Annotated in this window: 54 protein-coding genes, 1 tRNA gene and 2 pseudogenes (1 of these 57 running past the window's edge); 19 read left to right on the forward strand and 38 right to left on the reverse strand. The window is 63.9% G+C overall.

The window, feature by feature from the left end:
- Window positions 1–2325: the 3' portion of a reductive dehalogenase gene (locus B2585_RS11240; protein WP_292023077.1), read on the forward strand. The gene continues 885 nt to the left of window position 1, outside the view; only the last 2325 of its 3210 coding nucleotides appear in the window; its start codon lies off the left edge, out of view; its stop codon occupies window positions 2323–2325.
- A 19-nt stretch (window positions 2326–2344) separates the two neighbouring features.
- On the opposite strand, the gene B2585_RS11245 is transcribed toward B2585_RS11240, so the two are convergent.
- The 10 genes from B2585_RS11245 to B2585_RS11290 form a co-directional block, all read right to left on the reverse strand.
- Window positions 2345–3358 (reverse strand): lysophospholipid acyltransferase family protein, encoded by a 1014-nt coding sequence (locus tag B2585_RS11245; RefSeq protein ID WP_292023080.1) that lies wholly within the window; start codon window positions 3356–3358, stop codon window positions 2345–2347.
- Window positions 3358–4749, reverse strand: a complete 1392-nt coding sequence (locus B2585_RS11250; protein WP_292023081.1) for a cytochrome P450 — start codon at window positions 4747–4749, stop codon at window positions 3358–3360. Before B2585_RS11250 ends, B2585_RS11245 begins: the two co-directional genes overlap by 1 nt.
- Window positions 4750–4980: 231 nt before the next feature.
- Window positions 4981–5808: an ion transporter gene (locus tag B2585_RS11255; protein WP_292023083.1), complete on the reverse strand. Its 828-nt coding sequence runs from the start codon at window positions 5806–5808 to the stop codon at window positions 4981–4983.
- A 572-nt stretch (window positions 5809–6380) separates the two neighbouring features.
- Window positions 6381–7247, reverse strand: a complete 867-nt coding sequence (locus B2585_RS11260) for a DMT family transporter (protein ID WP_292023085.1) — start codon at window positions 7245–7247, stop codon at window positions 6381–6383.
- Window positions 7247–8452 (reverse strand): mandelate racemase/muconate lactonizing enzyme family protein, encoded by a 1206-nt coding sequence (locus B2585_RS11265; RefSeq protein ID WP_292023087.1) that lies wholly within the window; start codon window positions 8450–8452, stop codon window positions 7247–7249. The genes B2585_RS11260 and B2585_RS11265 overlap by 1 nt, the downstream gene beginning before the upstream one ends.
- Window positions 8445–9287: an SDR family NAD(P)-dependent oxidoreductase gene (locus B2585_RS11270; RefSeq protein WP_292023089.1), complete on the reverse strand. Its 843-nt coding sequence runs from the start codon at window positions 9285–9287 to the stop codon at window positions 8445–8447. Before B2585_RS11270 ends, B2585_RS11265 begins: the two co-directional genes overlap by 8 nt.
- Window positions 9284–10129 (reverse strand): VOC family protein, encoded by an 846-nt coding sequence (locus tag B2585_RS11275; RefSeq protein ID WP_292023091.1) that lies wholly within the window; start codon window positions 10127–10129, stop codon window positions 9284–9286. Before B2585_RS11275 ends, B2585_RS11270 begins: the two co-directional genes overlap by 4 nt.
- A gap of 17 nt (window positions 10130–10146) precedes the next feature.
- The gene (locus B2585_RS11280) at window positions 10147–11007 is read right to left on the reverse strand and encodes an alpha/beta fold hydrolase (protein WP_292023093.1); all 861 of its coding nucleotides are present in this window, start codon (window positions 11005–11007) and stop codon (window positions 10147–10149) included.
- 13 nt (window positions 11008–11020) lie between these two features.
- The gene (locus B2585_RS11285) at window positions 11021–11554 is read right to left on the reverse strand and encodes an aromatic-ring-hydroxylating dioxygenase subunit beta (RefSeq protein ID WP_292023095.1); all 534 of its coding nucleotides are present in this window, start codon (window positions 11552–11554) and stop codon (window positions 11021–11023) included.
- Window positions 11547–12851 (reverse strand): aromatic ring-hydroxylating dioxygenase subunit alpha, encoded by a 1305-nt coding sequence (locus B2585_RS11290; protein ID WP_292023097.1) that lies wholly within the window; start codon window positions 12849–12851, stop codon window positions 11547–11549. The genes B2585_RS11285 and B2585_RS11290 overlap by 8 nt, the downstream gene beginning before the upstream one ends.
- 147 nt (window positions 12852–12998) lie before the next feature.
- On the opposite strand from B2585_RS11290, the gene B2585_RS11295 reads away from it, so the two are divergent.
- A complete protein-coding gene (locus B2585_RS11295) occupies window positions 12999–13667 on the forward strand; it encodes a GntR family transcriptional regulator (protein WP_292023098.1) in 669 nt (222 codons plus the stop codon).
- A gap of 71 nt (window positions 13668–13738) precedes the next feature.
- Here the strand turns inward: B2585_RS11295 and B2585_RS11300 are convergent, their stop codons facing one another.
- From B2585_RS11300 to B2585_RS11360, 13 genes and pseudogenes are all read right to left on the reverse strand, one after another.
- The gene (locus B2585_RS11300) at window positions 13739–14728 is read right to left on the reverse strand and encodes an MDR family oxidoreductase (protein WP_292024025.1); all 990 of its coding nucleotides are present in this window, start codon (window positions 14726–14728) and stop codon (window positions 13739–13741) included.
- A gap of 120 nt (window positions 14729–14848) precedes the next feature.
- Window positions 14849–15946: pseudogene (locus B2585_RS11305) on the reverse strand (CaiB/BaiF CoA transferase family protein); the annotation flags it as partial.
- Window positions 15943–16959 carry a 4-hydroxy-2-oxovalerate aldolase gene (dmpG, locus tag B2585_RS11310; RefSeq protein ID WP_292023099.1) on the reverse strand — a complete coding sequence of 339 codons (1017 nt, stop codon included), beginning with the start codon at window positions 16957–16959 and terminating at the stop codon, window positions 15943–15945. The pseudogene B2585_RS11305 and the gene dmpG, both read right to left, overlap by 4 nt.
- Window position 16960: 1 nt before the next feature.
- Window positions 16961–17905: an acetaldehyde dehydrogenase (acetylating) gene (locus B2585_RS11315; protein WP_292023101.1), complete on the reverse strand. Its 945-nt coding sequence runs from the start codon at window positions 17903–17905 to the stop codon at window positions 16961–16963.
- Between the two features lie 3 nt (window positions 17906–17908).
- A complete protein-coding gene (locus B2585_RS11320) occupies window positions 17909–18694 on the reverse strand; it encodes a 2-keto-4-pentenoate hydratase (RefSeq protein WP_292023103.1) in 786 nt (261 codons plus the stop codon).
- 26 nt (window positions 18695–18720) lie between these two features.
- Window positions 18721–19980, reverse strand: coding sequence for a TRAP transporter large permease (locus B2585_RS11325; RefSeq protein WP_292023105.1), 1260 nt, complete (start codon window positions 19978–19980; stop codon window positions 18721–18723).
- Window positions 19980–20471, reverse strand: a complete 492-nt coding sequence (locus B2585_RS11330) for a TRAP transporter small permease (RefSeq protein ID WP_292024027.1) — start codon at window positions 20469–20471, stop codon at window positions 19980–19982. Before B2585_RS11330 ends, B2585_RS11325 begins: the two co-directional genes overlap by 1 nt.
- Before the next feature lie 71 nt (window positions 20472–20542).
- Window positions 20543–21529, reverse strand: a complete 987-nt coding sequence (locus B2585_RS11335) for a TRAP transporter substrate-binding protein (protein ID WP_292023107.1) — start codon at window positions 21527–21529, stop codon at window positions 20543–20545.
- A gap of 37 nt (window positions 21530–21566) precedes the next feature.
- Window positions 21567–22790: an NAD(P)/FAD-dependent oxidoreductase gene (locus B2585_RS11340; protein ID WP_292023108.1), complete on the reverse strand. Its 1224-nt coding sequence runs from the start codon at window positions 22788–22790 to the stop codon at window positions 21567–21569.
- On the reverse strand, window positions 22783–23094 hold the full coding sequence (locus B2585_RS11345; RefSeq protein WP_292023110.1) for a non-heme iron oxygenase ferredoxin subunit: 312 nt from the start codon (window positions 23092–23094) through the stop codon (window positions 22783–22785). The genes B2585_RS11340 and B2585_RS11345 overlap by 8 nt, the downstream gene beginning before the upstream one ends.
- Before the next feature lie 743 nt (window positions 23095–23837).
- The gene (locus B2585_RS11350; protein ID WP_292023112.1) at window positions 23838–25226 is read right to left on the reverse strand and encodes an FAD-binding oxidoreductase; all 1389 of its coding nucleotides are present in this window, start codon (window positions 25224–25226) and stop codon (window positions 23838–23840) included.
- A gap of 12 nt (window positions 25227–25238) precedes the next feature.
- Entirely contained in the window at window positions 25239–26675 is a 1437-nt protein-coding gene (locus tag B2585_RS11355; RefSeq protein ID WP_292023114.1) for a sulfatase-like hydrolase/transferase, read from the reverse strand.
- Entirely contained in the window at window positions 26672–27169 is a 498-nt protein-coding gene (locus tag B2585_RS11360; RefSeq protein ID WP_292023116.1) for a MarR family winged helix-turn-helix transcriptional regulator, read from the reverse strand. The genes B2585_RS11355 and B2585_RS11360 overlap by 4 nt, the downstream gene beginning before the upstream one ends.
- A gap of 111 nt (window positions 27170–27280) precedes the next feature.
- Here B2585_RS11360 and B2585_RS11365 point away from each other — a divergent pair, with 111 nt between their 5' ends.
- The 7 genes and pseudogenes from B2585_RS11365 to B2585_RS11395 all read left to right on the forward strand — a co-directional run bounded on the left by B2585_RS11365 (window position 27281) and on the right by B2585_RS11395 (window position 32989).
- Complete coding sequence (locus tag B2585_RS11365) at window positions 27281–28234, forward strand: tripartite tricarboxylate transporter substrate-binding protein (RefSeq protein ID WP_292023118.1); 954 nt, start codon at window positions 27281–27283, stop codon at window positions 28232–28234.
- Window positions 28235–28258: 24 nt separating this feature from the next.
- Window positions 28259–28813 carry a hypothetical protein gene (locus B2585_RS11370; protein WP_292023120.1) on the forward strand — a complete coding sequence of 185 codons (555 nt, stop codon included), beginning with the start codon at window positions 28259–28261 and terminating at the stop codon, window positions 28811–28813.
- A gap of 104 nt (window positions 28814–28917) precedes the next feature.
- Complete coding sequence (locus B2585_RS11375; RefSeq protein ID WP_292023122.1) at window positions 28918–30402, forward strand: tripartite tricarboxylate transporter permease; 1485 nt, start codon at window positions 28918–28920, stop codon at window positions 30400–30402.
- A 29-nt stretch (window positions 30403–30431) separates the two neighbouring features.
- Window positions 30432–30672 (forward strand): annotated as a pseudogene (locus B2585_RS11380) (IS5/IS1182 family transposase); the annotation flags it as partial.
- A 330-nt stretch (window positions 30673–31002) separates the two neighbouring features.
- Complete coding sequence (locus B2585_RS11385) at window positions 31003–31422, forward strand: hypothetical protein (protein ID WP_292023125.1); 420 nt, start codon at window positions 31003–31005, stop codon at window positions 31420–31422.
- A 389-nt stretch (window positions 31423–31811) separates the two neighbouring features.
- Window positions 31812–32705, forward strand: coding sequence for an OmpA family protein (locus B2585_RS11390; RefSeq protein WP_292023127.1), 894 nt, complete (start codon window positions 31812–31814; stop codon window positions 32703–32705).
- A 210-nt stretch (window positions 32706–32915) separates the two neighbouring features.
- Window positions 32916–32989: transfer RNA gene (locus tag B2585_RS11395), tRNA-Gly, on the forward strand.
- 561 nt (window positions 32990–33550) lie between these two features.
- Here B2585_RS11395 and B2585_RS11400 read toward each other — a convergent pair.
- Window positions 33551–34537, reverse strand: coding sequence for an alpha/beta fold hydrolase (locus B2585_RS11400; RefSeq protein ID WP_292023129.1), 987 nt, complete (start codon window positions 34535–34537; stop codon window positions 33551–33553).
- 101 nt (window positions 34538–34638) lie between these two features.
- On the opposite strand from B2585_RS11400, the gene B2585_RS11405 reads away from it, so the two are divergent.
- From B2585_RS11405 to B2585_RS11425, 5 genes are all read left to right on the forward strand, one after another.
- Window positions 34639–35661 (forward strand): AraC family transcriptional regulator, encoded by a 1023-nt coding sequence (locus B2585_RS11405; protein ID WP_292023130.1) that lies wholly within the window; start codon window positions 34639–34641, stop codon window positions 35659–35661.
- A 105-nt stretch (window positions 35662–35766) separates the two neighbouring features.
- Entirely contained in the window at window positions 35767–36141 is a 375-nt protein-coding gene (locus B2585_RS11410) for a glycine zipper family protein (protein ID WP_292023132.1), read from the forward strand.
- Between the two features lie 190 nt (window positions 36142–36331).
- On the forward strand, window positions 36332–36703 hold the full coding sequence (locus B2585_RS11415) for a hypothetical protein (protein ID WP_292023133.1): 372 nt from the start codon (window positions 36332–36334) through the stop codon (window positions 36701–36703).
- A gap of 11 nt (window positions 36704–36714) precedes the next feature.
- Complete coding sequence (locus tag B2585_RS11420) at window positions 36715–37575, forward strand: SDR family oxidoreductase (protein WP_292023136.1); 861 nt, start codon at window positions 36715–36717, stop codon at window positions 37573–37575.
- A gap of 11 nt (window positions 37576–37586) precedes the next feature.
- Window positions 37587–38243, forward strand: coding sequence for a DUF4386 family protein (locus B2585_RS11425; RefSeq protein ID WP_292023138.1), 657 nt, complete (start codon window positions 37587–37589; stop codon window positions 38241–38243).
- A 186-nt stretch (window positions 38244–38429) separates the two neighbouring features.
- On the opposite strand, the gene B2585_RS11430 is transcribed toward B2585_RS11425, so the two are convergent.
- The 8 genes from B2585_RS11430 to B2585_RS11465 form a co-directional block, all read right to left on the reverse strand.
- Entirely contained in the window at window positions 38430–38894 is a 465-nt protein-coding gene (locus B2585_RS11430; RefSeq protein ID WP_292023140.1) for a GNAT family N-acetyltransferase, read from the reverse strand.
- Window positions 38895–38952: 58 nt separating this feature from the next.
- The gene (locus tag B2585_RS11435; RefSeq protein ID WP_292023142.1) at window positions 38953–39450 is read right to left on the reverse strand and encodes a DUF1772 domain-containing protein; all 498 of its coding nucleotides are present in this window, start codon (window positions 39448–39450) and stop codon (window positions 38953–38955) included.
- A gap of 76 nt (window positions 39451–39526) precedes the next feature.
- The gene (locus B2585_RS11440; protein ID WP_292023144.1) at window positions 39527–39955 is read right to left on the reverse strand and encodes a DUF4345 domain-containing protein; all 429 of its coding nucleotides are present in this window, start codon (window positions 39953–39955) and stop codon (window positions 39527–39529) included.
- A 24-nt stretch (window positions 39956–39979) separates the two neighbouring features.
- Window positions 39980–40807, reverse strand: a complete 828-nt coding sequence (locus B2585_RS11445) for an NAD(P)H-binding protein (RefSeq protein ID WP_292023146.1) — start codon at window positions 40805–40807, stop codon at window positions 39980–39982.
- 108 nt (window positions 40808–40915) lie between these two features.
- Window positions 40916–41920 (reverse strand): AraC family transcriptional regulator, encoded by a 1005-nt coding sequence (locus B2585_RS11450; RefSeq protein WP_292023148.1) that lies wholly within the window; start codon window positions 41918–41920, stop codon window positions 40916–40918.
- Between the two features lie 177 nt (window positions 41921–42097).
- Window positions 42098–42901: an SDR family NAD(P)-dependent oxidoreductase gene (locus B2585_RS11455; RefSeq protein ID WP_292023150.1), complete on the reverse strand. Its 804-nt coding sequence runs from the start codon at window positions 42899–42901 to the stop codon at window positions 42098–42100.
- On the reverse strand, window positions 42898–43824 hold the full coding sequence (locus B2585_RS11460) for an acyl-CoA dehydrogenase family protein (RefSeq protein ID WP_292023152.1): 927 nt from the start codon (window positions 43822–43824) through the stop codon (window positions 42898–42900). The genes B2585_RS11455 and B2585_RS11460 overlap by 4 nt, the downstream gene beginning before the upstream one ends.
- On the reverse strand, window positions 43821–44951 hold the full coding sequence (locus tag B2585_RS11465; RefSeq protein ID WP_292023155.1) for an acyl-CoA dehydrogenase family protein: 1131 nt from the start codon (window positions 44949–44951) through the stop codon (window positions 43821–43823). The genes B2585_RS11460 and B2585_RS11465 overlap by 4 nt, the downstream gene beginning before the upstream one ends.
- A gap of 202 nt (window positions 44952–45153) precedes the next feature.
- On the opposite strand from B2585_RS11465, the gene B2585_RS11470 reads away from it, so the two are divergent.
- From B2585_RS11470 to B2585_RS11490, 5 genes are read left to right on the forward strand one after another with little or no spacing between them, the layout of a single operon-like run.
- The gene (locus tag B2585_RS11470) at window positions 45154–46296 is read left to right on the forward strand and encodes an acyl-CoA dehydrogenase family protein (RefSeq protein WP_292023157.1); all 1143 of its coding nucleotides are present in this window, start codon (window positions 45154–45156) and stop codon (window positions 46294–46296) included.
- A gap of 2 nt (window positions 46297–46298) precedes the next feature.
- The gene (locus B2585_RS11475) at window positions 46299–47216 is read left to right on the forward strand and encodes an acyl-CoA dehydrogenase family protein (RefSeq protein WP_292023159.1); all 918 of its coding nucleotides are present in this window, start codon (window positions 46299–46301) and stop codon (window positions 47214–47216) included.
- A complete protein-coding gene (locus tag B2585_RS11480; RefSeq protein ID WP_292023161.1) occupies window positions 47213–47998 on the forward strand; it encodes an enoyl-CoA hydratase/isomerase family protein in 786 nt (261 codons plus the stop codon). Before B2585_RS11475 ends, B2585_RS11480 begins: the two co-directional genes overlap by 4 nt.
- Window positions 47995–49569, forward strand: coding sequence for an AMP-binding protein (locus tag B2585_RS11485; protein ID WP_292023162.1), 1575 nt, complete (start codon window positions 47995–47997; stop codon window positions 49567–49569). The genes B2585_RS11480 and B2585_RS11485 overlap by 4 nt, the downstream gene beginning before the upstream one ends.
- 28 nt (window positions 49570–49597) lie before the next feature.
- A complete protein-coding gene (locus B2585_RS11490; protein ID WP_292023164.1) occupies window positions 49598–50374 on the forward strand; it encodes an IclR family transcriptional regulator in 777 nt (258 codons plus the stop codon).
- A gap of 1 nt (window position 50375) precedes the next feature.
- On the opposite strand, the gene B2585_RS11495 is transcribed toward B2585_RS11490, so the two are convergent.
- From B2585_RS11495 to B2585_RS11520, 6 genes are all read right to left on the reverse strand, one after another.
- On the reverse strand, window positions 50376–50993 hold the full coding sequence (locus tag B2585_RS11495) for a TetR/AcrR family transcriptional regulator (protein WP_292023166.1): 618 nt from the start codon (window positions 50991–50993) through the stop codon (window positions 50376–50378).
- Window positions 50994–51027: 34 nt separating this feature from the next.
- Window positions 51028–52506, reverse strand: a complete 1479-nt coding sequence (locus B2585_RS11500; RefSeq protein ID WP_292023168.1) for a TRAP transporter large permease — start codon at window positions 52504–52506, stop codon at window positions 51028–51030.
- Window positions 52503–53069 (reverse strand): TRAP transporter small permease subunit, encoded by a 567-nt coding sequence (locus B2585_RS11505; RefSeq protein WP_292023170.1) that lies wholly within the window; start codon window positions 53067–53069, stop codon window positions 52503–52505. The genes B2585_RS11500 and B2585_RS11505 overlap by 4 nt, the downstream gene beginning before the upstream one ends.
- A 79-nt stretch (window positions 53070–53148) precedes the next feature.
- Window positions 53149–54369: a C4-dicarboxylate TRAP transporter substrate-binding protein gene (locus B2585_RS11510; RefSeq protein ID WP_292023172.1), complete on the reverse strand. Its 1221-nt coding sequence runs from the start codon at window positions 54367–54369 to the stop codon at window positions 53149–53151.
- Between the two features lie 241 nt (window positions 54370–54610).
- Window positions 54611–56233: a thiamine pyrophosphate-binding protein gene (locus B2585_RS11515; RefSeq protein WP_292023174.1), complete on the reverse strand. Its 1623-nt coding sequence runs from the start codon at window positions 56231–56233 to the stop codon at window positions 54611–54613.
- A gap of 165 nt (window positions 56234–56398) precedes the next feature.
- On the reverse strand, window positions 56399–56620 hold the full coding sequence (locus B2585_RS11520; protein ID WP_292023175.1) for a DUF1127 domain-containing protein: 222 nt from the start codon (window positions 56618–56620) through the stop codon (window positions 56399–56401).
- Window positions 56621–56716: the final 96 nt, after the last annotated feature.

Consider the following 56716-nt stretch of genomic DNA (forward strand, 5'->3'; position numbering starts at 1 on the left):
CTGAACGGCGATCCTTACGCGCGGCGCGACATCGTCGACGGCCCGCACCCGTTCGAAACGCTCAAACGGGTGGAGACGCCCACGACCTATATCGACGAACCCAACGTCGCCCGCGTGCCCAAACGCACCGACATGTTCGCCCGCGCGCAGTTCGGCGACATGGGCAAGGCGGCGCAGGATGGGGCAAAGGGCGGGCACTACGCGCGCAAGGCCGCGCCCTCGATGGCGCAACGGCGGATGCTCGGGGCCTTCGTCCTGTTGCAGGACGGCAAACCCGACGACGGACCCCGCCCGACGGACGCTGAACGCAACGCCGCCAACATCAAGGCTGCGAGCTATTTCCTCGGCATCGATGCGGTCGGGGTCAGCCGCTGCCCGGACTGGACATGGTATTCCCACGACGCGACGGGGGCCGAGATCGACCCGCCCCACGATCAGGCGATCAGCATGATCGTGGATCAGGGCTACGAGACGATGGAGGGCGCGAGCGGCGACGACTGGATCAGCGTCGCCCAGTCGATGCGCGCCTACCTGCGGTTCTCGCTTCTGGGCGGGGTCATCGCGAAGCAGATCCGCAACCTTGGCTATTCGGCCAAAGCCCATACGGTTCTGGATGGCGAGGTGCTTCAACCGCCGCTCCTGCTGCTTTCCGGTCTGGGCGAGGTCAGCCGGATCGGCGAGGTCATCCTCAACCCCTTCCTCGGCCCGCGCCTGAAGTCCGGCGTGGTGACGACCGACATGCCGATGGCGCATGACAAGCCCATCGACTTCGGGATGCAGGCGTTCTGTGAGTCCTGCAACAAATGCGCGCGGGAATGCCCTTCCGGCGCGATCACCGCCGGTCCGAAACTCATGTTCAACGGCTACGAGATCTGGAAATCCGACAGCCAGAAATGCGCGACCTACCGCATCACCACCGAGGGCGGCGCGATGTGCGGGCGCTGCATGAAGACCTGCCCGTGGAACCTTGAGGGGCTCTTCGCCGAGAAGCCTTTCCGCTGGGCCGCGATGAACCTGCCGAAGGCCGCGCCGCTTCTGGCGAGGCTTGATGATGCGGTCGACAACGGCGGGCTGAACCCGGTCAAGAAATGGTGGTGGGACATCGAGCTGTACGAGGATGGCGGCTACCGCCCCGCCCGGGCTCCCGTGAACGCCCGCGACCTGCAAGCCGACTTGAAGCTGACCTACGCGGACCAGACCCTCGCGGTCTATCCCGCGAACCTCGCCCCCCATCCGTGGCCTTATCCCTTCCCGATGGACCGCGAAGCAGGGATCGAAGCGTATCAGGCGATGGTCACGGCGGACGAGTACAAGCGCCGGCGCGAGGCGGGGGACGACAGTGTCCTCCACCGCTACACCGCCGATGGCGAAAGCCCGGTGCTGCGCGTCACCGTCTCCAAGGCCGAGGCCATGTCGCCGGACGTCACCAAGTACGAGTTTCGAACGCTCGACGGCAGCGACCTTCCCCCGTGGGAGGCCGGAGCGCATCTCGACATCGTCGTGGCCCCGGAATACCTGCGCCAGTACTCGATGTCGGGCGACCCTGCGGACCGCTCGGTCTACCAGATCGGCGTGCTGCGCGAAAACGAAGGGCGAGGCGGCTCCATGCTGCTCCACCGGATTTTCAGCGAAGGCCGCAAGATCTTCATCTCCAAGCCGATCAACCACTTCCCGCTGGATGAGAGCGCGACCCGGACGTTCCTCATGGGCGGCGGAATCGGCGTGACGCCGATGATCGCGATGGCCCACCGGCTTCACGCCATCGGCGCGGATTTCGTGCTGCACTACTCTGTCCCGTCGCGCGTGTCTGCGGCCTATCTCGACGATCTGGCCAACGCCCCCTGGGCCGACCGGGTAAGCCTGCATGTCTCCGACGAAGGCACCCGCGCGGACCTCGATACCCTGCTCTCGGACTACGCCCCGGGCTGGCACGTCTACACCTGCGGCCCTGACCGCTACATGAGCGGCGTGATCGACGCGGCGACGCGGCAGGGTTTCCCGGACGAGGCACGCCATCTCGAATACTTCTCAGTGCCCGAAGTGCCGGACTACGAGAACCATCCTTTCACGCTCACCCTCGCCCGTTCCGGCCAGACGCTCGACGTGCCGGAAGACCGAACGGCGGCGGACGTGCTGAATGACGCGGGCTACCGTGTGGACGTGAAATGCTCCGACGGGCTGTGCGGCGTGTGCAAATGCGGCCTCGTCTCGGGCGAAGTCGAACACCGCGATTTCGTCCTGTCCAAAAGCCAGCGTGAGCAGGCCATCATCCTGTGTCAGTCCCGGGCCGCCGAACCCGGTGGCAACGTGGTCATCGACCTTTAGCGGCGACGCACAACCCGGTTCACAGGTTCAGCGTCGTCAGCATGTACCACTGACGCAGCTCATCGCGCACAACCGGCTCGAACACATCGTTGAGCGCCCGCACGGTGGCCCGGATGCGTGCCTCCTCGGACGACCCGTCCGAGACCGGGACCGGGTCGAACAGCCGGACGTCGAAGTCGACGCCCCTGCGGCGTGGCATCACGACGGGGACGAGCGTGGCCCCGCTCCTGATCGCGATCTTCACCGCCCGGGCTGCGTTGGATTCCATCGACACGGGCCGACCGAGCTGCGGGAACCGGGACGAGCCTTTGTGAATCTCGTCGATCATGAAATACCCGTGCGCCGATCCGTTCGTCAGAAAGCGTGACAGGTAGATCGCGCTCCTGCGGCCCGGCGGAAACGCATAGATCCCGCGCCGCTTCCGGGACTCCTCGACGATGCGATTGCTGAACCGGCTTGGTTCCGGCTGATACGGGCCGATCACCGAACGGTTCATGAGCCGTTGGAGCACACCGAACAGCGACTCCCACGATCCGACATGGACCGAGACGAAGATGATCGTGCCGTGACGCTCGGCCAATGCCGTCAGCTGCTGACGCAGCGCATCGGTATCGCTGGCCTGGGCGATCTTCTCGACGGACGCGAACTCGGCGAAGATGCGACCGGTGTTGACCCACCAGTCCGCCAGCACCGCATCGGCACCCGCCGCGTCAGTGCCAAGGATCTTCTGGGTGTTCGCCCGCATATGGGCAAGGAAGGGCGCACTGCGGTTGACCCGGTGCGCCACGGGCCCGAGCATGGCACCCACCCCCGACGCGGCAGAGGCCGGCATCCGGCGCATCAGGTGGTGCATCGCCAGCTTGCCGGTGCCCATCAGCGGATCGGTGAGCCAATGCCAGCGCCAGGCTCGGCGGCGTTCGGCCATCTCCGACCAGGCCCAGGCGAGCGGCGGTCGCGGATCGCGCGGCGCACGGGTGACGTCGAACGACAGCTCGGAAATCGAGCGGGGGTTCTTCGGGTCCGGGGCCGGCATTATCGTTTGCGCAGGATCATTGGCAGGGAATCCCCGGGACGCAGGGTCAGCCGGCAGTGCGGCTTCACCTGCGTACCCGGCTTCAATTCAGGCCGGAACCGCTGTGCAAGGACCGCGAGTGCGAGAATGGCCTCGGCCTCGCCAAACACCATCCCGGCGCAGATGCGCGGGCCGGTGGCGAACGGGACATAGGCATATTTGTTGGGCTTCTTGATGCGCGACCTGTCGTCGGGTTCCAGAAACCTCTCGGGCCGGAAACCGTCGGCATCGGGCCAGAGCGTGGGGTTGCGGTGCAACAGCCAGGCGACGACCATGAAAAGCGAACCTTTGGGAAACACCCTCGGCCCGATCTTCACCTCCCCAATCGCTTCACGCGCGAGAATGGGAACAGGCGGATACAGCCGGAGCGTTTCCGAAACCACCGCGCGGGTGTACGGGAGGTTCGCCACGTCGTCATAGGTCGTCGCCCGGTCCCCCACGACCCGGTCGAGTTCATCCTCGAGCCGCCTGCGCGAAACGGGGTCTTGCGACAGGATGAACCACGCCCACGACAACAGGTTCGCGGTCGTTTCATAGCCAGCCATGAAGATCACGGCGGCCTCGTTGCGGATCACTTCACGCGACAGCGGCGCACCCGCCTCGTCGCGCGCATCCAGAAGGGCCGCGATGACCGTGGTGTCATCGGGCGTCCGCTCTGCCTCGAACCGGTCGATGATCCGGTCCAGAACGGTCCGGATGCGACGGGCCGACTTATGCACCCCGAAGCCGCGAAACCGTGGAAACCACTCCGGCAAACCCATCAATGAGGCGAGGTCGAGCTGGTCGATCCGCCGCTGGTATTCCGCAAATCCCAGCACGATTTCGCGTGCATAGGCCTCGCCCAGCGTCTGGCCGAAGATGGCGCGACAGATCACCTCTGACGTCAACCACGCGAATTCCGCAGAGGCGTCGATCTCGGCGCCCTCACCCATGGCCTCCCAACGGTCGCGGCACTCCTCGATCACCTGGATCATGACCGGTGCGAAGTCGGGCACTCTGGAGCCGTGGATGATCGGCGCGACGATCTTGCGCCGCGCCGCCCAAACCTCGCTGTCACTCACGAAAAGCCCGTCGCCGAGCAGGAGTTCCAGCGCATGACGCATCTGCGGGCTCTTGCGCTGAAGCAGGGGGTGATTGTCCTGAAACACCTGTTTCACGAGATCCGGCGCATTGACGAAAGCCACATCGCGCGTGAGGACTTTCACCCAGGCGATGCGCTGCGAGAAATCCGCCGTCGACCAGATATCCAGAAAGCTCCGGCGCGCCAGAGCAACGCGTTTCAGCGTTGAAGGCGGGGTCTCGAACCGATCGGGATAAGGGGGAACGTAGGGCGGTGAATCAGTGCCGTCCAAGTTCTGTGTCTCCAATTGCAGGGGCTGCCGCCGGCCTCGGCTCGGTGACAGATCAGTCATGCGCCCAAAGTGACCTTCCGGCAGTGAGCGGACCTCTTCATAGCGAAGTTGCGCGCCAATTCAAAAGATTTCGTTCGCGGCGCGATATGGTTGCCCGATAGGGAGCACGGAAAAAAGCAGCGGAAATGACAAACCACACAGCAGGATGCTATCGCCGTTCCTGATGGCGTCTTACCCACGCGAGCGGGTTGGTGAAAACCCCGCAGCCTCGGAAGCTTGACGGTCAGCCCCTTCGTCTGCGGCCTTCAGCTGCTCTTCGATGGCCACGAGACGACGGATGACCTCGTCACGATAAACGTCAGTGGCGGCGTTGGTCTCCTCCGCGTGTGCGTCCTGCATCGAATTGACGATCAGGCCGACCACCAGGTTCACCACGGCGAAGGTGGTGATCAGGATGAAGGGTACAAAGAACATCCAGGCCTCTGGATGCACATCCATCACAGGGCGGACGATGCCCATGGACCAGCTTTCCAGGGTCATCACCTGGAACAGCGTGTAGAGAGAGCTGCCAAGCGAACCGAACCACTCGGGAAAGGTTGCGGCAAAGAGCTTTGTCGCAATGACCGCGGCGATGTAGAAGATCACGCCCATCAGCAGGAAGACCGAGGCCATCCCTGGGAGAGCAGAAATGAACCCCTCCACCACGCGGCGAAGCGTCGGCGCGACGGATATCACCCGTAGCAGCCTCAGGATGCGCAGCGCCCGCAGGACGGACAAGGCGCCCGTGGCCGGCATGAGCGCGATGCCCACGACGAGAAAATCGAACACATTCCAGGCGCTGCGGAAAAAGCGCAGGCCGCGGGCGTAAAGCTTGGCCAGAAGTTCTGCGACGAAGATCGCGAGGCAGGCCGTGTCGAGGGCGACGATCAGACCGCCGGCGGTGTCCATGACGGTTTGGGACGTCTCAAGTCCGAGAATGACCGCGTTGAACAGGATCACCCCGATGATCGCGTAGCGCGTCGATGGTCTGTCGAGAAAATCGGAAAGGCGCTGGCGCAAGTTCTGTCGGCTCCTGTGTGTATTCAGGGGCATCTATGGTCACACATAGGTTATTGCCAGTCCGAACCGGGCAGGATTTCAAGAGTGTGATCGTATGGTGGCCCGCGTCGCGATTACGTCGGCCGCCTGGTGAAATACCGCCAGACGGACATCGAGGACTGGATCGGTGCAAACACCTGTGATGGTGCCCATTGATGTCCTCATACTCAAAAGCAAAAACCAAAGACTCCCGGTTTCTCTGGAAGGACCTTGTCCGCAGCAATCCAGCCTGAGCCGCGGAGCTCGACAGTTTGCCGCCTATGCGGTGGACGAGTACGTGTTCGCCGGCAAGAAAGATTTCTTCGCGAAGAACGAGACCTTGGCAGAAGGTCTCCTGACCGGTGGGGAACCACTTTTGTGCATCGACAGAATTGGAGGAAAAAGCCCCACAGCATCCCTCAGAGCTCACAATTGCGGAGGATGTACTCGGCACAGGCTTTTGTTTCGTTATTCTTGCAGTTTCTGGCATGTCCCCGCGCCGCCTACAGCCAGGTTTCGCTATCACCGGCCGCGCGCCCAATATCCGCGGGTCGTCAGTTCGCAACCAGCATTATGCACCCAGAAACGATCAAAAACGCGACCACGACGTGCTGAAGTCCAAGGGCTTCCCTACGAAAAATTGTCAACCCGAAGAGGAGCGACCAGAGAGGTACTGTTGCGGCCAAGGGTGAGACAATCACGAGCGGCCCGTGTTTCAACGCGAAGTTCAACGCTAGGATGCCAACCCCGTTGATGACCCCGGTCAGAAGGAACCACGCATTGCCACCATGCCACGTTCCCAGCGCGGCGGGTCTGGACAAGCAGACGATTGATCCGAGCAGGAGTGTGGCCGCGCTCGATGCCGCGAGCAATGCAAAATACGGGCTGGGCACGTCTTCCAGACCCACCTTCAGTCCCGGCTGTGCAATGCCCCTCGCAAGGGCTGCAGCGAGCGGAAGAGCAATAGCCCATAACGGGAATGCGCGCGGCTTCCCCCGCCGCGTCCAGGTCGCACAGATCAGCCCGAATATCGTGAGAGCTAGACCAAGCGCCGCGGGAAGCGTCATTCTCTCGCCCAGAATCGATATCCCTATCAGTACGGCGAAGGCCGGCGTCAACGCACCCAATGACGCGGTCAGCGTCGCGCCGACACGCGCGACCGAGTAGACTTGCAACGTTTGTCCGAGGCCGGGAAAAAGCAATCCGGTGACAGCGAACAACGCGGCGGCCGGCGTCATCCACCATGACCAGTCCAATAACCAGGGTGACGCGAGCCAGCACACTCCGGCGACAGCCGAGACCGACAGAAAGGCACCGAGGAGCGGATCCGTGGTGTCCAGAGCCTTTCGCTGGATGTGCATGTTCAGGGCCCAGACGACCGCCGCGGCGAGCGCGGCGACAATCGCCAGCTGCGTGGACATCAGGCCGCACGTTCCCGGCGATGGGAAAGGTAGGGCAACAGTGAGGCCGGCAATTCCGTGCAACCGAGTCCGGGCTCGGTCCCGATTACCCAGTGCCCGGCCCCATGAGGCGGCTCGCCGAATTGGAACGCCGATCTCAGCGGATTGGGATTCACGTCAACCTCGAGCACCCCGTCTCCCCCGGCCGCGGCCAGGACATGCGCAGAAGCGGCGAGCCCAATACCGCCGCCGAGAAAGTGCGGGCAATAGGTCTTGCCCGCCGCGCGGGTACGCTTTGCCACATCGAGGCATCCCGTGACACCGCCCCATTTCGAGACATCGGGCTGAACGACGCTAAAGCCGCTTTCGCGAATGGCGCGGTCAAATGCTGCGAAACCGGCAATGTTTTCGCCCCCGGCGAGCGGTGTGCCGAGTTCTGCTAGCGTCGCCCACTCCTGCGCCGGGGCAAAAACCGGCAGAGGTTCTTCCATCCAGCCGAGCGCGACACCTGCCTTTCGAATGCGGTTCAGGAAATCTGCGGCCATCGGCAATGACCAGACCTGGTTCGCATCGGCGCACAGCAATTCCCCGGGATTGAGGCGCCGGAAAGCGTCCTCCAGCTTGTCCACATCGCGCTCATGAAAGCCCACCTTCACCTTGTAGCGTGTGAACCCGGCCGCTCTCGCCCGGGGAACAAGCACGTCGGCCGCGTCAATCTTGATGCCGCTGGCGTAGGTCTCCACGCGCGTCGCCGGGGCTGACGAAAGAAGCTTCGCGAGCGGAAGTCCAGCGCGCCGCGACACGAGATCCCAGACAGCGATGTCGAGCCCGGCGATCACCTGCGCGAAGGGCCCCGGCTCCCCGCATTGGAGCGCGCGGATAAGTGTCGCCTCTTCGAGTTCGTGAAACATCTCGGCGGGGGTCGACCACCTTTTGCGAAGCACGAGATCGGCGACGTCGTCCATCAGCAGGTTCACGCGGTGTTCGGCACCGCTGGCCGGCCAGTTGGCGAACACTTCACCCCAACCGAAATTCCCGTTGCCATCTTCCACGCGCAGGAACACAGCAGGCCGATCGCGCATTTTTCCGAACGATGTCTCGACGGGAATCTCGACGGGAACGCGAAACGCGAACCCCTCGATCCGAACGAGCGTGAAGTCGAGGTCCGCCCTTTGCGAAGCATCTTTGGAACCGTGGGCTACGCGCCCGATCTCCGGCTCAGGCATTCCTGGCGCCCCCACCGGTCAGGGCCCGGATCCCGCGCACACCGAGGCCGAGCTCCGCAGGCAGAACCACTCCGGTCATTGTCCCAGACGCGGCCTGGTCGGCGAGGAACAGGTAAGGTCCCACGTAGTCCGAAGGGTCCGGCGTGAAGCCCAGCGGCACGCGGGACGCGAAAACCGCGGGGTCCCAATTGTCGCGCATTCGTTCGTCGGCGCGCCCCAGGGCCGGTGGTCCGGTCAACTCGGTAATCATGCCCGCTGGCGCGACCGCGTTGACCCGGATATCGGGCGCGAGCTCGTGCGCGAGCTGTTTCGTCAGCCCGACGCCTGCGTGTTTTGAGGTCACATACAGAACGCCTCCACCGTCCGGATACAGGGCCGCGTTCGACAGGGTGAAGATCATCGACGGCTGGCGCCCTTCGGCCAGAGCGGGCGCCGCAGCGCGCGCGCCAAGCAAGTAGCCTTTGACGTTCACCGCGAACACTTCGTCGAATGCCTCGCCCGCCTTTTCGACTGGCAGGTCGAGCAGGCGCGTGCCGAAATCCCAAAGACCGGCGTTTCCGATGAAACAATCGAGGCCATCGAAACGGTCCACGGCAGCCTCCACGGCCCGGCGGTTGTCCTCCCAGTTCGTGACATCGCCTTCGACGGCCACGAAAGGTGCGCCCCCTAGGCTGGCCGAAAGCGCGTCGAGGCGTTCCCGCGATCGGTCCAGACCCACGACCGAGGCGCCCCGTGTCAGGAATCCCTCGACAATGGCCCGCCCCAGGCCGGAGGCCGCACCCGTTACGAGGACCCTTTGGGCAGGCCCGCGATCTAGGTTCGGATCGCGGCTCACGGGGCCTGATGTCCCCAGCCGCTCGGCCGGTCGATCAGGCTTACGGTCCAAGTCGCATCATCGATCTGGATACCGCCGGTGCCGTACTCGACCTCTATCCCGCTCGGAGTCCGGAAATAGCAAGACAGCATCATGTCGTTGAAATGCCGGCCCATGCGTCGGGTCAGCGCGTCGTATCCACGATCCTGCGCCATACCGACCATATCGAGGGTCGCAACTTCGAGCATGAAATGAATCATGCGCGGATTGCCTGGGTCACCGCCTGGGCGCAGGGCGAGGCTGTGATGGCGCGCATTGCAGTGCAGGAACGTGGCGGTGCCGTTCTCACCCTGCCAGATGTCGGACACGCGGAAACCCAGTAGTCTGCGGTAAAAATCCAGCGTCTCGTCAAACCGATCCACCTGGAACACCACGTGACCCAGACCGAGGTCGCCTGTAACGAACTGCGTCCCGGTCGGCGAGATGAAGGGCGACTGTGGACACATCTGTCCATAGAAGAACTCGAGGCGGGTGCCCGCAGGGTCGACGCTGCGCACCATTTCGCGAACGCCGCGCGCCCGGCAATCTTCGGCCGAGGCGGGCTCCACTTCATGACCTGCCGCCTCGAGACGTCGAACGACCTCGGCCAGCGCTTCGTCATTCGCGACTTCCCAGCCTACGAAAGCCAAGCCGGGCTCGCCCTTCTCGACCTGAAGACGAAAAGCCCGGTCATCCGACCTGAGGCGAAGGACACCGCTCTCCACTGTTCCGCTCATCCCGAGCGTATCCTGTCCGAACGCCTGCCATTCCTCGATCGCACCGTCCGTCCGAAACCCGATGTATCCCAAAGCAAAGACACTCATCTCAGAACCTCCCACGCTCACGCCGCCTCGATGAATGACGTCAGGATTGCATTGAACTCGTCGCATTTCTCGTATTGCACCCAGTGACCGCACTGGGGAATAACGTGAAGCCGGGCATCCGGCATCCGCTTGAGCATGAACAGCCCGCCTTCGAACGGGTTCGTCCGATCGTCGCGGCCCCAGACCAGCAGCGTTCTGTGCTTGATCTTTTCCAGTTCGCGCCAGAGTTCGGGCTCCCGCTTGTCGGGGGTCGACAGGAAATGCTCGTAAAACTTGCGGGTTTCCGGTTCGACTGCCACAGCGTAGCGGCTGTCCACGAGCGCATCGGTCGCAAGCTCCTTGTTGTACAGGAACGTATCGACGATCTGACGCATCTTCTCGCGGCTCGGCCCCGGCTCCTTGAAGAAGCCGTGAAGCAGCTTCATGCCCTCGGTCGGCTCCGGCATGAAAATGTTCAGGCTGCCACCCGCCGGACCCATCATGACCAAGCGCCCGACCCGGTCGGGATACCGCAAAGCCATGACGAGTGACGTCCGGCCACCGAACGAGTTGCCGACCATGTGCGCTTTGTCGATGCCAAGTTGGTCCAGCAGCCCGACAAGCAGGCGGGCCGAAAACTCCGACCGCGCCTCGTTCTCCGGGATGACCTTGTCGGTCTTGCCGTAGCCGGGCTGGTCCAGCAGGATGACCCGGTATGACTTGGAGAGCTCTTCGACGTTCTGCCAGTAATTGCTCCAGCCGGAGGCACCCGGACCGGCGCCGTGCAACATCACCAGAGCTTCACCTTCGCCTGCCTCGTGGTAGTGCAGACGGATGCTGTCGACTGTCGCGAAACGCGAAGTGCTTTCCTCGGTGTGCTTCTCGAGTACAGTTGTCACGTCTAAGTCTCCTTCAGAAGAAAATGCTGATGCTTGGCGCGCGTAACGTCGCCTGATCCAGAACTATCTTGCGCTCGGCTATCCTGAAGCCGCCCGAACCTTCCGGATCGGAGCGCAAGAGGTCGAAGCGCTCGCCGACGAAAAGATGTTCGTCGAGGTCGTTACGGCATTGGATGACAAGGATGTTCGAGCGGACGCGAAAATCCGCGTCCTTCCGCGTCACGCGCACATTCGACACGAAGTGTCGGGTGCGGGACGGCGGCTCCTCTGCCCAAGCCTTGCCGGTTTCGATTTTCGCGACACGAGCCTTGAGGTCCTGATGGAATTCATCGTAGATCGCGAGTTCGTTAGCGGCGCTCACTTCCCGCGCCCGCTCTCGCGGCGGACGGTTCGTGCGGTGCGGCATCCAGTAGTGGACGTCCTCTGAGAAACAGGTCATCCAACCCCGGAAATCCCGGTCGTCCAGCAATTCAGCCTCGCGGTAGAGAAACTGCGAGATGGCAAAATGCGTCGCCATGTCGACTGACTCTTCGTGGTCCTCAGCCATTGACCACCCCCCTGTCTTCGATTTCCCGCTGGCTCTTCCCCGTCATGAGTTCGAGCCATCTGCGATAGAAGTTGCGGGCCGCGTTGTCCGAAAAGACGGGGCCATGGCTGGCCGCGCTGTCCGGCTCGGCCTGGTCTGCCCGACCTTCTAGCATGCCGTAGCACAAGGGGTTGTGTGCGGCGGTGGAGCCGCGCAGCACCTTCTGCACCTCGACCCAGTTCTCGCCGTCGTCCTGCTCGAGCATCCCCGAGGGCCCGAATGCGCGCAGCGCTCCGCGGCGAAATGCGTCTTTCACGTGGACCGGAGCGGCCGTGTCGACGATTACCCAGGCCCAGACCTCGATCTGGTTTGGGCCACGCGGGTGCCAGACCCGCAACGTGTTCGTCCCGTTAAGCCAGGACATGTTGGGAAAGACTGTGTTGTGACCGCTGACGCGCGCTGCCCGCGAACGTCCCAGTCGCTCCGACGCCTCGTCGAACGTGTCACGCAGCCAGTCCTGCGCCACCGGATCGACCCAAACGGCCGGGTTCGGCGTATCCGCGAAAAAATATCCCCCGCCGTGACCGCCTTCGGTCCAGAACTGCGCCCCTTTGCGCTGATCCATGCTGTGAACCTGCGGATCGTAGTCCTCGGGCATGAACACCTGCACGGCCGATACATGCGCGGAAGCCGCGTGATACATGTCGCTGGCGAATTGCTCGGCCGGCATCTTCCAGTTGCAGTCGATGAGCCACTTGTGGACCCCGCCGATCACCTCGGTCCCCCCTTCCAGGCGGTCAACGAGCTGATCGAGGTAGTAGGCACTGTCGCCAAGGTACTCCTCGATGGGAACAGCATCCTCGTCCCAGCACCCGAAGATCAGACCCTTGTAGGTCTCGAGGCGCGTGACCTGGCGAAGCCCCCAGCTTTGCTTGTCAAACCCTTCGCCATACTGCTCCTCGTGCGGCACGGCCTTGAGATCGCCTTCCAGCCCGTAAGTCCACCCGTGGTAGGGACACATAAAGGACCGGGCGCTCCCGACCTCGGACCGACATACGCGCATGCCACGGTGCCTGCATTGGTTGAGGAACGCCCGCAGAGATCCGTCGCGCTGCCTCACGACGACCACGGGGTCTTCCGCCATGGACGACGTGAAGAAGTCGCCTGCTTTGGGGACCTGGCTTTCGTGACCCAGAAGGAGCCAAGACTTGGCGAAGATGGTCTCGACTTCGCGTCGGTAGACCTCCTCGCTGCAATACACCTGTGGCGAAATCTCGTTGCGATCCAGATCCACCAGCTCTTCGATCGGCGCAGCCATGTATTCTCCTCTTCCGGAACGACTTTCGTCAGACTCTCCCATAATTACATGTAACATGCAACATGTTTTCTATTGCGTCACGGATGCGTCTGTTGGTATCTTCGAGTGAAGAGATACAACCTCGTCAGACAGTGTGGATATCAGGATATGGCCGATTTCAGAGCGGGCTCTGCAAACCGCATCGTAGACAACGTGTATGAGCACCTGCGGGAACAGATCCTCTCGGGAGAAATCCCACCCGGCACGCGATTGACCGCCCCCGCACTTGCGGAAAAACTCGGCGTCAGCCGGAGTCCGGTTCGCGAAGCCGTGCAGAAGCTGACGCGCCAACGGCTCGCCGTCGAGCGGCCGCGGAGGGGCGTTGAGGTCGTGAATTGCGAGCTCTCCGACACGATCCGGCTCTTCGAACTGAGGGAAGTCCTCGAAGGGTTGGCGGCGAGCCTCGCCGCCTTGCGCGCGAGCGAAGAGGAAATCGAAGACATCCGAGCGGCGATGGAGGAGCACGAAAGCCTCATTCTCAAGGCGGACACGGTCGCCCGTCAGAAAGCGAACATGCGGTTCCATGCGCTGATCCGGGACGCGGCCGACAACCCGGAGCTTGCACGTTCGTTGGACGATCTGCAGGCCCAGATCCGCTTGGCGATGAACACGATGAAAGCGCATCTTACGCCGAACGAACTGAGCCAGACCGCCGAAGATCACAGGCACATCTACGAAGGCATAGCGGCCAGGGATTCCGAAACGGCCGAAAAGGCCGCGCGGCTTCATATCCGCAGGCTGCACAGCCGATTGAAGGCCATCGAAGCGCAGGCCTAGGCGTCGCTGACAAACCTCGAGCGTTGTAAAGCGTTCAACGGCCCGGCGTTCGGATGCCTGGCCGGCTCCGGTCACTGGTTCGGATCGACGAGCACACGACCTTTGACGCGCCCGGCCAGGATGGCTTCACCCAATGCTGGGAGGTCCTCGAGACTGGCCACGGTCGATATCTCTTCGAGCCTAGAGAGGGGAAGGTCGGTCGCAACACGACGCCACGCTTCGACGCGACTGTCGTAGGGCTGCATCACGCTGTCGATTCCCAACAGGTTCACGCCGCGCAAGAGAAACGGGATGACCCGCGCCGGAAGATCGGCACCGCCTGCCAGGCCGATCGAGGCAACGGACCCGCCGTACTTGATCTGGCCCAGGATCCGCGCGAGCATGGGGCCGCCGACGGCATCGACGCAGCCCGCCCAACGCTCTTTCTCCAAGGGCCTTTCGGAAACCTCGGCAAGCTCGTCGCGCGGAACGATTTCACTGGCCCCGAGCGAACGCAGGTAGTCGGCTCCTTCAGGGCGCCCGGTCACCGCCGCGACTTCATAGCCAAGGTTCGAGAGGATCGACGTTGCGACCGACCCGACACCGCCGGACGCGCCGGTTACCAACACGGGGCCGGCTTCCGGTGTGAGCCCTTGTTTCTCAAGCGCCAGGACAGCAAGCATGGCCGTAAGTCCCGCGGTCCCGACTGCCATTGCCTGCCGCGTTGTCAATCCGTCCTGAAGCGGCACGAGCCATGATGCCTTCAGGCGGGCCTTCTGGGCATATCCGCCCCAATGGATCTCGCCGACCCGCCAACCGGTGAGGACCACCTTGTCGCCGGGCTTGTAGCGCGGGTCCGAGGACGTCTCGACCGTTCCGGCAAGGTCGATGCCGGGCACATGAGGGTATTCGCGAACAAGCCCGCCGCCGGAACCAAGACACAGTCCGTCCTTGTAGTTCAGGCTCGAATACTCGACAGCGACGGTCACCTCTCCGGGTGGCAGGTCGTCCTCGGTCAGGTCAGAGACCTTTGCAAATGTCTTGCCGTCCGGGTCCTTTTCGACAACCAGTGCCTTGAACATTTCCGAGGTCCTTCCGATTTCGAACGATGGTTCATAGTCGATGGCACCCTTGGCTTGCAGGTGATCGATTTGCCGGGAGTCGTAGCCAAGCGCGGTCAGGATCGCGCGCGTATCCTGACCGAACTCCGGCGCGGGCGTCAGCTCGCGCTGCGCCCAGCCACTCGAACGCACCGGCAAGCCGCTGACCGGGACACTGCTGCCGACCTGCGGAACGGGAAGGTCACGCATCAAGCCGTTGGACGCGAGCTGGGGGTGGTCGAGCACCTGCGCCAGGTCGCGCACGGCCGCAGCAGGGACACCCGCTTCGTTTAGAATTGATTCCCAATCCAGAGCAGCCTTGGCCGAAAAGGCTTCCGCCAAGGCGTCGCGCACAGCGTCGTCGTCATCCTCCCGGAGTAAGCCCGGCTGTTTCAGGATCTCGCAAAGCGCACGCGCCTGCTGGCCTGTATTCGCGGTGACGACCAGATAGCCCTCTTGGGTCGAAAAACGACCTGAAAACGGACTGGCTGAGAATGGGGTGTTTCCTTCGAGGCCTCGGAGATTGCCTGTCGTATGATAGTCGACACCATAAGCCGACATCATGCTCACGACACTATCCAGCATGGACAGCTCAACCTTCTGGGACGCGACGCCGTTCCGGTCGCGTTGAATAAGTGCCATCAGCACGGCGTTCGCAGCGGTCTGCCCGGCGATGTAATCGGTGATCGGGAACCCAACCCGCATCGGGCCGCTGTCCTCGGTTCCCGTCATGGCCATGAGACCAGTGAACCCCTGAAGGATATGATCGTAGGCCGGAAACTCGGCCATCGGACCTTCGGCCCCGTATCCGCTCATGCTGACGTAAATCAGCCGCGGATTAACCTTGAGCAGTTCCTCGTAGCCGATGCCGAGGCGGTCCACGACGCCTGGACGGAAGTTCTCGATCACGACATCCGCCTCGCGGGCAAGCGACTTGAACACGCGGACGGCGTCAAAGTCCTTGAGGTTGAGCGCAATCGATCTTTTGCAGGCGTTCTGGCTGAGGAAAGACGCTCCGAGACGCCGCTTCCGCATGTCTTCCGTCCCGCCGTGCGTGCGCACGAAATCGTTTCCCATGACACGCTCGACGCGCGTGACCTCCGCCCCCATCAGCGCGAGCTGGTAGGTGGCGTAAGGGCCAGCGATCACATGCGTCGCATCCAGAACCCTGACACCGTCGAGGGGAAGCGGCGAGGTCATGCGCTTTCCCTCGCTTTCGCCATGTCCAGCGCAACGTCGACAATCATGTCTTCCTGACCGCCGACCATGCCCCGGGCGCCCACTTCCGTCAGGATCGCGCGAGTATCCAGTCCATACATTTCGGCGGCCCGTTCGGCATGCCGCAAGAAGGACGAATAAACCCCGGCATAGCCAAGCGTCAGGGTTTCGCGGTCGACCCTGACGGGCCGGTCCTGCAAAGGTCGCACGAGGTCCTCTGCGGCGTCCTGAAGTTTGAACAGATCGCAACCATGCTCCCAGCCATAAAGGTCGGCGACCGCGACGAACGCTTCGATCGGTGTGTTGCCAGCGCCCGCGCCCATGCCGGCGAGTGAGGCATCGACACGGTAGGCCCCGTTCTCGACTGCGACGACGGAGTTTGCGACCGAGAGGGACAGGTTCTCGTGCATATGCGCGCCGCGCTGGGTCGTCGGCTTCAGAGCCTTTGCGTAGGCATCGAACCGCGACTTCACGTCCCGCATGGTCAGGCGACCGCCGCTATCGGTGCAATAGACACAGTCCGCACCATAGCTTTCCATGAGGGCAGCCTGCGCAGCCAGACGCTCCGGCGTATTCATGTGCGACATCATGAGGAAACCGGACACGTCCATCCCCATGTCCTTGGCGGCCGCGATATGCTGCGCCGCGACATCCGCTTCGGTGCAGTGCGTCGCGACACGAACCGACGTGATGCCCATGTCCCGTGCGCGGCGCAGGTCGTCGATCGTGCCGATACCGGGAATGAGCAATGTCGTGAGTCTGGCGGACTTGACCACCGACGCCGCCGCTTCGATCCAGGCTTCGTCTGTGCACTTCCCGAAACCGTAGTTGAATGTCGACCCGGTCAGCCCGTCGCCGTGTGCGACCTCGATCGCGTCCACGCCGGCTTCGTCCAGTGCCTGCGCGATGGCGCGGACCTGTCCAAGGTCGTACTGGTGCCGCATCGCGTGCATACCGTCGCGCAGCGTGACGTCTTGAATGTACAAACGGGTCATATCAAGCCACCTCCTCAACCCAGTTGCGTTTTTCGGCGAGCCGTTCGGCGGTCTTCATGGCTGCCGACGTCATGATGTCGAGATTTCCCGCATAGGCGGGCAGGTAATGGGCCGCCCCCTCCACCTCGAGAAAGATCGTGACCTTCAGGCCCGTGAACTCGCCGCCCATCTCGGGAATCCTCAGCGGGTCGTTTCCGCCGACATGTTCGAACTGAACCTCCTGCTTGAGACGGTAGCCGGGCACGTAGGCCTGCACCTCCGCGACCATGTCCGCGACAGACTTTCGGATCGCGTCGGTATCCGCCTCATCGCACAAGCAATAGACAGTGTCGCGCATGATGAGGGGCGGCTCGGCCGGGTTGAGGATGATGATGGCCTTGCCGCGCGCGGCCCCTCCAACTTTTTCAATCGCCTCGCGGGTCGTTTCGGTGAACTCGTCGATGTTCGCACGCGTGCCGGGTCCGGCGGACCTGGAACTGATGGACGCAACGATCTCGCCATAATGCACCCGGGCTACGCGGTTCACGGCAGCGACCATCGGAATCGTGGCCTGCCCGCCGCAAGTCACCATGTTTACGTTACTTGCACCGAGCGAGTCCTCAAGGTTCACGGGCGGGATCGTGTACGGACCGATCGCTGCCGGAGTGAGGTCGATGACTTGCTTGCCGTCTCCGATAAGGACCTCTGAGTGTCGCTTGTGCGCTCCCGCGGAGGTCGCGTCGAAGACGATCCGGATATCACCGTACTCGGGAAGCCGGGTCAGACCATCCAATCCTTCGTGAGTGGTTGCGACACCCATGCGCCGCGCGCGTTCCAGTCCGTCGGAAGCGGGGTCGATCCCCACCATCGCGCTCATCTCCAGCACGTCGGACATGCGCATGATCTTGATCATGAGATCCGTGCCGATATTGCCGGATCCGATGATGGCACATTTGATCTTGCTCATTTCCTACTCCTTCGAAAAGCCGACGGAGACTGTTCCGAGGCCTTCAATCGTTGCCGATGCGAAGTCACCCTGCTTGACGGGCGCCATCGGGCCCAGAGCCCCCGCGAGGACGACGTCGCCCTCGGCCAGCGGTCTGCCCACCTGCGCCATCCGGCGCGCCAGCCAGGTCGTCGCATTGAGGGGTGATCCAAGGCAGGCGCGTCCAAGGCCTGTCGCGACATCCGCGCAGTTGACCTGAAGGTGCATGCCGCAATCCAGAATATCCACGTCCCTCAACCGCCGCGGCGTATGCCCGAGCACGTAGTGAGACGAACTCGCGTTATCGGCGATCGTGTCAGTGATGCGTATGTCCCAATCGCGGATGCGCGACCCCACGACCTCGATGGCCGGGACAACGTACTCCACCGCGCGCATCACTTCGGCCGTCGTCACGTCCACGCCCGTCAGGCTTCGCTTCATCACGAACGCAATCTCGGCCTCAACTTTAGGCTGCATGACGTCGCGCCACGGGATCTCGCCACCCGTTGGCACATCCATGTCAGAAAAAAGAATGCCGAAGTCGGGCTGATCGACGCCCAGCTGCACCTGAACGGAGCGCGAAGTGAGGCCGATCTTGCGACCGACGATCCGACCGCCCTCCCTGAGCCGCTTTTCGGTAAGGTAATCCTGAACCTGGTATGCAGCGTCAAGATCGGTTTCCCCTATGAGGTCCCGCACCGGGTCTACGGTCTTGCCACTTCTGGTAGCCTCCCAGATCCGGCTGGCGGCTTCCTGTGTCTTGTCGGACAAATCTCTGTCCCCCTTCTGAATGGATGTCAGTTCACCAGCCAAAGGCTGAGCTGCGGAATGAAGGTCACGAGCAGGAGCACCACTCCGATGATCGCGACGAATGGAATGACCGCGAAACAGATTTCGCTGAACCTCGCTCTGAAGACCGACATCGCGACAATCAGGTTGAGCCCAATGGGCGGCGTCAGGAAACCGATCTCGAGGTTGATGGCCATGATGACGCCGAAGTGGATCGGGTCGATACCAAAGGTCTGCGCGGCGGCAAGGAGCAATGGACCGAGGATCAATATGCTCGACACCACATCGAAGAAACACCCGACGACTAGGAGCATCACGTTGGTCGCAAGCAGGAACGCGACCTTGGAACCTGTCGTGATCGCGATCCAGTCCGCCATCATCTGCGGAATACCCTCGATCGTCAGAACGTTCTTGAGCGACAAGGCCACTGCAATAATCGGAAACAGCATCCCAAGCGTCCGGGCCGTATCTACCATCGTCCGGTAAACATCTTTGACGCCAAGTTCGCGGTGGATAAATGCTTCCACGATCAACCCATAGAACAAAGCGACAGCGGCGGCCTCGGTCGGCGAGAACATCCCGCTGTAGATCCCCCCCAGCAGGATGATCGGCATCAGGATCGCCCAGATGCCCCTGCGCAGGGCCTCCCACAGAGCCCTCGGGTCGAAGGGGGCCGTCGGAATGTGGCGGTTCACGATCAGCGCGTAACCCGACATGGCCGCTGTCAACATCAGGCCGGGGATGATGCCCGCGAGGAAGAGGCTGGCGATGCTGTGTTCCGTCACCACGCCGTACAGGATCAGCGGGATCGACGGCGGGATGATGATCCCGAGCGTCCCGCCCGAAGTGAGGGCGCCGAGAGCGAACTTTTTTGAATAGCCGTTTTCTATGAGAGCCGGATACAGCACCGACCCAACCGCAAGCAGCGTGACCGGCGAGGATCCGGATATCGCGGCGAAAATCGCGCAGCTCAGGATCGTCGCGACTCCCAGGCCACCGGGGATAGGCGCCGTTATCAGCCGCGCGACTTCGATCAGCCTACGCGCGATCGACCCCCGCGTCATAAGGTTGCCGGCAATCAGAAACATTGGAACTGCGAGCAACACGTCGTTGTCGAGCGCGAGCCACATGTCTTCGACGAGGTAAGTCAGGTCGCCGTCGGCCCATACCAAGTGCACGTAGGCAGCTATCGCCAGCAAGATAACCACGATGTTTTGCCTCAGCGCGATCAGGCCGAAGAGGAGGACAACGATACCCAAGCCAGCCATCATTCTTGTCCTTGCGTTCTTGGTGTCTTGAGGGCGGGCCAGACAGCAAACAGCACATGGCGAAGGCCAGACGAGGCGAGCGCGTAGGCAACCACCAGTTGGAAGGGCCACAAGGGCCAGTAGAGCACAGCGGCACGCTCACGGAACGCGATGGACGCGTCGATGAACTGGATCGCGAAGTAGCACAGCGCGAGAAACACAATCGCGGAAATAAGGTCTCCGAGTCGGTCGATGAATTGCCATGGAAACACCCAGTCGAGGAACGCCGGCCGAAGTTGGCTGTTGGACGATGTAGCGATGACTAGGCCGATGAAACCCGCAACAATCGAAGCATACACGGCCGCTTTTTGCGCCCCGAATATGCCCTGGCCAAAGACTTCTCGTCCGATCACGTCACCCATCAGAAGCAGACCGACCACCGAATAGGCGATGACGGCGACCACATTCTCGAAGAGATTTAGAAAACTATGTATTCGCCGCGCCAAACGCATCGACAACACCGTCCTTCAGGGTTTGAACGCCCCCGACCTCTTGGCAGGTCGGGGGACTTGTTCACTGCGCGTCAGCCCGCGCAGGATTTCTTGGCTGCCTGAAGCTCTTCCCAGGCTGTGTCGGCGTCGCCGCCGATAGCATCGACGATCCTCTGGTGGTTTTCCTGTGCCAGCGTACGCCATGCGCCGAGGTCGGGGCGGTGTACCGTAACGCCTTCCATCGACGCAGCCTTGTCCACTAGGGCGCTTTCCGCCCCCCGCACCGATTGTCGAAGCGTTTTGAAGACGGCCGAAGCCTCGCTGACCCAGCCCTTCTCCTCGTCGCTAAGCGTCTCCCAGGTTCGGTCCGAAATCAGGATCGCCCCGACCTGATGGACGTGGTTCGAGATCGTGATTTCCGGCGCGATCTCGGGAAGTCCGATTGCCATGCCGTAGACGGCTGGTACCGTGGCGGCCGTCACGCTTCCCGTCTTCAGGGAGGACGGAACCTCGTTCACGCCGAGCGGAATGGCGTTCGCCCCGGTCGCTTCGAAAAAGATCGTGTCGGTTTGCGTCGGAGCGACTCGGACCTTCATGTTGTCCAAGGCGTCGATGCTGTCGACCGCTTCCTTGGAAAAAACGATCTGGTGGCCGACTTCGACCCACTCGAGCGCCCGCACGCCTGCTGCCTCAAAGGGCTCCGCGTACGTGTCGAGAAGATGCTGGTCTGCGACGCAGTCGGCCTGGTCGAGGCTGTCGAACACGTAAGGCACCGCCAGCAATGCGAACTCCGGCACAAGCAGTGACGTCGCGGTATTCGACATCAGCCCCATGTCGAGTCGCCCGCGCGCGATCTGACGGACCGTCTGCTGCTCACTTCCGAGCTGGTTGGCGTAGAAAACGTTCACCGTAAGCTCGCCTCCGGACAGCTCCGCCACGTTTTCGGCGAACGCTTTCGTGGCTTGGCCCCATGGAGAGGGCTCTGGCGGGGAGATGGTGAAGCGAAGTTCACGTGCTTCCGCAGCGCCAGCCGTCAGGGCCGCTACTGCGGCAAAGGCCTTCAGTTTCGTCATTTTCATCTTGGACTCCTCCTCGTGTCCGGTGAAATTCCCGAGGTCATGCGACCTCGAGTGAGATTTTCTTGATTGGGATGGCGGGGTTCGCGAGATCCTCGGCATTCGGCCAGACATCCTGTCCGATCCATTTCACGGCCGGACGAAAAACCCGCGCGGTATCAAGTCCCGTTATCCCGACGAGCTTGCCGTCAGAGAGATGGAATTCCGTCAGACCGCCATTTTCTTCACGCCTCAACACGCTCTTGTCGGCGCTGAGACAGTCGCCGTACGCGTCAAGCCGATGTTCGTATTGATCGGACCAGTGCCAAGGTAGCGACAGCTGCGGGATCTCAAGACCCAGCATCGCCGCCGCAGCGGCGGCCCCCTGCTCCTGTGCAGCCCGCCAATGACCCGTTCGCGTTAATTGCCCGTCGGGACCGCGCGTCACAGCCACGTCTCCGGCCGCGTAGAGGCCCGGCACATTGCTCTGGAAGTTCGCGTTCACGACCACGCCACTATCGGTTTCTGCACCAGCTTGTCGGGCCAGATCATCCCGCGCCGCAACGCCGATGCCCACGACAGCAATGTCGCCTGAAACGCGCGATCCGTCGTCGAGAGAAACCGAAACGCCATGCGAGGTTTCCTCGAACGCGGTGCAGGCCACGCCCGTGCGAAACGAAACCCCGGCCCGCGCATGTGCCGCGCGAAGCGCCTCTCGTATCGCTAACGATCCGACCGTGGGAAACAGGTCAGGACAAGCTTCGATCAGGATGACTTCATTACAAAGCTTAGAAGCGGTGGCCGCGATTTCGGCACCGATGAAACCACTTCCGACGACGATCACCCGCTCGGATTTCCGAAGGGCGTTGCCCAGAGTCTGCGTATCGCGCCAATCTCTCAGGTAATGTACACGCGTGAGGTTCTCGGTGCCCGCAAGCCTGCGCACCGCCGCACCAGTGGCGAGAAGGACCTTGTCTGCCTGCACACCCTCATCTCCAACGAAAAGCCGAAACCCCTCGTCCAGCCGCTCGAGCCGCTCCACGGCGCGCCCGGCCCTCAGATCGATCCCGGCTTCTGCGTAATAGGTCGCGGGGTGAACCCACACGGGTTCTTCGCCTTCGTTCAGGAGAGCTGTCTTGGACAGCGTGGGCCGTTCGTAAGGGCGCCAAGGCTCCTCGCCAAACATCGTGATCCGACCCTCGAAACCTTGCTTGCGCAGCCCTTCCGCAGCCCGGGCTCCGGCAAGGCTCGCGCCTACAATGGCGATGTGGCGGAGTTCAGTCATTTTCGAACCCAACCTCGACCATCCCGCCTTCGACACGAACCGGATAGGTCGTGAGAGGTTCTGTGGCCGGCAGGGAAAGCGCTCGCCCGTCACGAACATTGAAGGTCGCGGCGTGAAGCGCACACTCCACGACATCGTCGTCGAGATACCCTTCGGTCAGGTCCGACTCCATGTGCGTACAGATTGCCCCAGTCGCTAAGAATTCATCGCCAACGCGATAGATCGCGATCTTCGGCTGGTGACAAAAGCTCCGCATGTCGCCGTCCTCTAGGTCATCGACCGCGCAGAAAGCCTTCCACTTCATCAGTTCCTCCCGCTGCATTCAAATTACATGTAACATGCAACATGAACTTCCGCAATGGCAGTTTTGACTTTGGCATCGCGCCGTTTTGGGAAGGTTTCAGTGAGGACGGTAGTGGCTCGCGCTGTTCGGACCGGCCGAGTATCCCGCTGCCGGACTTTTTGATCGGGTCTCAGGCAAGGGCCGCAATAGCAAGCAAGTTCAAGTGAGCGCGGAGACCTCGAGAAGGGTTGGGGCAGGCGACGCTGCTGCAGAGACCCGCGTAGAACAACGTGTGCTTAACCACCGAACGTTCCGGGTCGTTGCCGCCCTCCGAAAACAAGTGGTACGGGGTCGTCTCGCCACTGAAGCTTCACACAGCCGCTATTTGAGCCAGGCTGGCTGTTCGCGCCGACCGGCGCAGGTTGAGCGATCGCCCGACGCTCGGAATTTTCAACCTGCGCAGTGGCCGGGCGATTGCGGAGGCGCGCGTTCGGGCACTTTCGGCGGGGGTCAGGCAATCTTGGGAAGGAAGCAGACCGTCGTTCCACTCGGCAGATATGTCCGGTTTTTGAACAAGCGAATTCATCGCAGCACGTCCATAATCGCGGTCCAGCGCACCGTCAAAACAGAGTGCATGCTTCTATACGGTGGAGCAATGTGCTCGTTCTGCAGCATTGTGCTTTCAACACAAATGCCGGCCGCATTCGATGGGCCTCCACGTTCGACCTCGTACCCGGTCAAGACCCTCCCATTCCAAGCCACGATCAGACGAGCTTTCCAGGGTTCAGGATGCCCTTTGGGTCAACGCTTCTCTTCAAAAGCTGCATGAACGGATAGGAACCACCGTGTTCCGCACTCATGTATTTCTTTTTGCCCAATCCAACTCCGTGTTCGCCGGTCACGGTCCCGCCAAGGGACAGGGCGATTTCGTTCACTTTTGCTGCGAGCGTTTTGGCGCGATCAAGCTCACTCGCGTCGTCGGGGTCGATCAGGATATTCAGGTGGAAATTACCATCTCCGACATGACCCACGAGCGGAGCGACAAGACCGGCTTCTTCGATTTCGATCCTCGTGCGTGCGATGCACTCCGCCAGCGCCGAAATTGGCACGCAGCAATCGGTGATCAGACCTTTCGCGCCCGGTTTCAGCGCGCGTCCGGCGTAGTATGCCTCGTGTCTCGCTGCCCAAAGGGCATTGCGTTCCTCCATCTTGGTCGATGAGGCGAAGTCACTCGCGCCATGCTCTTCGGCGACGGACTGGAACAGTTCGACTTGCTCGGCGACACCGGCTTCGCTTCCGTGGAACTCTAGGAAAAGGTGCGGCTTCTCCGGCAGGCCGAGCTCAGGCTTGAACAAGTTCATCCCTTTCATCTGCACATCGTCGAGCAATTCGATACGCGCCAGGGGAAGGCCCATCTGAATCGCAAGGATCACTGTGTTCACCGCGTCATCCACCGTTTCGAACGCACAGGTCGCGGACAGGATCGTGTCCGGCTGGCCGTGCAACTTGACGGTAAGCTCCGTGATGATGCCCAGCGTGCCCTCGGCCCCGATGAACAGGTTCGTCAGGTCATAGCCGGATGAGGATTTCCGCGCGCGACTGCCGGTGCGAATAACCTCACCGGTTGCCAGCACGACTTCCAGCGCGAGGACGTTTTCGCGCATGGTGCCGTAGCGTACCGTGTTGGTGCCGGATGCGCGGGTCGAGGCCATGCCACCCATCGACGCGTCAGCGCCGGGATCAACGGTGAACATGAGCCCGGTGCCACGCAAAGCGTCGTTCAGCTGGGTCCGGCGCACGCCCGGCTGCACGACTGCGTCGAGGTCGCTTTCGTTGATCGCAATGACCCGCTCCATCCGGCTCATGTCCAGGCTGATCCCACCGGACACCGGGACAATCTGACCTTCCAGGGAGGTGCCGAAACCATAGGGCACGATCGGACAGTCGTGCTCCGCGCAGATACGAACGATCTGCGCGACGTCTTCGGTGGTTTCCGGGAATGCGACGGCGTCTGGCAGGACAGGCGTCGTGTAAGCCTCGTCATGGGAATGCTGATCGAGGATCGACGTGCCGGTGGAAAGCTTGTCTTCGAGCAAAGCGCGCAGGGCGTCCAGCGCCGCGTCGATGTTGGTCGTGCGGGGCATGTCGTTCATCGGTCCGTGTCCTCAGGTTTCGGGCGGCGGCGTCGCGGCGGGCGCCCCCATGTTCATTGCAACCTCGCGCCCTCCATATCGCTCGATCATCGCGTCCTGATCGGCGAAGGCGAGGTCGTTCATCGCCTCCGGGTCGCAGATCTCTTCGAGGTGCGCCTCCATCTGGGCAACCACCTCTGCATATGCAGGATCACTTCCGAGATCGGTCAGTTCTTCGGGGTCGGCGTCGAGATCGAAAAGCTCGGGAGCGAAGCCGTGGTAATGGATGAGCTTCCATTTGCCCTTGCGCACCATGTAGGCGGCCGAGACCGCGCCCACGGCGTGATACTCCGAAAAGATGACGCGGTCCGGATCTTCGGGCTCATCGGCGATGTCATAAAGACTTTGGCCGGGACGATCCCCCGGCAATGACGCGCCGAAATGGTCGATGATGGTTTGCGAGACATCGAGCAGGCTGACGGGCGTTGCGCATGTCGAAGCCGTGGTGCCGGGTTCGGCAACGATCATCGGGACCGCGACCGATTCCTCATACATGTTGGATTTGCCCCAGAGTCCGCGCGCGCCAACGTTGTCGCCGTGATCCGACGTGTAGATAATCGTCGTGTCATCCAGCTGACCGGTTTCTTCAAGGGCCGACATCAGGTGCCCGACATTCTCGTCGAGGAAAGAACACAGTGCAAAGTAACAGGCGATCGCGGTCAGCCGCTCTTCTTCGTCCTTGAACGCATTGTCCCCGCGCAGCGCGTTGTTCTGTTTCGCGACCCATGGGTGCTGGATGTATCCATCATCCGGGCGGCTCTTGATGGGCGGCAGGCTGTCGAGCGGATACATGTCGAGGTATTCCTGCGGCACGATCAGCGGAAAATGTGGGGCGACCAAACCGACATACAGGCACCAGCATTCGTCCCTGTCGCGTGCGGCGGCATCTGCAAGCCAGTCGCGGGTGCGAGAAACGACTGCCTTGTCGTAGCGTGTATAGTTGCTCTCGCCGGGGCCGACATAGGGGCCGAGCATCCGCCCGTCCTTGGTGACCCTTTCGTCTTCGCGCCGGAGCGAGCCCCAGACCATGCCCACACCGTTCGCGACCTGCATCGGGATGTGCTCGACGTCAAAACCGGCATCGTCCGCTTCATCGCGGTAGTGCAGCTTGCCGATGGATTCGACCCGCACACCCTTGTCCTGTAGTGCATGCCCCCATCCGCGCGGCTCACCGGTATAGGGCATCGCGTTGTCCCACAAGCGTATGTCATGCACGTATCGACCGGCCGCGAATGCCGCGCGGGCGGGCACGCAGATCGGCGACGGGGTGTAGGCATTCGTGAACGTGATGCCCCGGGCCGCGAGCTTGTCGAAATTCGGCGTCCTGACCAGCGGATGCCCGAGGTAGGACATCGCGCGGGCCTGATGCTCGTCCGACATGATGACGAGAAGGTTCTTTGATCTGTTCATGTTTCCGGGTCTTCGTTGTCGAATTCCGTGATTTCGGCGGCGCGGCTCAGCTTCGCGAGTGCGGTGGCGATGACTTTGCGTTCAGTCGGTGACAGCGTTGCCAAGAGGTGCTTGTTGCGGTCATCCAATACGGGCCCGAGTTGATCGAGCGCGGCTTGTCCTTTCGGTGTTAGATTGAGCTCCGATTGCCGCCGGTCTCTCGCGTGCGGACCGACACGGATCAAGTCGGCCTCCACCATGCTGCTGACCGTCTTCGAGAACTGGCTCTTGTCGAATCCCAGCGACTTGCGAACGGCGGTTGAACTCGTGGCGACCCGCATGCCGATAACGCGCAGAACACGCCACTGTGGCAGCGATAGGCCCCCGTGGCCGGCGATAACCGACCGGGCTTGCGCGGCCAGTTTCAGATCCAATTGATGAATCTGATATGCGAGCGGCAGAAAGGTCTCGATAGGGTCCAGCCTTTCGCCATTTCCGTCACGATCTCTCGGCATTCTGGTATCCTCCCACCCAAAGCCATTTCGCAATAAAGTGGACAAGTCAACCTTTTTCGTTGACTTGTCCACCTTATTGCTTCACGAATCTCCCATCCAAGGGAGGATCTCATGACCAATATTTTCAAACCGCTCGTCGCGGCTGCCGCACTGTGCGCCGCTCCCTTCTCAGCTCAGGCTCAGGGCTGGACGCCGCCGGGTCCCATCACGATGTATATCGGCTTCGCGGCCGGTGGTGGAGCAGATACCCAGGCCCGCCTGATCGCGCAGGGGCTGGAGGAAAAATTCGGCTGGACGGTGATTCCGCAGCAGGCGCAGGGAAACTCCGGCCTCAACCTCGCTGCTGAACTGGCGGATGCCCCCGCAGACGGCACGGCAATCGGCATGGTGGTTTCCGAAACGCTGACTTACTCGGCGCTCGCCTCCGGTGATCCTTCTGTGCAGCTGGACAAATTCACCCCTCTCGCGACCACGGCGCAATTCCAGATGGGTATGGTCGCCATGGATGGCGGAGATTTCGACAGCTGGGACAAGGTCACAGCCGCCGCCGAGGCCGGGACCCCGATCCGCTTCGCCACAGCGTCCGACCGTCAAGCCGATATGGCATGGCACCTCGGCCAGAAAGTCGGCATCGACTTCAACATTGTGGAGGTGCGCGGCGGCAAGGGCGTCATGGACGGCCTGCGCGGCGGTGATGTCGACATTGGCTGGGTCGCAGGCGCGCAGTCCAAACCGGTTCAGCAAGGCGAGATGACAAACATCGCACGTGGCATCAAGACGCCGCTGGCCGACACCCCGGACGCGCCGGTCATCACCGAACTTGGCAGCGATTACCTGCTCGACGGCTACTTCATGTTCATTGCCCCCGGCGATCTGGACCCTGACGCGCGCGAAGCGCTTGGGAACGCAATCCGTGCCGTGGCAAACGACAGCTCGACCGACGCGAATGCCATGCTGACAAAGGCTTTCGGCGGCGCGGCCGTGGTCACGGGTGAAGACCTCGATATCTTCATGGAGCATTCCGTCAAGGACGCCGCAGCGCTGATCGAAGCGGTGAACGGATAAATCCGCGACGTCAGGATCAGGCCAGTGCGACGCATCAATCAGAATATGGCCCTCGGGGCCGTGATCGTCGCGCTGGCACTCTTCGCGCTTTTCGCCTGGGTGCCGAACGATACCGTGTCCGGTTTCGTGGAATCCAAGCGGGGCCGCTTGTCGATCGGCGACGCAATGGCGCCAGGGATCGCCTTCGGTCTCATGGCGCTCTCGGGGTTGATCCTTCTGCTGGAAGCCCGCAAGGGCGACATGCCCGGGGCCCTCGAACAGCGCACTTTCGCTTTCCTTCTGGTCGCGCTCACCGCCTGCGCCGTTTCTTTCGGCGTCATGATCTGGGCAGGCCCGCTTGCGGTCGCGGTCTTTGGCGGGGAGGGCGACACATACCGGAACCTGCGCGACACGGCCCCCTGGAAGCACATCGGCTTCGTGCTGGGCGGCACCGGCCTCGTGACAACTCTGATCGCGCTTGTCGAAAAGCGGGTCACGTCAAACGCGGTGATGATCGGGCTTGCCGCGGCGCTTGCGCTTGTTGGTGTCTTCGATCTTGCTTTCGATAATCTTCTGTTGCCCCCGAACGGCGATCAATGAGCGAGACGCTTCAATACATCGGCCTCGGGATCATGTCGGTCCTGAATGGACCTGAATTGTTTTCGATCTTCGGGATCGGGGTTCCTGTGGCCATTGTCATGCTCATGGGCGGGCTTCTGACGGGCATCGCCGTTGGCGCGACGCCCGGTCTTGCGGGACCAATGGCGATGGCGATTTCGCTGCCGTTACTCATTTCTGCCTTCGGTTTCACACCGGATGCCCTCTTGCCGGTCTTCGCGTTTCTGATCGGGATCATGAAGGGCGCCACGCTCGGCGGAGCCGTCCCCGCGATCCTTTTCAACCTGCCGGGAACGCCGGACGCCATGATGACCACGCTCGATGGTCATCCAATGGCACAAAACGGCCAGCCGAAGCGTGCACTAAGGATCGCGCAGCTGTCGTCGGTGTCGGGGGATACATTCTCGGACATCGTTTTGTTTGTCTGTGCACCATTCCTCGCAGTGATCGTCGAGCGCTACCTCGACCTGCCGGAAAAGACCGCGCTCCTCATCCTGTCGATATCGTTCATCGCCGCGGTGATGGGGGCATCTGTCGGCAAGGGGCTCCTTTCCGTGAGCCTCGGATTGATCGCCGCCTTTATTGCATCGGGAAGTGACCTCTCCCCGCGCCTGACCATGGGGATTCCGGCATTGCGAGAAGGGTTCTCGCTGACCGCCGCCGTTCTTGGCGTGTTGATCGTGGGTGAAATCCTGTCGACACTGGAAGAACTCTGGCGGAACAAGCATGCCCTGAAGGTGAAGGACGTCGAGAACCGCGGGGCGATAGACGGTCTTCAGCGGGGCGACATCCGCCGGATCGTTCCCTATATCGGGCGTGGTGCTGTCGTGGGGACCATGATCGGCGCGCTACCAGGGGTCGGATCGACGCTTGCAGCGACGCTCTCCTATACACTTGCCAGGCGCCGCCACCGCGCAATAACCGCTTCGGAAGACCCACAGTTCGGGACCGGTGTGCCGGAAGGCATCGCTGCGACCGAGGCGGCGAACTCCGCTGTCTCCGGCGCGAACCTCATTCCGGTCTTGTCCCTTGGTATCCCTGGCAACGCGGCCGCTGTTTTCCTGATCCTCGCGGCCGACAGCATAGGGGGGTTCAATCCTGGCCCCGCAGTCTTCACATTCACGGAAAATGAGATCAATCCGCAGCTCGTGACGGCCTTCGGGATATTCACGCTGATGGCACTGGGTAACCTGTTGAACTGGACGGTCGGCGGTTCGTTCATGCGGGCGATGGGCGTGCTTGCAAAGATACCGGCGCACTACCTTTTGCCGGTCGTGCTGCTCGTGGCCATGACCGCAATCTACTTTCAGGAAACCTCGATGTTCGCGATCTGGACGACGCTCGGGTTCGGTGTATTCGGCTTCTTCATGCGAAAGATGCAGGTGCCGGTCTTGCCCTTTGTCATCGCCTACATCCTCGCGGGTCCCATAGAACGCAGCGCCCGTGAAGCTTTCTCGGCTTCCGGCGCCGACCCATGGTTTCTCTTCAAGAGCCCTATCTCGGTTGCGTTCCTTGTTCTGTCTCTGGCGGCCCCGGTCTTCTTGTCGCGCGGCGGCAAAAAACCCTCGTAAAACAAGAGCGCTGTGCAGATATGATTCGCCCATTGAAAACGCGCTCCTGCCCGAACATGGACTTTCGCTCCATCTCCCGTGAAGGACATGAAGGCGCCCGCCAGATCGCCCGCGACATCGCCATGAACCGGCAATATGACGTTCTCGATGCAGCTTCGGAAAAAGATCGAGATGCTATGCGCGCACCTCAAACTCATTCTTGGCTTAGGCCGGTTTCCACTACGTGACCCATGCGGTGAAAACGACGAATTTTTCCTCGCCGCCGCCTAGAACCTCCGAAAGCTGGCGAAGATCTTTCCTGCACCGCAGGAGACGCGCGAAGCCTGACCAGGAAGGCGCATGCGCATCTCTCACGCACCGGATCACTGCAGTAGACAAAGGATGTTCTTCTACAGAATGGGCGGAGAGCTGACCTTCGCTGCATTCTGTACCAACGTCCGTTTTGTTGGAGCATGCTGTGTTCTAAGTTTATTCGATTTCTGCAGTAGAAAGTGTCTGGAGCGCAGCAATGCACTTAACCGCGACGAGGCGACGCTAACGCTGTATGATGGCTGGTTTGCGGTAGGTTCTTAACTTTGTTAGGGGTTGAGGGGAACACCGTTGGGTTTATTCGAGCGTCCAATTAAAAAGCGGGAGCGCCACATGTCACGACTGATCTTTCTGCCGTTTTTTCTACTGACGGCTCCGACCGTTCTTGGCGCGCAACCTGTCGAAAACCCGAATGGCTCGGTTTCCGGTGCATTCGGGAGCACCGAGTTTGACGCGCCCGTCCTGTGCGAACGCGCGCCGTTTGTAACCGCTCGGACGCATGGTGCGAACGGCATGCCAGCTTTCGAGGCCGCGATTTTGCCGAGTGGAGTCGTTAGCATGGAAATCCGCACCGACGAGATTTCGCGGCAGTTCGGGGCGACGGTCCCGGCGAGCGTCGACGGCCTCTCGTTCCCTGTGACAATTGCGGGCGAAATCGACGGGATCGAGTTTTCCCTCGAGGTCATGTGCCCCGAAGAATTTGTGGGCTAAGGGTTCTATTCAAGTCGCTTTGAGGCGAAAACGAATGAATGTCTCTTATGGGCCGATTGTGTTGCAAAACTCGAGCCGTCTCAAAACGGCCAGACTTGCGAGAACGCCCGATTTTGTCAGTTGCCTTAAACGCCTGTCATAGGGTCAAAACCGACCGTTGGAGAACAAAGTTCTGGCCGGAGGCCTGCACTTGTAGGGATGGGGACTTTTTCAACACAATCGACCGAAATAGGCCGTCCAAGGTGGACAGACCCGCTGATAACCCCGCATCGAACATCATTCGCCGCGCACCGGTTGGCGTCCGGCGTAGCCGTCTTTCGTCCTGCCGAACTCCGGGCTTGACCCATGCCGCACTCGTCGGTTTTCCTCCTCTCATAAGGAGATTTTTCATGTCCCATATCATTCGCGCTCTCGCATTCTGCCTCGCCTCCGCCCCTGCCGCCGCACAGCAGACCGAGTATAGCGACGCCACCCGTGGGACTGTCGTTCTGCCTCAGGGCGATCGTTCCTTCGCCGATGCGGTTGTCTCAAGCACAGTCGGCAGCGGAACGATCAAGAGTTCGGCCACAGATCCCGCCGCTACGCTGGGCGCACCGAATTATTCCGGGAATGTGAATGATGGCAGCTTCCTGTCACTCGGCTGCGACGGGAATGTGGTCTTGCAGTTTACCGACAACGCGCTGGTGGATGTCGAGGGGCCGGACCTATACGTGTTTGAGGTCGGGCCGAAAGTCGAGGCTATGTCGCTCGCCATTTCTACCGATGGTGTGGAATGGACAGACATTGGCGCTATTACCGGCGGGCGGGCCGAGGTAGACATCGCAGGCGCTGCGCAAGACGGCACTGATTTCCGCTTTGTGCGCCTTGCCGATGACGGAAAGGGCTGTGGCACCTCATTTGCCGGGGCGGACGTCGATGCGGTCGCGGCCATTGGTTCTGCCTTACGCTTCACGTTGGACGGCGCCGTGCTCTTTGCCCATGACAGCAACGACCTCATGCCTGATGCCAAGGCCGCGCTCGACGAACTCGCCATGCAGATCGCCGACGCCAATCTCTCCGCCTTTCGCGTTGTTGGCCACACCGATGCCACCGGCAGCGACGCCTACAATCTGACACTGTCGCAAGAGCGTGCCGCGGCCGTGCGGGCCTATTTCGCCAGCTTGGACATTCTGACCAACGTGTCGATTTCGTCCGAAGGTCGGGGCGAATCCAATCCGCTGGCCAGCAACGAGACAGAAGAAGGCCGCGAACAGAACCGCCGCGTGGAGATCATCGGGCGCTGATACGGCGTTGTGATGACGCTTCGGCGGCACCTCAGGGCGACCATAAAGGTTCGTTGAAGGCAGACGCCAACGTCCGCAATGCGGAACTGCCTCGCAGCACTCAAAAACACTCCCAATGGCCGGAATGGGCCGATACTGACCTAGAGTTCACTGTCTACCGGGGGCTATCTTGACCCCGGAAATGTGATGTCATAGTTACGAGATCACTGCGCGGGCGTTGTGTAATGGTAAGACCTCAGCCTTCCAAGCTGATGATACGGGTTCGATTCCCGTCGCCCGCTCCAAAAATTCCTTTCCGACATTTTGCCTACAAATTACTTCTTGGTGTGAGGTTAAGTAATTGAAAATATGAGATAAATTTACATTTAAACATCTGTCTTCCAAGCTGATGATACGGGTTCGATTCCCGTCGCCCGCTCCAGACTTACTTGAAACAAGATGCAACAAAGCTCTCTTTGCTGACAGTTTTACCTGACACCGGTTTCTCGCGCAGACGTTCATAACGTGGCGGGAGGTCTCCGCAGATACCGGGCATGAAGGTTTTCCACGCGGCCTCCGGAGAAGCAGGTCCAGCGCGCGAAGGTGATGCAACGCGCCCCCACTTGGGATGGTGTTGCGTCAGCAGGGTCTGCTGGAACCTTGCCGATGCCCATCCAGAGACCGGACTGGTTGACCGCTTCGGATCTGCAGGCCTTCAACAACGACGACACAAGACGCGGTTCCAGGGGCCCGCCGACCCTGTATCTGGACCGCAACTGGCACCTTCAGAAGGCATTTACCGGCGTGACGGTGGACGGTGCCCCGCGCGACCCCGTCCCGCGACTGCCCGCGCAGTGCAGCGGCGCTTAGTCAAGGAAAGCGCGGATGGCAGTGAGCGCGTGGGCAGGTTGATCCCAGATCACGTCATGTCCGGCGTCCTCGACGACGGCCAGTTCGGCGGTCGGAAAACGGCTGGCATGGGCGGCTTGAAGCGCCTCTCCGGTCCAGTCGTTGCAGCCGCCAGCGACGAAGAGCAGCGGCACATCCGCACTGAACGCAGCATCGAGCGCCGGGAAAATCACCGAAGGATCGGCCCAGAACGTGTCGCTCGCGGTCGCGCCGAACCGCCACGCGGGCGCGTCGTATGGCTTGCCCGCGCAATGGTAGGGGTTGTCCGGGTGGTCCGCGAAGGCATGCACAACGGTGCCCACGACATAATCCTGTGGCGCGGCTTCATCCGTGGCGGTGACGTTGCGAGATTGAAACCCGGCGAGCAGGCCCGCGCGAACAACGGGAAATGTCCGTGACATCTCGGCCCGCCGCGCCTCCCACGCCTCATACCCTGCCGCGTCCAGAAATCCCGGTTCGATCAAGACCGCGCGGCTGACGCGGGTGGGATGCGCGCCGATATACGCGAGCGCCAGCATCGCGCCGAAAGAGTGCCCGATGAGGGTGATCTGCCCGTCGGGCGAAAACTGCTCGGCCAGAGCGTCGATGTCTGACAGCTGTGCGGCAAGGGTCAGATCCTCTGGCGCGACCCGCTCAGAAAGCCCCGCGCCGCGTTGGTCGAAGAAAAGAACCCTGTGCGTTTCTTCGAGCGCTGCCAGCGCCTTGAGCGAGCGATGATCGCCTCCGGGTCCACCGTGAAGGACAATGGCGAGTGGCGCGCCGGGGTCGCCGATCACCTCGCCATGAAGCGTGATGCCGTTCACCGTGAGCCGGGGCAGGTCTGCGTCGTGCACAACGAGGTCCGTGACCGGCGCATCGCCCGAGGTCGCGGCCATAAGCCCGGCAAATCCAAGCGCTGCAATGCCAAGCAGCACGCCTGCGGTTTTGAGTATCTTGCGTTTCATTGCATCGTCCTTTCCGTCTAGTGATTGGGCGAATACTAAAGGGTTTGCCACGACAGGACGATGACCTAAGGTGACATCAAATTGACCTCAGGTTTCATTTCATGACCGACACGATGATGGCGGCGGGCTTTGTTTCGGCGCTTTTGGATTACACGGTGGCACGGGGCGCGGACCGCGCCGCGCTCCTTGCGGAAATCGGGCTAGGCGAAGACGACCTTGCCGATCAGGACAATCGCGTGCCGGTGGCGTCGTATCAGTCGCTCATCGGGGCGGGGATTGCGGCGACCGGCGACACGGCGCTCCTCCTGCGCCACACGCTTGAGACCCGGCTGGAGACCATGTCGGTGGTCGGCCAGATCGTGCATACGTCGTCCTCGCTCGCCCATTCCATCGAGCAGCTGAACCGCTATTTGCGGCTTATGGCCGAAAATCTGGCCTTCGCAGACCGCGACCGGTTCGAGCTTGTCCGGGAGCGGGGAGAGGTCTGGATCGTCGATCACCTTCCCGTGGAGGGGCCCGACTACATCTCGATCGAGGCGTCCTTCGCGCGGTTCATCAGCGAGTTCCGGCGCTCGTTCGAGGGCATCAATTTCGAGCTTGCGATGGAGGTCACCTACGCACCTCCGCCCCATGTTGGCGAGTATCCAGAACTCTTTCGCATCCCCGTCACCTTCGAAGCCAAAAGAAACGCACTTCGCATCGATCCGGTCTGGGCCACGACCGAGAGCGCGTTCGAGCCTGGCAATGAATATGTCTTCGGTGTTTTTACCCGTCACGCCGACACGATGCTCGCCGAGCTCGCCCAGTCCGACAGCATCCGGTCACGCATCGAGGCGCAGATCCTGCCCGATCTCCACAAGGGCGCGCTGTCGATGGACAAGTCGGCCCGCGCGCTCGGGATGAGCCGGCAGACGCTCTATCGGCGGCTGAAAGACGAGGGCGTGACCTTTGCCGAAATCCACGACCAGCTCCGTGAACGCATGGCGCGCGACTATCTGACCGCGCGCAAGGTGTCGGTGAACGAGACCGCCTATCTGCTCGGCTTTTCCGAGGCGTCCTCTTTCGTGCGCGCGTTCAAACGCTGGACCGGGAAAAGCCCGACGGCCTATCGCGACGCGACCTGACGCGCCTCTGTTACCAAGTGTCAAACCTCTGATCGGCCCGGTCATGCCGTGAGCGGGGGCGCTCCCCTATGTCCTCGTCATCGAAACGAAGATCGAGGATACGATATGAAACCTGTGTTTCTGTCCCTGTTCGCGGCGGCGACTTTGGCCGCCTGCGACGACATGGGCGCGAATTACACTCCCATTCTGGACGGGCCGCAGACCGCCGCGTTCCAGTCTGACCTTGCCGCCTGTCAGACGCTTGCGAAATCGCAAAGGCAGTTCGACCATGAAACGATGGCGGCAGCAACGATGGGCATGGGGGCGGGCGCCCTCATCGGCGCGCTGGACGATGATCACGACCCGCTCGGCGGGGCGATTGGCGGCGCGGTGGCGGGAGCCTTGACCGGCGGCGTCGCCAGCGCGGTGAGCGTCTCGGACCGCCGCCAATCCATCGTCATCGAGTGCCTGCGCGGGCGCGGCTACCGGGTCGTCGGGTGAGCGTGATGAACGGAGATTGGAGATCGCAGTCCTTGCTGCTCGAACACCGCCGCCACCGCTTTGACGCGCTGCACAAAATTCTGACCGGGCAAGTCGCGAAAGACGCCCCGCGCAAGCCGCGGCGTCCGATCTTTCAAGACCTGCGCACGATCGAGGTTCTGGATCGGTTCATCAAAAGGAGACCAAAGTCATGAAACAGGCTTTCGCTTTCACTTACGCGGGTCTTGCCGCACTGCCCGTGGCCATGCACGTCGGCCTCGCGTTTGGTGCACCTTGGGGGCAGGCCACGCTCGGCGGCCAAATCGACGGTGTGCTGCCCCCGCTCTTGCGCGGGCTGGCCGTCGCGCAAGCCGGGCTTCTCGCGCTCATGGCCGCGGTGGTTCTCGACCGTGCCGAGATCCTGCGACTGGGCTTGCCAAAACCGTTTTTCTGGGGGGTGATCGCGCTCGGCGTCCTGACCTGCCTTGCCAATTGGGCAACGCCATCGACGCTCGAGCGGATGCTCTGGGGACCGGTCACGAGCCTCATGCTCGTCTCGACGCTCGTCGTGGCGGTTCGGTGATGGAGGGACGGATGGGAAATGTTCTGATCGCCGGTGCGACCGGCTACCTCGGCAGTTACCTCTGTGCCGAATACGCCCGGCGCGGCTGGTATGTCTCAGCTCTGGTGCGCTCCAGATCGCGCGCCAAGGGTCTGGCCGCCGATACGCTCATCGAAGCCGAGGCGACGGACCCGGCATCCCTTGTCGGGGTGATGGAGGGTGTTGACCTCGTCGTTTCCGCCCTCGGGATCACCCGGCAGGCAGACGGGCTCGGGTATCGCGACGTGGATTATCAGGCGAACCTCAACCTGCTGCGCGAAGCCGAAGCGGCAAACGTCCCGCGGTTCGCCTACGTCCATGTTCTCAATGCGGACAAGATGCGCGGCGTGCCCCTGGTGGACGCCAAGTCGGACTTCGTCGCGGCGCTTCAGACCGCAGAGATCGCGAGCACGGTGATCGCGCCATCGGGGTATTTCTCGGACATGGAAGACTTCCTCGCCATGGCGCAGCAGGGCCGTGTCTGGTTGTTCGGCGACGGGGCGCTTCGGATCAACCCGATCCACGGCGCCGACCTCGCCGGGGCCGTCGCCGACGCGGTGGACGCGGGCACACCGTGGCTCGACGTGGGCGGACCCGACATCTTCACCCACCGCGATCTTGCGGCGCTGGCCTGTGAGGTCGCAGGCCGCCCGGCGCGCATCACCTGCCTCCCGGACGGTCTACGCCGCATGACGCTTGCCGTTCTGCCAAAGATCACGCCGCGCCGCATCGGGGGCCCGGTCGCGTTTTTCCTCACCGCACTGGGCGTGGAGATGGTCGGCGAACCGCGCGGCACGCGACGCCTGCGCGATCATTTCGCCGAGCGCATCTCCGGCGCCTCACATTCAACCTGAAAGGTATTCAAATGACTCTGTCCAAAACCGGCGGTCTCGCCGCACTTCTTTGCGCTATCACTTATGTCATCGGCTTCGCGCTTCTCCTGACCGTTTTCGCGCCTCTCAATTTCGGCACGGCGAACATCGACCCGGCCCAGGTCGTGCGGTTCATCGACGACGGCGGGGCCAGTATCCTTATCGCGTGGAACCTGACGATCTATGTGGTCAACGCCCTCGCGCTCGCCGTACTCACCGTCGCCCTCGCGCGCAGGCTCGCCGCGTCCCGGCCCGGCTTTGCGGATGTGACCAGAGCGCTTGGCCTGATCTGGGCGACGCTGGTGCTGGGCGCGGGGATGATCGCCAATGTGGCGGTGGAAACGGCCGCACATCTCTTCGCGACGGACCCGGACGGGGCCGCGCAGATGTGGTCCGTGCTTCGCACGGTCGAGCTCGGCTTGGGCGGCGGGAACGAAATCGCGGGCGGCGCCTGGATCGCGACGGTGAGCCTGGCGGCCAGCAAGGGCGCGCTTCTGCCCCGAAGCATCACGGTGCTCGGGCTCATCGCCGGCGTGGCAGGGTTGGCGACCGTCATCGCCCCGATTGGCGACGCGGTCGGCGCGGTTTTCGGCCTTGGCGCAATCGTCTGGTTCGTGCTCGTCGGGTGGGCGCTTTTGAGGACGTCGTGACGCGACCAGGCAGGCGGGGAGCGGCCAATACGCCATGACCTGGCTCATGGCCCGTTCCCGCCCATGTCGCCAGTTCGTGACGGACGCACCGAAAAGCAGCTTCCCGCCCTACTCGGCCAGGTCTGGCCTCGGCTCGCCGCACCAGCGCGGCGTGCTCCGGGGGAAAGAATGGTCCGCTGCCCGACCTCAGAGCTTCAGCTTGTAGCCGACATGTGTCGGCTCAAAGCCCAGACGGTCATAGAAGCGATGGGCGTCTGGCCGGGCCTTGTCCGTGGTGAGTTGAACCAACGAGCACCCGCGCGCCCGGCATTCGTCGATCGCCCAGTTGAACATCGCTTCGCCAAGCTTGCCGCCCCGATGATCGCGCGCGATCCGCACCGCCTCGATCTGTCCACGCCAGGCGCCCTGTCTGGCGAGGCCGGGCAGCAAGCTGAGTTGCAGCGTGCCGACGAGCGCCCCGTTGCGCTCGGCCACGACGAGCAACTGGTTCGGATCGCTTTCGATTGCGCAAAAGGCCGCGCGGTAGGCCTCGGGCAGCGGCGCCCGCAGATCCTCACGCAGTTCACCCAGCGGATCATCTGCCAGCATCTCGACGATCCCGAACAGATCGGCCTCGCACGCCGGGCGAAAGGTCAGCGGTTCATCCATCATGCCTTGTCCTTCGAACCATGCGGCAGGACCGGGGCCGACCGACCCTGCCCGCACCCGGTCATAACGGTCCGGCGACCGTGATGGTCGCACCGAGGTAGCCGATCGCGGCGGCCAGCGCGGCGACCCAGCGCAGATGGTTCCAGCGGGTCCAGTCGCGCGTGTAGGTGGTCCAATACGCGTGTGCGTCGGCGCTCCGGTGCTCCATGCTGTCGAGGCGCTGGTTCATCGGCACGTTCTTTCGCGCGGTGACCGCCATGACCCCGACGATGTAAAACCCGGCGGCCCCGAAGAGCCAGAGCGCCACGTCAGGTCCCACAAGGAAGATACCGACGACGGCGAGCAGGATCGAGACAATCGTCAGCCCGAGGAGGAGCGTCATGAACAGCGACCGATAGACCTCACGGTTGATGATCTGCATCGCTTCGATCCCGGCTGCGGGCTCGGCGCGGCCAAGCGCGCGCATCACGAAATCGGAAAAGGTGAGAAACACCCCTGCGACGAGGCCCGTGGCCAGCGTTGCGGCAACGAGGCTGATTTCAAAGAGTTGTTGGATCATTGGCTTGTCTCCTCATGGAGGTTTCGATTGGGATTTGCGGCGGCGCGCAAACGCGGACCGCGCCGCCGCGGCAGTCTCAGCGCGCGGGCTGCGCCGTCGAGAGGCCGGACGCCGGCCGCCAGAGGCGACGGCGAAAGGCGGCGAGGCACAAAGCGGCGATGATCAGTTCCACGGTGAGAGCGCCGATGACGTTGCCGGAGGGCATCCCGTCTACAGCAAGCCCGACCAGCCGCCCGACCGGAAAGGCGATGAACACCGTCAGGGCCGCTGTCATGCCAATCGGCAGGACCGCGTGCCGCCAGATGCCGAGCAGCATCAGCAAGCCGAACCCCGCGAGTCCGGCGCCGGGCGCGCGCAATTCGCTGAGCAGGCTGGCGTCGTCGCCAAGGGTGATGCCGTAGCTGGCGTAGAAGGCGTGCGGCGCGAACAGGATGAAAGCGCCGATGGTGAGCGCGGTGAGGCCAGCGAGGCCGAGCGCGATCTTTTCGAAACGTGTGGGTGTCATGTCATGGTCCTTTTCAACGGGATGTCAGGCGGCGCTTGTCCAGGCGCCGGATTGCGCGGCCGCGCGGGCGAACTCCGCAAAGTCGCGGGGGGCCCGGCCGAGCGCGCGCATCACGCCGTCCGTGGTGTGGGCGTTGCGCCCGTCCAGCGTTTCGCGAGCAATGGCGGTAAAGACGTCGGCGACGAAGTCACCGCCAGCCTGGGCGACGTTCGCGTGGAAATCCTCGAAGCTGATCGGGACATGCCGGATCTGGCGACCGGTGGCCTGCGAGAGCTCGGCGGCCATGTCGGCGAAAGACATCAGCCGCGGGCCAGTCACCTCGTAGAGTGCGCCCCTGTGGCCCTCTTCCGTCAGCGCCGCGACGGCAACATCGGCGATGTCGTCGATATCGAGGATCGGCTCGGCGACATTGCCGCCGGGCATCGGAAGAACGCCGGCCAGGATCGGATCGCGCAGATAGCCTTCGGAAAAGTTCTGCGCGAACCAGGACGCCCGGACGATGGTGAAGTCGAGGCCGGACTTGCGCACCACCTCTTCGCCCAGCCGCGCGTGGTGTTCGCCACGGCCAGACAGCAGCACGAGGTGCTCGACGTCCATGTCGCGGGCCGTCTCGCATAGGGACTCGAGCTTTTCGACGGCGCCGGGAAAGGCGAGATCGGGAAAGTAGGTGACATAGGCCGCACGGACCCCGCGCAACGCAGGCGCCCAGGTCTGCGGCGCCTCCCAGTCGAAGGGTGTCGCCGAGCTGCGCGAGCCCCGGCGCACGGGGATGCCGCGCGCCTCGAGGCGGCTGGCGACGCGGCGGCCGGTCTTGCCGGTTGCGCCGATGACGAGAATATCTTGATCTTTCATGGGGTGTCTCCCTGGCTTCGGTTTCGGTCGCCAAGGGATAGGCGCGGGGATGCCGCGCGGTATTGACCGGCGATGCCAGCCTTTTGACCGCCGTCGCCAATGCGCCCGTCAGCGGCGGGCCATGTCCTTGCGGTAGGTCGCGGGCGTCGTGCCGATCCAGCGCTTGAAGGCGCGGGTAAAGGCGCTCTGCTCGGAAAAACCGGTGAGAAACGCGATTTCAGCCAGTGAATGGCTCTCATCCAGCAAGAGCCCCTCGGCAAGGTCGCGGCGCGTTTCCTCGGTGAGGGCCTGAAAGCTCATTCCGTGCTCGGAGAGGCGCCTGTGAAAGGAGCGTGCGCTGAGCCCGAGGCTGCCGGCGATCTCGCCCATCTTGGGCGCCCCGTCGCTGAGAGCCTGGGCGATCGCGGCGCGCGCCTGCGCCACGAGCTCGGGCTCATGGGTGATCTCGGACAGCTCCGCGTCGAGATGCGCGGTCAGGTATTGCGAGATCCCCTCGTCTCCAAGGATGTTGGGGCGGGCCAGCACCTCATCGGCATAGAGGATCGCGTCGAGCTCGGCCCCGAAGCGCACCGGGCAGCCGAACCAGTCCTCATGCGCGACAAGACTGCGTGGGGCGGGATGGCGGATCAGCACTTCCACGGGCGCGAGCGGCACCGGGCAGACCTCTCTTGCGATGGCAACCGCGCTCACGAGGGTCGCCTCGTTCGAAAGCCGCATCCCGAGGCGCCGTTCGCCCGCCCGATGCAGAATGAACAGCGTGCCCCCCGACGCCGGCCGCATCTCGTATTCGACGACGCTGGTCCAGAGCCGCGCATAGCGTTCCACCCGCGCATAGGACGTCCCGAGCGTCGTCGCCGCCTTGAACGCCAATCCCAGCGCACCGTATTCGTCCAGCCGCATCGAGGCGCCCGCGCGCACCGGCAAATCGGTCACGTCGATCCGAGCGGCAATGCTTTCCAGCATGTCATAGTAACGCTCCGCCGGAACCATCTGCCCGGAGTCCCAGGGGTCGTCGGGGGCGATCCCGACACTGGCCAGCATCGCCGCAGCATCGATCCCGCCGCCCGCCGCGGCGACCACCTTGCGCGCGAAAAGCGACGTCACATATCCCATGCCCGGCAGTTTACGTTGCGCGCGGCGAGCCGCCAAGCGCGATGGGTCCGGGCGTTCGCGGAAATCGACCGTGCAGCATCACCGCCAGTCGGACGATTTCGGGGGACATCTTGATACTTGTCTTTGATCCGGTCGGTTGCGTTGAAATTCACCCGAGCGATCACGCCCTGCTCTGTTTCACCGCCCGGAATGACTCCAGTCCGCCGGTTGGTCGTCGCGCTCTGAGGTCAAAGCAGATTCCGTGAGGAACTTGGTGGTCGTCCAGCCGCCATCGACGGCGAGCACTTGGCCGTTGATCCAGCCCGAGGCGGGTGAGGACAGGAACCAGATCGCTTCCGCCACATCCTGCGCCGTGCCCCAGCGCGCCGCGGGCGTCATGTCGTAATTCATCCTGCGAAACGCCTCGACCTCCAGCCGGTGTTCGGTCATCGGTGTGGGGATCACCCCCGGCGCGACCGCGTTCGACCGGATACCAGCAGACCCATACTGCGCGGCCATGTGGAGCGTCAGACCGTTCAGCCCCGCCTTGGCCGCCGAATAGGCCCCGCCCCGCAGCCCGCCCACGAGCGCATAGGTCGAAGAGACGTTCACGATGGTCGCGGTATCCCCGAAGGCGGTCAGCGCCTCGCGCGCCAGCCGGAAGGGCGCGCGCAGCATGAGGTTCAGGAAGTTGTCGAGCGTCTCGTCATCGGTGCTGTGAACCGGCTGCGGGCTGCCGACACCTGCGTTGTTGACGAGGTGATCGAGCCGCCCCGTCTCATCCATCGCCAGCTTCACGGCGCGGGCGGGGGCGTCGTCCGCTGTAATATCGGCGGCCAGCGGCAGGAACGGCGCCGGGAGGTCGGCGCAGCCCGCGACCGCCGCGTCCAGCTTGGCCCGGTCGCGGCCCACGCCGACAACGGCCACGCCTTCGCTCAGGAACTTGCGCGCGGTGGCGAGTCCGATGCCGCTCGACGCGCCGGTGATCAGGGCGGTTCTCATGGGCTGTCCTTTCCATAGGGGGCAAGCGGCGCGGCCTCGTCCAGTATATCACGCGGCCCAAGGAACTGACGCAGGATATGGGCCTGCTTGAGGAAATGATGCGCGTCGGCCTCGGCCGAAAACCCGATCCCGCCGTGAATCTGGATGCCCGACCGCGCAGTCTCCAGCGCGACGCGGGGGGCGAGCCGGGCCAGCGCCGCGACCTGGAACCCCGCATCCTCGCGCGCGTCGCGCAGCGCGATGGCCGCCATGTCGAGCTGGGCAGACACCATCTCGATCCCGAGCGCCATGTTCGCGGCATGGTGTTTCACGGCCTGAAAGCTGCCGATGGGCCGCCCGAACTGCTCACGGGTGCCCGCATAGGCCACGGCAAGGTCACGCGCCCCGATCGCGACACCCAGCAGCTGCGCCCCGGTCAGCAGGCCCGCGAGGTGATCGGTCGCCGGGTCCGCGCGCCGATTGTCCGGTGCGGGCGCGACATGCGCCGTGGGCAGCCCGGCGCCAAAAGGTGTGGCGGCCACCTGCCCTTCGAGCGGCGCGAGGGTCAGGGCCTCCCCCGACCGGACCAAGACATGCGTCGCACCCTCCGGCGCAACCGCGAGCCACTGGTCTCCGTCCACCACGCCCATCGCCGCCGTGACCTCGGGATCGACGCGCCGCGCCACCGCCGTCGCCAGAGCCGAGGGCGTGACAAGGTGACGGCCCAGCGCGACATGCAACTGCGCCTCCTCGATGAGCGAGAACCCCGCCCCGCCGTCCGCCTCCGAAAGGGCCAGCACGAAAGCGCCGAAGTCTTCCAACGGCCCAAGGTCGTCCGCCCCGCCTTCCCGCAGACGCGCCACCGGGTAATGGCTGTCGAGCATCGACTGCGCCGCGTCGAGGATCTGGCGCAGGTCTTCGCCGGGGGTCAGGTCGAAACTCATGGCCGTGGCTCCCGTGGCAGTCCAAGGATGCGCTCCGCAATGATGTTGCGCTGAATTTCAGCCGCCCCGCCCGCGATGGTTTCGGAATAGCTCTCGAGATAATCGTAGGACCAGTGGCTGTCGGTCAGCCCGGCGGGACCGAGGATATCCATCGCCGCGCGGTGGATACGTTGCGCGAGTTCCGCGAAGGTCAGCCGCACGAGCGAGCCGTCGAAGGGCGTCGCGGGCTCGCGCAGCGCCGTGCGCCATGTCATCGCGCGCAGGGCGGCGGCCTCGGCGCGCAGATCGGCCAGCCGTTCGGCGGTCGCCGATCCCGGCGCAGGCCCGGCCATCGCGATCAGGTCTTCGACCTTCACCGACAGCTCCAGTTGCAGCGCGAGCGCGGCGGTGCGCCGCTCGAACGCCAGCGTCGTCATGGCCACCGACCAGCCGTCGTGCAACGCGCCCACCACATCTGACAGAGGAATACGCACGTCGTCGTAGAAGACCTCGGCAAAGTGGGTGACCCCCGCCATGTTGGCGATGGGCCGCACAGTGATCCCCGGAAGGGTCATGTCGCAGATCACCCATGACAGCCCCTTGTGCCGGCTTGACCCCGGTTCGGTCCGGATCAGAAGCTCCTGGTAATCCGCGATATCGGCATAGCTCGACCAGATCTTCTGGCCGTTCACCACCAGCTCATCCCCCTCGACCCGCCCGGTCGTGCGCAGGGCCGCGAGGTCCGACCCCGCACCGGGCTCCGAGAAGCCCTGACACCAGATCGACCGGCCTTCAAGGATGCGCGGAAGGTGAAACGCCTTCTGCGCCTCGGTCCCGCGTGCGATCACGGTCGGCCCGGCATGGTTGAGCGCGACGAAGCTGCAATCGAGCGTCGAGGGCGCGCGCGCACGCACATATTCTTCGTACCACAGCATCAGCCGGGCCGGGGAAAGCCCCTGCCCGCCATAATCCGTGGGCCAGGCCAGACCGGACCACCCGGCGGCATGGCACTTGGCAAGCCACGCGGTCGCGAATTCGCGCGACGCCTGCCCCTCACGCGGGGGCGTCTGGGTCGGGCGATTGGCGAGAAGCCAGTCGCGGGCGGCGATGCGAAACGCCTCGTCCTCGTCCGTGGGCGTGAGTTCCATTGTCCTCCTCCAGCGACCTCGTTCCATATTGTGATATGAAGCGATTTCGCACAGGCCAGCGCAGTTCGTGTCGGCTATCGCCCAAGTTATACGTTCGATTTGCAGCGGGTCAACCGCAGCAGTGTTGACATGGCGATAGCGGACCGGCATTTTCCCCACAGAAAGTCGGGGCATTTTGTCCCACGATACGGGAGGATACGGAATGGATTTCGCGTGGTCGGATGAAAACGACGCGTTTCGCACGCGGGTGCGCGATTTCCTCGACCGCGTCTTGCCCTCCGACTGGGACGCTACCGCAAGACACGGGCCGGGGTCACGCGAACAGACCGAGTTCAGCCTGTCGTTCTGCCCGCAGCTTGCCGAGGCCGGGCTGCTCGTCCCGCACTGGCCCGCCGAATGGGGCGGCGCGGACCGCCCGACATGGGAGCATTTCATCCTCGGCGAGGAAATGTGGGCGGCGGGCGAGCCGCGCGGCGGTCAGTACATGAACGTCAACTGGATCGGCCCCGTCCTCATGCGCTACGGCTCCGACGCCCAGAAACAGCGCTACCTGCCCCCGATGGCCGCAGGGCGCGCGATCTGGTGTCAGGGTTTTTCCGAACCGGGCGCGGGCTCCGACCTCGCCTCGCTGCGCACCCGCGCGCTGCGCGACGGCGACGACTACGTCATCAATGGGCAGAAGATCTGGACCTCTTACGCCGGGCTGGCCGAAACCTGCTTCCTGCTCGCCCGCACCGGCGAGGGGCGTAACGGCATCGCCGTTTTCCTCGTCCCGATGGACACACCGGGGATCGAGGTCCGTGCGATCCCCAGCCTCATCGGCCACGGCGACATCCACGAAGTGTTCTTCACCGACGTCCGCGTCCCCGCGTCCTGCCGTCTGGGCGACGAAGGCGAAGGCTGGACGATCATCTCCTACGCGCTCGCGAATGAACGGGTCGGCATCCCACGCTACGAAATGTCGTCGCGCGAATTGGACGCGATGGTCGCACAGCTCAAGGCCCGCGACGGCTTTGACAACGCGGTCATCCGCACCCGCGCGGCCGAGGCCGCCGCCGCCTGCGATGCGGCACGGATGCTGGTCTACCGCGTCGTCGATGAGCGCGCGCGGGGCGAGCCGCCGGGAACCGCGGCCAACCTCGCCCGCGTCGCGGTGGTCGAGGCCGATCACAAGGTCACGGATTTCGGGATGGATTTCCTTCCCGACTGCTACTCCGGCACCGACCACGCTGCATTTCAGGCCCACCACGAGCGTGCCATCGTGACCGGCATCGCGGCCGGGGCCGCCGAGATCCAGCTCAACCTCGTGGCCCGGCGCCACCTCGACCTGCCCAAGGGGGCCTGACCATGCGGCTTGCGTTCAACGAGGATCAGGCGACCTTCTCGACCGTCCTCGGACAGATGCTCGGCGACGAGGTCGAAGCCGGGTTTCACACCGTCGAAGGCTGGGGCCGGTACGACTACGGCCACGCGCTCGACGCCCGGCTGGAGGAGGCCGGGTTCTTCGACGCCGCGCGTGAGGAGGATCTGGGCACCGTCGCCGCGGCGGCGATGGTGCATGACGTCGCCAGAGTGCCGGTGGTCATTGAATGCGCCGCCTCCGCGCTCCTGCGCCCCTTCCTCGGCGACGACCTCCCCCGCCCGCTCGCGGTCGTGGTGGACGACGCGCCCGGCGCGATCCGCTTCCTCCCGCAAGCCCGCGCGCTGGTGTCGATCACTCCCGACGCCGTGCGCCTCGCCCGGCTGGACGGTCAGGCGGAACCGGTCGAAAGCCTCTACGCCTACCCGATGGGCGTCGCGGGGCAAGACCTCGACTGGCAGCCCCTCGACGCCGACCCGCAGACCATCCGCACCCTCTGGCAGATCGCGCTCGCCGCCGAGCTGGGCGGTGTTCTGGACGGCGGCCTCGCCTCGGTCCTGCGCTATGTGCGCGAGCGCGAGCAATTCGGCCGCCCCATCGGCAGCTTTCAGGGCGTGCAGCACCGGCTCGCCACTGATGCCGTCTGGATCGACGGCGCCCGGCTCCTGACCCTGCGCGCCGCATCCACCCGCGACCCCGCCCACGCCGCGCTGGCCCTTGCCCACATCCAAAGCCACGCGACCCGGATCGGCTATGACCTGCACCAGTTCATGGGGGCGATGGGCCTGACGCTGGAACACCCGCTCCACCGCTGGACCTACCGCGCCCGCGCCCTCCGGGCCGAAATGGGGGGCGCACCGCAGGCCTTCCTCGACTACGCTGACACGCGATGGGGAAAGCCATGAGCGACACGCCAACATTCGAAACCCTGCTGGTCGAGCGCACCGGACGGCGCCTGACGATCACCATGAACCGGCCCGAGGTGCTCAACGCTTTCGGCGGCCCGATGCATCGCGAGATCGTGGACGCGCTGGCCTTCGCCCGCGACGACACCGGCAGCGACGTGGTGGTCATCACCGGCGCGGGCCGGGCCTTTTCGGCAGGCGGCGACATCGACGGGATGCGGCGCGTGATCGAAGCCCCCGAAACCTTCGACACCGAGGTCGAGGATGCGCGGGCGCTGATCTACACCCTCCTCGACATCGAAAAACCCGTCATCGCCCGTATCAACGGCCCCGCTGTCGGACTTGGCGCGACCATCGCGCTTTTCTGCGACGTGACCTTCGCCTCCGAAACCGCGAAGATCGGCGACCCCCACGTCACCATCGGGCTGGTGGCCGGCGACGGCGGCGCGATCATTTGGCCGGTTCTGGTGGGCCTGCACCGCGCCAAGGAATACCTGTTCACCGGCGAGATTCTGACCGCCCGGAAAGCGGCCGAGATCGGTCTGGTGAACCACGTTCTGGCCGAGGATGCGCTGGACGACGCGGTCGATGCCTTCTGCGACCGCCTGCTCGCCGGCGCGACCGAGGCGATCCGCGGCACCAAGATCGTGATGAACATGGAACTCAAACGGCTGGCCCATGCCATGATGGACCCCGGCCTCGCGCTCGAGGCGCAGACCGTGCGCAGCGCCGACCACCGCGCGCGGGTCGAGGCGTTCCTCGCGAAGTCGAAAAAGACATGAGCGAGGCCACGGACCGGCTCGCCGCGCGCATGGCGGCGTTGGGGCAGGCCGGGCGACACCGGGCCGAGCGCCGCCCGACGCTGGGCCAGATCGCGCTGGACCTCCGCGACGCGGACCCGATGCGCGAAGTGGTCCGGCAGGGCGACACCCGCCTCACCCGTGCGGACATGGTCGACCGCGCCCTGCGCCTCGCGGGCGGTCTGGACCGGCTGGGGCTGACGCCCGGCGCGGCCATCGCGTTCCAGCTTCCGAACTGGTGGGAAGCGACGATCATCAACCTCGCAGCCGCGCTCACGGGCTACCGCGTCGTTCCGCTCCTGCCGATCTACCGGCGCGCCGAACTCACGGCGATTCTGCCCACCTGCGGGGTAGAGGCGATCTTCATCCCGCCTGCGGGCAAGGTTGACTATCCCGGTCTGGTGGCCTCGCTCGCCACGCCGCCCAAGCACGTCATCACCGTGCGCGGCGACGGGCCGCTCACCTTCGACGCGCTCATGGACGGGCCCCCGGCAGCGCCGCGTCTGCCCGACAGCCGCGACGCCAAGCTCATCATCTTCACCTCCGGCAGCACCGGAGCGCCCAAGGGCGTGATCCACACCCATGACAGCCTCGACGCCGTGGTGCGCCACGCGGGCCGCTTCTGGTCGCTCGGGGATGAGGATGTGCTCTACGTCCCCTCCCCCATCGGGCATATCGGCGGCTCGATCTATGCCTTCGAGTTTCCGTGGATCACCGGATGCCGGACGGTGCTCGAAGACCAGTGGGACGCTGAGCGCGCCGTCTCCCGGATCGCGGCCGAGGGGGCGACCTTCATGGCCGGGGCCACGCCGTTCCTCACCGCTCTCCTGTCCGCCTGCCGATCCTCCGGCACCGCCCTGCCCTCGCTGCGCCGCTTCATCTGCGGCGGCGCCTCGGTGCCCCCGGACCTCGTGCGCGACGCTCTCAGGGCTTGGCCGCAGGCCATCGTCTCACGCGCCTATGGCTCGACCGAGATTCCACTGGCCTGCCCCGGCATCCGGGACCGCGCCGCGGCCGAGGACCATACGGACACGGATGGTGAGCTGGCCGTTGACCACCGGCTCGACGATGGCGAGATCCTGTTGCGCGGCCCGCAGATGTTTCCCGGCTACCTCGACCCCGCCCACGACGCGGGGGCCTTCACCGAAGACGGGTTCTTCCGCATGGGCGACCTCGCCCGGATCGTCGAGGACCGCTTTGTCGTCATCACCGGGCGTCGCAAGGACATCATCATCCGCAAGGGCGAGAACATCAGCCCGCTGGAAATCGAAAACGCGCTGCTCACCCACCCGCATGTCGATGCGGTCGCGGTCGTCGGCACGCCCGAGCCCGAGCGGGGCGAGATGGTCGTGGCGTTCGTCGTGGGCAACGGTCCGTTCGGCTTCGACGACATGACACGCCACCTCACCGCCGCGGGCCTCGCCCGGCAGAAATTTCCCGAGCGTCTCGAACACGTCGAAGCTCTGCCGATGAACGCCGTTGGCAAGGTGCAGAAACCCGACCTGCGCAAACGGGCGGCAGAGTTGGTGGCAGGCACGGACGGGAGCCTGTAGGCTGCTCGAAATCGCACGGGGACCGGGCATGAAAGACGAAAATCAGGACGGCACACAGGCGATCCGGCGGGCAGCCGCGATCCTGCGCCAGATCTCGCATGTCTCCGGCGACGCCCCGCGCAACCTGCGCGCCATTTCCGAGGCCGTGGGCCTGCCCCGCTCGACCACCCACCGTATTCTCAAAAGCCTGACCGACACCGGCCTCGCCGCCTACGACACCGCCTCGCGAAAGTACGAAGTCGGGATGCTGAGTTACGAACTGGGCCTCGCGGTGAGCGACCGGGTGCTGGCGCTCGCCCCCTGGACGGCTTGCGTGGACCGCGTGGCGGAACGCTCCAACGTGACCACCTATCTCATGCGCCGCTCGGGGTTCGAGGCCGTCTGCATGCACAAGGCCGAGGGCCGCGCGGTCATCCGCGTCATTCCCGTGGAGGTCGGGCAGCGCCGCTACCTCGGTGTCGGCGCCGGGGCCACCGCGCTTCTCGCGGGCTTGCCGGACGAGACGGTCGAACGTGTGATCGGCACCATCGCGCCCGAACTCGGCGGGTTCGAAAACCTTGATGCAGACAGCGTGCGTCAGGCGGTCGCCACGACCCGCGAGACCGGGTTTTCCGAAAGCCGCGGACGCGCTTATCGCTCGATCTTCGGGATGGGCATGGGCGTCTGCGCCTTCGCCGAGGAACCGGACCTCGCCATTTCCATCGCCGTTCATTCCGACGAGGTGGACGAGGGCCGCATCGCTGATTGGAAGGCGATTCTCCGTGAAGAGATCGGCGAGACGCAGGCCCGCATCGCCGCCGCCTGACCTAGCGCGCGAGGATCGGGGCGAGGAGATGGGAGGCCAGCGCCTCGGCGTCATCGCCCAGGGCCCTCGTGCGGTCCTCCACGATCGCCTGCATCGACATCCCGCCGATCGCCCCCGAAATCACCCGCGCCGCCCGGTCGATATCCGTCTCCGGGGCCAGCTCTCCGGCCAGCGCCGCCTGTTCGAGGTAGAGCCGCAGGTTGTCGTGATAGGCCCGCTGAAGCCGCGCGACCCGCGGCCTGAGATCGGGCATCGAACCGGTGCTTTCGATGATGAGGTGATAGAGCGCGACGGCGCTTTCAGGCATGTCGCGCACGGCCTCGAGCTGGAGCCGGATACGCTCCGCCAGCGCCTCGGCCCCGCGCCGGGTGCCGACCCGCGCCTCCACGTGGCGCAGAAACCGCTCTTCGATCCCGTCGAGCACCGCTTCGAGCAGCGCGAGCTTGGTGCCGAACCGCTGCACCGGCAGGTTGGGGCTGTAGCCCGCATCCACCCCGATCTGCGCCAGCTTCGCCCCGGCGATCCCGCCTTTGCTGATCAGCGCGGTCGCGGCGCGCAGCATCCGTCGGTCCGACGCCTCGCGGCGCGCCTTGCGGGTGTCCGGCTCCGTCGTGGTCATGCCCTCTCCCTCGCCGTGCTTCTGGCCCGTCCCGTCATCGGCCCGTACTGGCCCCCGGCAGCCATGTGACGATGTCGGGCACCAGGATGAGCAGGATCACCACCGCGATGGCAGTCAGCGCGAAGGGCAGGACCCCAAGGAACACCGTGCCGAGCGAGATCGGGTTGCCAAGGTTCGCCTCGGGGTCCGACGCGATGCGATGGACGATGAACGTGAGGATACCCAGCGGCGGGGTCAACAGCCCGACCTCCGCCATGACGACGAGGAACACCCCGAACCACAGCGGGTCGACACCCACGGAGGCCAGCGGGCCGAGCAGCACGGGAATGGTGAGGAGCATCATCGCCAGCGTATCCATGAACATGCCGAGGATCAGGTAGGCCCCTATCAGGATGAACAACAGCTCCACCCGGCCCAGCCCCATCTCCGCGATCCCGCTCGCGATGAAGTTGGGCACCTGGCTCAACGCCATTGCGCGGGTCAGCACCGCGACCCCGACGATCAGCAGGAAGACCGAGGCGGTGCCGGTCAGCGTACCCACGAGCGCCTCGCGCAGCATCCGGGCGATGTCGCGCACCGCGGTCCCGAGACGCAACTGATGGATCACGCCGAGGATCAGCGCGACGATCATGCCGCAGACACCGGCCTCGGTCGCGGTGAAGATGCCGGCGAACAGCCCGCCGATCACGATGACGATGACCAGCGCGATGGGCATCCCGTCCAGAAGCGACCGCATCCGCATCGGCCATGTCACGTCCGACAGGTCCGCCCGCGGCGCGATGCCGGGCCGCAGCGTCGCGTGCAGCACGATCATCAGCCCGAACGCGAAGGCGAGGATCACGCCCGGAACGACACCCGCAAGAAGCTGTTGCCCGACCGGGAGCGACGCCGCCCCCGCATAAACGACAAGAAGCAGACTGGGCGGAATGATCTGGCCCAGCGTCCCGGCGGCGGCGACACTGCCCACGGCAAGCTGCGGGTGATAGCCCGACTTCAGCATCTCGGGAATCGAAACCCGCCCCAGCGCATAGGTGATGCCGATGGTGCTGCCCGAACTCGCCGCCAGCGCGGCGCCCGCGAAATTCGTGGCCACCGCCAGCCCGCCGGGCATCCAGCCCAGCCACATCCGCGCGGCGGAAAAGGCCGAGGTGGTCAGCCCGGATTTCCACAGGATCATGCCCATCAGGATGAACATCGGGATCACCGACAGCGACCATGACGCGGTCGCGTCGAACGCCACGCTCTCCATCGTCGAGCGCACGACGCGCCCGCCGGACAGCGCATAGAGCCCGACCACCGCCGCCCCCAGCATCGCCACCCCCACGGGGATCCCCATGAGCAGCAGCACGATGGACAAGACCACGATCAGCAGCCCGGTGATCTCTTTCGGCAGGTCCGCCCCGAGCATCCCCCAAAGCGATCCGGCAGCCACGACAAGGCCGATGACGAAAATCGTCACGCCCACCCAAGACAGGGCACGCATCGGTGCGACGGTTTCGGTCTGACTGGTCATACCGCCTCACCCTCCGCCTGCCCTGCGTCGCGCGGCAAGTGGCCCGCGAGGTAGCGATAGCTTGTCGCGGCCATCTGAAGTGCCAGTGCAAGAACGCCCACAGGGGCCGCGAACTTGAACGGCCAGACCGCGACGGGCGGGCTGGACGCAGTGGTCTGACGATACTCCGCCGCTTCCAGCGCCTCGCTCAGCCCATGCCACGCCAGCACGAGCAGCAGGATCGTGGCCACCGCGCCGAACACGCCCTCGACCACACGGCGCATCCCGACGGGAAGCGTGTCCAGAAGGATCGTCACCTTGATGTGCTCCTGCCGGTATTCCGTGAAGGCGAAGGCCATGAGCGTCAGCGTGGGCATCCACCAGTTTTCGGTGAATTCCAGCGTGCCGGTGAAAGGTTTGTTGAACGCGGCCCGTCCGATCACGTCCACCAGGACGTTCAGCGCCAGCAGCACCAGCGCGAGCGCGGCGAGCAAGGCGAACGCCTTGGCGATCCCGTCGACCAGCCGAAGCGGGAAAGGGTCGCGGCGCGCGGCGGCGGTGGGGGGTGCGGTGAAATCGGACATGTGGGGCAAGTGTCGCCCGGACATCAGGTCCGGGCAAGCATCAAGCGCCCGCCCCGGTGGCCGGGGCGGGCGACCTTGGTTACTTCATCAGCTGAGGCGTGACCTCGGCGTTGAACTTCTCGTAGAAGCCCGACAGGCCCACCTCGGAAAGACCGGCGAAGGCTTCCAGAATGGCCTCCGGCGTGCGCTCGGCCACGTCATAGCCTTCCGCGACCAGCGCCTCGGTCCAGTAGTCGATGCGGGCCTGATAATCGTCGACGAAGGCCTGCGGGTTCTCCACGGCATCCGGCGCGGTGTCGGCCAGCCCGGCGACATAGGCCGCGCGCTGCTCCTTCACGATGGGTTCGAGCGTCGAGACATCGTTGGTGTGAATCTCTTCACCCGCGGCGATCAGCTCGCCCGCCTTGGCCTCGATGTCCATGTAGCCCGCCCAGATATCATAGGCGGCCTTCACGTTGGCCTGCGTGATGAAATCCTGAAGCTCTTTCGGGAAGTCGTTCCAGACGTCGAGGTTCATGACCCAGGTCGAGGCCTGAAGCTGCGCCATCGTGACCGGCACGAATTCCGGCGCCACGTCCTTGAGGACAAGGCCATCGGCATACTGGTTCGGGTTGATGACCATGCAGTCGAACACGCCGCGTTGCAGGCCTTCATAGGCTTCGCCCCATGCGATCGACACGGGCGTCATGCCCAGCGCCTCGGCCGATTGCGACCAGACCGCCCCGATGGCGCGGGCGCGTTTGCCCTCGGCCTCTTCGGGCGACGAAATCGGCGTGTTGCACAGCAGGTTGTAGGCGGGCGTCGCCGTGGCCTGAAGCACCTTCACGTTGTGGCGGGCGTATTCCTCGGTCAGCGGCTCGAAGGTCAGCACGGTCTCAAGCGCGGTCGCACCCCCGGCGGCCACGTCATGCACGGTCGAGCCGGACAGCGCCGCGCCCATGCCGAACAGCCATGAGCCGACGGGAAGTTCCTGCGGCATGTAGGACGGGATGATAAGGCCGATATCGGCCACCCCGTCGCCCACGCCCGAAAGCGTGTCCAGCGCGCCCAGCAGCGACGAGGACCAGTAGTTCTCGAACGTGATCTTGCCGTCGGTGAATTCGGTGATCGAGTCTTCCCATGCGACCATGGCCTTGCCGAAGTTGGCATCCTGGTTGCCCGAGAAGTCGGCCAGCTTCAGCGTCATCGGCTCGAGGTTGTCGAGCCAGTCCTGCGCCTGTGCCCCGGTCGCGAAAGTCATGCCGGACACGGCAAGCAGCGTGGCGGCGGACAGACCTGTCCAGTTTGTGGTGTGTGTCATGTATTCCTCCCTGCGCCGTCGCCGGCGATCGTATGTGCCGCGGCAGTGGTCCGCGATGCTGAAACGCTAACACCTCCTACTTTGTGGGACAAGCGTGAGTTGGCCCCGGACAGGCTGCAATCCAGTATTATCAGGGATTATTCCGCTTCGGCAGGATTTATTGGGCGAGCTGAGGCGATTTGCCTCCCATCCCTCGGGACGCATTCCCCTATTTTGTCCCATAATACGGGACGAAATGGCGTCACCACATCGCGACATGATCCGGGTCAAGCCGCACGTCGATCAGCAAAGGCCGCTCCCGGTCGCGGCCCTCCAGCGCCTCGCCCAGCCGGTCGAGGTCCTCCGCTGACCCGACCCGCACCCCGTCACCGCCCAGCGCCCGCGCGAGCGGAACGAAGTCCGGCCAGTCGAACAGCGTGATCGCCGGGTCCAGTTGCTTGTCGCAAAACTGGATATGCTCCGCCCCGTAGGAGCCGTCGTTGAACAGCACGACGATCAGGTCCATCCGCGCCCGCACCGCGGCGTTGAACTCCGCAAGGTTGCCAAGCATGAAGCCGCCGTCCCCGTTGAACAGCACCGTGGGCCGGTCCGGATGGGCAAGCCCCGCACCGATCGCGGTCGCGAGACCAAGGCCGATCGCCCCGAAACTGGCCGATGTCACGAAGTCACGCGGATGCGGCGCGGTCAGCAGCCCGTAACTCCGCACCATCCAGCGCCCGGCATCGGTCACAAGCGTGCGTTCGGCCGGCAGCACCGCGTCCAGCCGCGCCAGCGTGGTCAGGAAATCGACCGTTCCCTCCCGCGTGGTCGCCGGCTTGGCGGCGGGCGAGGTGTCGAGCCCGGTGGCCGGCAGATCGCGCGTGAAGCCCGACGCGGGAACTTCGGCCTCGTCGAGCCAGTAGGCAAAGGTCTCCGCCACCGCCGCAGGCTGGCCGAGGATGGCCACATCGGCCACCGCGCCGGTCCCGAGGTCGCAGGCCCGGTCCGCAACCTGGATCACCCGCTTGCCCTCGACATATCCGCCATTCCCCGTGGTGTGGAAATTCAGCGACGCGCCGAAGGCGATAATGCAATCGGCGGTCATGAGCGCCTCGGCGGCCTGCGGCGTCGACACCGTGCCGCAGACGCCCAGCACATGGTCCTCGCCCCGAAACAGGTTCTTCGCCCGGATCGTCGTCGCAAGCGGCGCCTCGATCCGGCGTGCAAGACGCAAAAGCGCGGCCCGTGCTTCGTCGTCGATGGCGCCGCGCCCGGCCAGCACCACGGGCCGGCGGGCCGCCGCGATGATCCCCACCGCCTCGTCCAGCGCATCGCCCTCGATCCGCGTGGGACCGAGCGGGGGCACCTCCCAGCTTACGGCGCGGTGGCTGACATCCTCCCACTGGAAATCGGCGGGCATGTTGAGCGCGATCGGCCGACGCTCCGCCTTCGCCCGCCGCACCGCCCGCGCCAGATCGTCGAGCGCGGTTCCCGGCGCGCGCACCTGCTCGAACCCGGCCCCCGCCGCCTGAACGACCGCCTTCTGATCGGTGTTTTGCAGGTTCTCCCTGTCCTTGGCCGGCGTGTCACCGCAGAGCAGGACGACGGGCGTGTTCGACCGCACCCCCTCGGTCAGCGCCGTGACGCAGTTGGTGAGCGCGGGGCCATGCGTGACCGTGCAGAACCCGACGCCGCCCGTTGTCATCGCGTGACCGATGGCCATCAGGGCCGCGCCGTTTTCGTTGGCGGCGCTGACGTAACGCGCACCGTTCATGCGGGAATAGGCATCGACGAAATAGGCGTTGGCATCGCCCACGACGCCGAACAGCGTCGCCACGTCGTTCTCCTTGAGCGCCGTCGCGAGGGCGACATGCAGCTTGACCATCCGACAGGCACCTCGATCATTTACTAACCCATGAGTTAGCGAACGAGGCGCAGGAATTCAATTCAATTCGCAGCGACCGACGGGCCCCCGGCCGCGCCACCGGACCGCCGAAACGCAAAAAGCCGGACCAAAGGCCCGGCTCCGCGTCTCGCGAGTGGTGCGCGATCAGATGTAGTAGGTGTCCGCGAAAACGTGGCGGACGATGCCTTCGCGGGTGATGCCGCGTTCGGCCAGCTCGGCGTCGGACATCGATTCCAGCACGGCGATCTCGGCCTGACGCGAACGCGCCTCGACATAGGACGTCCCGAAGGACTTCAGCGCGTTGATCACGCGGGCGAAGACCGGGTGGGATACGGCGAAATCGGAGTTGGTTGCAGTGTAAGCCATCTTGGAGACCTCAAAGTGAGTTGTTTCTGGGTTCTCTCCCTTGGCCAACCAGATACCCCCGCAGGCCCTCCGCGAAAACCTCCAGATCGGCAATGC

It is taken from the genome of Maritimibacter sp. UBA3975 (assembly GCF_002384975.1).
Lineage (GTDB): Bacteria > Pseudomonadota > Alphaproteobacteria > Rhodobacterales > Rhodobacteraceae > Maritimibacter.

Excerpts from the sequence above, each read along its gene's own strand:
- B2585_RS11245 (WP_292023080.1), bottom strand. The coding sequence starts at position 3,358 with ATGCCGGCCCCGGACCCGAAGAACCCCCGCTCGATTTCCGAGCTGTCG.
- B2585_RS11260 (WP_292023085.1), bottom strand. The coding sequence starts at position 7,247 with ATGTCCACGCAGCTGGCGATTGTCGCCGCGCTCGCCGCGGCGGTCGTC.
- B2585_RS11265 (WP_292023087.1), bottom strand. The coding sequence starts at position 8,452 with ATGCCTGAGCCGGAGATCGGGCGCGTAGCCCACGGTTCCAAAGATGCT.
- B2585_RS11275 (WP_292023091.1), bottom strand. The coding sequence starts at position 10,129 with ATGAGTGTCTTTGCTTTGGGATACATCGGGTTTCGGACGGACGGTGCG.
- B2585_RS11285 (WP_292023095.1), bottom strand. The coding sequence starts at position 11,554 with ATGGCTGAGGACCACGAAGAGTCAGTCGACATGGCGACGCATTTTGCC.
- B2585_RS11290 (WP_292023097.1), bottom strand. The coding sequence starts at position 12,851 with ATGGCTGCGCCGATCGAAGAGCTGGTGGATCTGGATCGCAACGAGATT.
- B2585_RS11295 (WP_292023098.1), top strand. The coding sequence starts at position 12,999 with ATGGCCGATTTCAGAGCGGGCTCTGCAAACCGCATCGTAGACAACGTG.
- B2585_RS11300 (WP_292024025.1), bottom strand. The coding sequence starts at position 14,728 with ATGTTCAAGGCACTGGTTGTCGAAAAGGACCCGGACGGCAAGACATTT.
- dmpG (WP_292023099.1), bottom strand. The coding sequence starts at position 16,959 with ATGACCCGTTTGTACATTCAAGACGTCACGCTGCGCGACGGTATGCAC.
- B2585_RS11315 (WP_292023101.1), bottom strand. The coding sequence starts at position 17,905 with ATGAGCAAGATCAAATGTGCCATCATCGGATCCGGCAATATCGGCACG.
- B2585_RS11325 (WP_292023105.1), bottom strand. The coding sequence starts at position 19,980 with ATGGCTGGCTTGGGTATCGTTGTCCTCCTCTTCGGCCTGATCGCGCTG.
- B2585_RS11330 (WP_292024027.1), bottom strand. The coding sequence starts at position 20,471 with ATGCGTTTGGCGCGGCGAATACATAGTTTTCTAAATCTCTTCGAGAAT.
- B2585_RS11335 (WP_292023107.1), bottom strand. The coding sequence starts at position 21,529 with ATGAAAATGACGAAACTGAAGGCCTTTGCCGCAGTAGCGGCCCTGACG.
- B2585_RS11340 (WP_292023108.1), bottom strand. The coding sequence starts at position 22,790 with ATGACTGAACTCCGCCACATCGCCATTGTAGGCGCGAGCCTTGCCGGA.
- B2585_RS11345 (WP_292023110.1), bottom strand. The coding sequence starts at position 23,094 with ATGAAGTGGAAGGCTTTCTGCGCGGTCGATGACCTAGAGGACGGCGAC.
- B2585_RS11350 (WP_292023112.1), bottom strand. The coding sequence starts at position 25,226 with ATGAACGACATGCCCCGCACGACCAACATCGACGCGGCGCTGGACGCC.
- B2585_RS11355 (WP_292023114.1), bottom strand. The coding sequence starts at position 26,675 with ATGAACAGATCAAAGAACCTTCTCGTCATCATGTCGGACGAGCATCAG.
- B2585_RS11360 (WP_292023116.1), bottom strand. The coding sequence starts at position 27,169 with ATGCCGAGAGATCGTGACGGAAATGGCGAAAGGCTGGACCCTATCGAG.
- B2585_RS11365 (WP_292023118.1), top strand. The coding sequence starts at position 27,281 with ATGACCAATATTTTCAAACCGCTCGTCGCGGCTGCCGCACTGTGCGCC.
- B2585_RS11375 (WP_292023122.1), top strand. The coding sequence starts at position 28,918 with ATGGGCGGGCTTCTGACGGGCATCGCCGTTGGCGCGACGCCCGGTCTT.
- B2585_RS11390 (WP_292023127.1), top strand. The coding sequence starts at position 31,812 with ATGTCCCATATCATTCGCGCTCTCGCATTCTGCCTCGCCTCCGCCCCT.
- B2585_RS11400 (WP_292023129.1), bottom strand. The coding sequence starts at position 34,537 with ATGAAACGCAAGATACTCAAAACCGCAGGCGTGCTGCTTGGCATTGCA.
- B2585_RS11405 (WP_292023130.1), top strand. The coding sequence starts at position 34,639 with ATGACCGACACGATGATGGCGGCGGGCTTTGTTTCGGCGCTTTTGGAT.
- B2585_RS11410 (WP_292023132.1), top strand. The coding sequence starts at position 35,767 with ATGAAACCTGTGTTTCTGTCCCTGTTCGCGGCGGCGACTTTGGCCGCC.
- B2585_RS11415 (WP_292023133.1), top strand. The coding sequence starts at position 36,332 with ATGAAACAGGCTTTCGCTTTCACTTACGCGGGTCTTGCCGCACTGCCC.
- B2585_RS11420 (WP_292023136.1), top strand. The coding sequence starts at position 36,715 with ATGGGAAATGTTCTGATCGCCGGTGCGACCGGCTACCTCGGCAGTTAC.
- B2585_RS11425 (WP_292023138.1), top strand. The coding sequence starts at position 37,587 with ATGACTCTGTCCAAAACCGGCGGTCTCGCCGCACTTCTTTGCGCTATC.
- B2585_RS11430 (WP_292023140.1), bottom strand. The coding sequence starts at position 38,894 with ATGATGGATGAACCGCTGACCTTTCGCCCGGCGTGCGAGGCCGATCTG.
- B2585_RS11435 (WP_292023142.1), bottom strand. The coding sequence starts at position 39,450 with ATGATCCAACAACTCTTTGAAATCAGCCTCGTTGCCGCAACGCTGGCC.
- B2585_RS11440 (WP_292023144.1), bottom strand. The coding sequence starts at position 39,955 with ATGACACCCACACGTTTCGAAAAGATCGCGCTCGGCCTCGCTGGCCTC.
- B2585_RS11445 (WP_292023146.1), bottom strand. The coding sequence starts at position 40,807 with ATGAAAGATCAAGATATTCTCGTCATCGGCGCAACCGGCAAGACCGGC.
- B2585_RS11450 (WP_292023148.1), bottom strand. The coding sequence starts at position 41,920 with ATGGGATATGTGACGTCGCTTTTCGCGCGCAAGGTGGTCGCCGCGGCG.
- B2585_RS11455 (WP_292023150.1), bottom strand. The coding sequence starts at position 42,901 with ATGAGAACCGCCCTGATCACCGGCGCGTCGAGCGGCATCGGACTCGCC.
- B2585_RS11460 (WP_292023152.1), bottom strand. The coding sequence starts at position 43,824 with ATGAGTTTCGACCTGACCCCCGGCGAAGACCTGCGCCAGATCCTCGAC.
- B2585_RS11465 (WP_292023155.1), bottom strand. The coding sequence starts at position 44,951 with ATGGAACTCACGCCCACGGACGAGGACGAGGCGTTTCGCATCGCCGCC.
- B2585_RS11470 (WP_292023157.1), top strand. The coding sequence starts at position 45,154 with ATGGATTTCGCGTGGTCGGATGAAAACGACGCGTTTCGCACGCGGGTG.
- B2585_RS11475 (WP_292023159.1), top strand. The coding sequence starts at position 46,299 with ATGCGGCTTGCGTTCAACGAGGATCAGGCGACCTTCTCGACCGTCCTC.
- B2585_RS11480 (WP_292023161.1), top strand. The coding sequence starts at position 47,213 with ATGAGCGACACGCCAACATTCGAAACCCTGCTGGTCGAGCGCACCGGA.
- B2585_RS11485 (WP_292023162.1), top strand. The coding sequence starts at position 47,995 with ATGAGCGAGGCCACGGACCGGCTCGCCGCGCGCATGGCGGCGTTGGGG.
- B2585_RS11490 (WP_292023164.1), top strand. The coding sequence starts at position 49,598 with ATGAAAGACGAAAATCAGGACGGCACACAGGCGATCCGGCGGGCAGCC.
- B2585_RS11495 (WP_292023166.1), bottom strand. The coding sequence starts at position 50,993 with ATGACCACGACGGAGCCGGACACCCGCAAGGCGCGCCGCGAGGCGTCG.
- B2585_RS11500 (WP_292023168.1), bottom strand. The coding sequence starts at position 52,506 with ATGACCAGTCAGACCGAAACCGTCGCACCGATGCGTGCCCTGTCTTGG.
- B2585_RS11505 (WP_292023170.1), bottom strand. The coding sequence starts at position 53,069 with ATGTCCGATTTCACCGCACCCCCCACCGCCGCCGCGCGCCGCGACCCT.
- B2585_RS11510 (WP_292023172.1), bottom strand. The coding sequence starts at position 54,369 with ATGACACACACCACAAACTGGACAGGTCTGTCCGCCGCCACGCTGCTT.
- B2585_RS11515 (WP_292023174.1), bottom strand. The coding sequence starts at position 56,233 with ATGGTCAAGCTGCATGTCGCCCTCGCGACGGCGCTCAAGGAGAACGAC.
- B2585_RS11520 (WP_292023175.1), bottom strand. The coding sequence starts at position 56,620 with ATGGCTTACACTGCAACCAACTCCGATTTCGCCGTATCCCACCCGGTC.